Annotated in this window: 54 protein-coding genes (2 of these 54 only partly in view); 48 read left to right on the plus strand and 6 right to left on the minus strand. The window is 34.7% G+C overall.

What is annotated here, in order from left to right; translation table 11 throughout:
- From cysM to IRZ80_RS00745, 3 genes are all read left to right on the plus strand, one after another.
- On the plus strand, positions 1-168 hold the 3' portion of the coding sequence (gene cysM, locus IRZ80_RS00735; RefSeq protein ID WP_194639249.1) for a cysteine synthase CysM. Its footprint begins 720 nt before the window's first position; the window shows 168 of its 888 coding nt (coding positions 721-888); the start codon falls outside the window, past its left edge; the stop codon is at positions 166-168.
- A 110-nt stretch (positions 169-278) separates the two neighbouring features.
- The gene (locus IRZ80_RS00740; RefSeq protein ID WP_194639251.1) at positions 279-1,265 is read left to right on the plus strand and encodes an aldo/keto reductase; all 987 of its coding nucleotides are present in this window, start codon (positions 279-281) and stop codon (positions 1,263-1,265) included.
- A gap of 12 nt (positions 1,266-1,277) precedes the next feature.
- Entirely contained in the window at positions 1,278-1,721 is a 444-nt protein-coding gene (locus tag IRZ80_RS00745) for a hypothetical protein (protein WP_194639253.1), read from the plus strand.
- Between the two features lie 79 nt (positions 1,722-1,800).
- Here the strand turns inward: IRZ80_RS00745 and IRZ80_RS00750 are convergent, their stop codons facing one another.
- The gene (locus IRZ80_RS00750; protein ID WP_194639255.1) at positions 1,801-2,211 is read right to left on the minus strand and encodes an OsmC family peroxiredoxin; all 411 of its coding nucleotides are present in this window, start codon (positions 2,209-2,211) and stop codon (positions 1,801-1,803) included.
- A 210-nt stretch (positions 2,212-2,421) separates the two neighbouring features.
- Between IRZ80_RS00750 and IRZ80_RS00755 the strand changes: the two genes are divergently transcribed.
- The 5 genes from IRZ80_RS00755 (at position 2,422) to IRZ80_RS00775 (ending at position 6,463) form a co-directional block, all read left to right on the plus strand.
- Positions 2,422-2,997, plus strand: coding sequence for a hypothetical protein (locus tag IRZ80_RS00755; RefSeq protein ID WP_194639257.1), 576 nt, complete (start codon positions 2,422-2,424; stop codon positions 2,995-2,997).
- A 154-nt stretch (positions 2,998-3,151) separates the two neighbouring features.
- Positions 3,152-3,616 carry a hypothetical protein gene (locus IRZ80_RS00760; RefSeq protein WP_194639258.1) on the plus strand — a complete coding sequence of 155 codons (465 nt, stop codon included), beginning with the start codon at positions 3,152-3,154 and terminating at the stop codon, positions 3,614-3,616.
- A gap of 80 nt (positions 3,617-3,696) precedes the next feature.
- Positions 3,697-5,109, plus strand: coding sequence for a 23S rRNA (uracil(1939)-C(5))-methyltransferase RlmD (rlmD, locus tag IRZ80_RS00765; RefSeq protein WP_194639259.1), 1,413 nt, complete (start codon positions 3,697-3,699; stop codon positions 5,107-5,109).
- Positions 5,110-5,121: 12 nt separating this feature from the next.
- Positions 5,122-5,661 (plus strand): DUF6452 family protein, encoded by a 540-nt coding sequence (locus IRZ80_RS00770; RefSeq protein WP_228520764.1) that lies wholly within the window; start codon positions 5,122-5,124, stop codon positions 5,659-5,661.
- The gene (locus IRZ80_RS00775) at positions 5,633-6,463 is read left to right on the plus strand and encodes a DUF6048 family protein (protein ID WP_194639260.1); all 831 of its coding nucleotides are present in this window, start codon (positions 5,633-5,635) and stop codon (positions 6,461-6,463) included. Before IRZ80_RS00770 ends, IRZ80_RS00775 begins: the two co-directional genes overlap by 29 nt.
- Before the next feature lie 85 nt (positions 6,464-6,548).
- On the opposite strand, the gene IRZ80_RS00780 is transcribed toward IRZ80_RS00775, so the two are convergent.
- The gene (locus IRZ80_RS00780) at positions 6,549-6,785 is read right to left on the minus strand and encodes a hypothetical protein (RefSeq protein ID WP_194639261.1); all 237 of its coding nucleotides are present in this window, start codon (positions 6,783-6,785) and stop codon (positions 6,549-6,551) included.
- 326 nt (positions 6,786-7,111) lie between these two features.
- Here IRZ80_RS00780 and IRZ80_RS00785 point away from each other — a divergent pair, with 326 nt between their 5' ends.
- The 5 genes from IRZ80_RS00785 (at position 7,112) to IRZ80_RS00805 (ending at position 11,749) form a co-directional block, all read left to right on the plus strand.
- The gene (locus IRZ80_RS00785; RefSeq protein WP_194639262.1) at positions 7,112-8,011 is read left to right on the plus strand and encodes a hypothetical protein; all 900 of its coding nucleotides are present in this window, start codon (positions 7,112-7,114) and stop codon (positions 8,009-8,011) included.
- Positions 8,012-8,152: 141 nt separating this feature from the next.
- Positions 8,153-8,806, plus strand: coding sequence for a LysM peptidoglycan-binding domain-containing protein (locus IRZ80_RS00790; RefSeq protein WP_194639263.1), 654 nt, complete (start codon positions 8,153-8,155; stop codon positions 8,804-8,806).
- 62 nt (positions 8,807-8,868) lie between these two features.
- Positions 8,869-9,282, plus strand: a complete 414-nt coding sequence (locus tag IRZ80_RS00795) for a hypothetical protein (RefSeq protein ID WP_194639264.1) — start codon at positions 8,869-8,871, stop codon at positions 9,280-9,282.
- On the plus strand, positions 9,279-10,355 hold the full coding sequence (locus IRZ80_RS00800) for a hypothetical protein (protein ID WP_194639265.1): 1,077 nt from the start codon (positions 9,279-9,281) through the stop codon (positions 10,353-10,355). Before IRZ80_RS00795 ends, IRZ80_RS00800 begins: the two co-directional genes overlap by 4 nt.
- Positions 10,356-10,405: 50 nt before the next feature.
- Entirely contained in the window at positions 10,406-11,749 is a 1,344-nt protein-coding gene (locus IRZ80_RS00805) for a hypothetical protein (protein WP_194639267.1), read from the plus strand.
- Positions 11,750-11,830: 81 nt separating this feature from the next.
- Here the strand turns inward: IRZ80_RS00805 and IRZ80_RS00810 are convergent, their stop codons facing one another.
- Positions 11,831-12,994 carry a class I SAM-dependent RNA methyltransferase gene (locus IRZ80_RS00810; RefSeq protein WP_194639269.1) on the minus strand — a complete coding sequence of 388 codons (1,164 nt, stop codon included), beginning with the start codon at positions 12,992-12,994 and terminating at the stop codon, positions 11,831-11,833.
- Positions 12,995-13,107: 113 nt separating this feature from the next.
- Here IRZ80_RS00810 and IRZ80_RS00815 point away from each other — a divergent pair, with 113 nt between their 5' ends.
- The 3 genes from IRZ80_RS00815 (at position 13,108) to IRZ80_RS00825 (ending at position 15,185) form a co-directional block, all read left to right on the plus strand.
- The gene (locus IRZ80_RS00815; protein WP_194639271.1) at positions 13,108-13,872 is read left to right on the plus strand and encodes a class I SAM-dependent methyltransferase; all 765 of its coding nucleotides are present in this window, start codon (positions 13,108-13,110) and stop codon (positions 13,870-13,872) included.
- Between the two features lie 98 nt (positions 13,873-13,970).
- Positions 13,971-14,639: a ZIP family metal transporter gene (locus tag IRZ80_RS00820; RefSeq protein WP_194639273.1), complete on the plus strand. Its 669-nt coding sequence runs from the start codon at positions 13,971-13,973 to the stop codon at positions 14,637-14,639.
- A 57-nt stretch (positions 14,640-14,696) separates the two neighbouring features.
- The gene (locus IRZ80_RS00825) at positions 14,697-15,185 is read left to right on the plus strand and encodes an OsmC family protein (RefSeq protein ID WP_194639274.1); all 489 of its coding nucleotides are present in this window, start codon (positions 14,697-14,699) and stop codon (positions 15,183-15,185) included.
- A 246-nt stretch (positions 15,186-15,431) separates the two neighbouring features.
- Here the strand turns inward: IRZ80_RS00825 and IRZ80_RS00830 are convergent, their stop codons facing one another.
- Positions 15,432-15,719 (minus strand): hypothetical protein, encoded by a 288-nt coding sequence (locus IRZ80_RS00830; RefSeq protein WP_194639275.1) that lies wholly within the window; start codon positions 15,717-15,719, stop codon positions 15,432-15,434.
- Between the two features lie 883 nt (positions 15,720-16,602).
- On the opposite strand from IRZ80_RS00830, the gene IRZ80_RS00835 reads away from it, so the two are divergent.
- From IRZ80_RS00835 to IRZ80_RS00935, 21 genes are all read left to right on the plus strand, one after another.
- A complete protein-coding gene (locus IRZ80_RS00835; RefSeq protein ID WP_194639276.1) occupies positions 16,603-17,778 on the plus strand; it encodes a cation:proton antiporter in 1,176 nt (391 codons plus the stop codon).
- A gap of 108 nt (positions 17,779-17,886) precedes the next feature.
- Complete coding sequence (gene murQ / locus IRZ80_RS00840; protein WP_194639277.1) at positions 17,887-18,702, plus strand: N-acetylmuramic acid 6-phosphate etherase; 816 nt, start codon at positions 17,887-17,889, stop codon at positions 18,700-18,702.
- A 28-nt stretch (positions 18,703-18,730) separates the two neighbouring features.
- The gene (locus IRZ80_RS00845) at positions 18,731-18,949 is read left to right on the plus strand and encodes a DUF6095 family protein (RefSeq protein ID WP_194639279.1); all 219 of its coding nucleotides are present in this window, start codon (positions 18,731-18,733) and stop codon (positions 18,947-18,949) included.
- A 26-nt stretch (positions 18,950-18,975) separates the two neighbouring features.
- Positions 18,976-19,206 (plus strand): hypothetical protein, encoded by a 231-nt coding sequence (locus tag IRZ80_RS00850; protein ID WP_194639280.1) that lies wholly within the window; start codon positions 18,976-18,978, stop codon positions 19,204-19,206.
- Entirely contained in the window at positions 19,191-19,505 is a 315-nt protein-coding gene (locus IRZ80_RS00855; RefSeq protein ID WP_194639282.1) for a type II toxin-antitoxin system RelE/ParE family toxin, read from the plus strand. Before IRZ80_RS00850 ends, IRZ80_RS00855 begins: the two co-directional genes overlap by 16 nt.
- A complete protein-coding gene (locus tag IRZ80_RS00860; protein ID WP_194639284.1) occupies positions 19,493-20,065 on the plus strand; it encodes a pentapeptide repeat-containing protein in 573 nt (190 codons plus the stop codon). Before IRZ80_RS00855 ends, IRZ80_RS00860 begins: the two co-directional genes overlap by 13 nt.
- Positions 20,066-20,216: 151 nt before the next feature.
- Entirely contained in the window at positions 20,217-20,792 is a 576-nt protein-coding gene (locus IRZ80_RS00865) for a DUF1572 family protein (protein ID WP_194639286.1), read from the plus strand.
- A gap of 94 nt (positions 20,793-20,886) precedes the next feature.
- Positions 20,887-21,261: a DNA topoisomerase IV gene (locus IRZ80_RS00870; protein ID WP_194639288.1), complete on the plus strand. Its 375-nt coding sequence runs from the start codon at positions 20,887-20,889 to the stop codon at positions 21,259-21,261.
- Positions 21,262-21,365: 104 nt separating this feature from the next.
- Entirely contained in the window at positions 21,366-22,136 is a 771-nt protein-coding gene (locus IRZ80_RS00875) for a TerC family protein (RefSeq protein WP_194639290.1), read from the plus strand.
- Position 22,137: 1 nt separating this feature from the next.
- Entirely contained in the window at positions 22,138-22,368 is a 231-nt protein-coding gene (nrtS, locus tag IRZ80_RS00880) for a nitrate/nitrite transporter NrtS (protein WP_194639292.1), read from the plus strand.
- 54 nt (positions 22,369-22,422) lie between these two features.
- Positions 22,423-24,342 carry a DUF294 nucleotidyltransferase-like domain-containing protein gene (locus IRZ80_RS00885; RefSeq protein ID WP_194639301.1) on the plus strand — a complete coding sequence of 640 codons (1,920 nt, stop codon included), beginning with the start codon at positions 22,423-22,425 and terminating at the stop codon, positions 24,340-24,342.
- Complete coding sequence (locus tag IRZ80_RS00890) at positions 24,342-25,013, plus strand: PolC-type DNA polymerase III (RefSeq protein ID WP_194639303.1); 672 nt, start codon at positions 24,342-24,344, stop codon at positions 25,011-25,013. Before IRZ80_RS00885 ends, IRZ80_RS00890 begins: the two co-directional genes overlap by 1 nt.
- Before the next feature lie 699 nt (positions 25,014-25,712).
- Positions 25,713-27,152 (plus strand): MFS transporter, encoded by a 1,440-nt coding sequence (locus IRZ80_RS00895; RefSeq protein ID WP_194639305.1) that lies wholly within the window; start codon positions 25,713-25,715, stop codon positions 27,150-27,152.
- 44 nt (positions 27,153-27,196) lie between these two features.
- A complete protein-coding gene (locus tag IRZ80_RS00900) occupies positions 27,197-28,513 on the plus strand; it encodes an MFS transporter (RefSeq protein WP_194639307.1) in 1,317 nt (438 codons plus the stop codon).
- Between the two features lie 90 nt (positions 28,514-28,603).
- Entirely contained in the window at positions 28,604-29,440 is an 837-nt protein-coding gene (kduI, locus tag IRZ80_RS00905; protein WP_194639309.1) for a 5-dehydro-4-deoxy-D-glucuronate isomerase, read from the plus strand.
- 23 nt (positions 29,441-29,463) lie between these two features.
- The gene (locus IRZ80_RS00910) at positions 29,464-30,258 is read left to right on the plus strand and encodes a gluconate 5-dehydrogenase (protein WP_194639311.1); all 795 of its coding nucleotides are present in this window, start codon (positions 29,464-29,466) and stop codon (positions 30,256-30,258) included.
- Positions 30,259-30,279: 21 nt separating this feature from the next.
- A complete protein-coding gene (gene uxaC / locus IRZ80_RS00915; RefSeq protein WP_194639320.1) occupies positions 30,280-31,680 on the plus strand; it encodes a glucuronate isomerase in 1,401 nt (466 codons plus the stop codon).
- A gap of 229 nt (positions 31,681-31,909) precedes the next feature.
- The gene (locus tag IRZ80_RS00920) at positions 31,910-32,932 is read left to right on the plus strand and encodes a sugar kinase (RefSeq protein ID WP_194639322.1); all 1,023 of its coding nucleotides are present in this window, start codon (positions 31,910-31,912) and stop codon (positions 32,930-32,932) included.
- 107 nt (positions 32,933-33,039) lie between these two features.
- The gene (locus IRZ80_RS00925; RefSeq protein WP_194639324.1) at positions 33,040-33,711 is read left to right on the plus strand and encodes a bifunctional 4-hydroxy-2-oxoglutarate aldolase/2-dehydro-3-deoxy-phosphogluconate aldolase; all 672 of its coding nucleotides are present in this window, start codon (positions 33,040-33,042) and stop codon (positions 33,709-33,711) included.
- 260 nt (positions 33,712-33,971) lie between these two features.
- Positions 33,972-35,414, plus strand: coding sequence for a tagaturonate reductase (locus tag IRZ80_RS00930; protein ID WP_194639325.1), 1,443 nt, complete (start codon positions 33,972-33,974; stop codon positions 35,412-35,414).
- Between the two features lie 27 nt (positions 35,415-35,441).
- Positions 35,442-37,058, plus strand: coding sequence for a UxaA family hydrolase (locus IRZ80_RS00935; RefSeq protein WP_194639327.1), 1,617 nt, complete (start codon positions 35,442-35,444; stop codon positions 37,056-37,058).
- Positions 37,059-37,167: 109 nt separating this feature from the next.
- Here IRZ80_RS00935 and IRZ80_RS00940 read toward each other — a convergent pair whose 3' ends face one another.
- Positions 37,168-38,193 (minus strand): LacI family DNA-binding transcriptional regulator, encoded by a 1,026-nt coding sequence (locus IRZ80_RS00940; protein ID WP_194639329.1) that lies wholly within the window; start codon positions 38,191-38,193, stop codon positions 37,168-37,170.
- Between the two features lie 297 nt (positions 38,194-38,490).
- Between IRZ80_RS00940 and IRZ80_RS00945 the strand changes: the two genes are divergently transcribed.
- The 11 genes from IRZ80_RS00945 to fbp all read left to right on the plus strand — a co-directional run bounded on the left by IRZ80_RS00945 (position 38,491) and on the right by fbp (position 56,574).
- On the plus strand, positions 38,491-39,942 hold the full coding sequence (locus IRZ80_RS00945; RefSeq protein ID WP_194639331.1) for a glycoside hydrolase family 28 protein: 1,452 nt from the start codon (positions 38,491-38,493) through the stop codon (positions 39,940-39,942).
- Positions 39,943-39,996: 54 nt separating this feature from the next.
- Positions 39,997-43,245 (plus strand): SusC/RagA family TonB-linked outer membrane protein, encoded by a 3,249-nt coding sequence (locus IRZ80_RS00950; RefSeq protein WP_194639332.1) that lies wholly within the window; start codon positions 39,997-39,999, stop codon positions 43,243-43,245.
- Positions 43,246-43,263: 18 nt separating this feature from the next.
- Entirely contained in the window at positions 43,264-45,048 is a 1,785-nt protein-coding gene (locus IRZ80_RS00955) for a RagB/SusD family nutrient uptake outer membrane protein (protein WP_194639334.1), read from the plus strand.
- A 133-nt stretch (positions 45,049-45,181) separates the two neighbouring features.
- Positions 45,182-46,744: a DUF5123 domain-containing protein gene (locus IRZ80_RS00960; RefSeq protein WP_194639336.1), complete on the plus strand. Its 1,563-nt coding sequence runs from the start codon at positions 45,182-45,184 to the stop codon at positions 46,742-46,744.
- A 157-nt stretch (positions 46,745-46,901) separates the two neighbouring features.
- Complete coding sequence (locus tag IRZ80_RS00965; RefSeq protein WP_194639338.1) at positions 46,902-48,092, plus strand: glycoside hydrolase family 105 protein; 1,191 nt, start codon at positions 46,902-46,904, stop codon at positions 48,090-48,092.
- 27 nt (positions 48,093-48,119) lie between these two features.
- Positions 48,120-49,355: a glycoside hydrolase family 105 protein gene (locus tag IRZ80_RS00970; protein WP_194639340.1), complete on the plus strand. Its 1,236-nt coding sequence runs from the start codon at positions 48,120-48,122 to the stop codon at positions 49,353-49,355.
- A 22-nt stretch (positions 49,356-49,377) separates the two neighbouring features.
- On the plus strand, positions 49,378-51,009 hold the full coding sequence (locus IRZ80_RS00975) for a glycoside hydrolase 43 family protein (protein ID WP_194639342.1): 1,632 nt from the start codon (positions 49,378-49,380) through the stop codon (positions 51,007-51,009).
- A gap of 11 nt (positions 51,010-51,020) precedes the next feature.
- Positions 51,021-53,057 carry a pectate lyase gene (pelA, locus tag IRZ80_RS00980; RefSeq protein ID WP_194639344.1) on the plus strand — a complete coding sequence of 679 codons (2,037 nt, stop codon included), beginning with the start codon at positions 51,021-51,023 and terminating at the stop codon, positions 53,055-53,057.
- Positions 53,058-53,068: 11 nt separating this feature from the next.
- The gene (locus tag IRZ80_RS00985) at positions 53,069-54,418 is read left to right on the plus strand and encodes a glycoside hydrolase family 28 protein (protein WP_194639346.1); all 1,350 of its coding nucleotides are present in this window, start codon (positions 53,069-53,071) and stop codon (positions 54,416-54,418) included.
- A 25-nt stretch (positions 54,419-54,443) separates the two neighbouring features.
- On the plus strand, positions 54,444-55,175 hold the full coding sequence (locus tag IRZ80_RS00990) for a rhamnogalacturonan acetylesterase (RefSeq protein ID WP_194639348.1): 732 nt from the start codon (positions 54,444-54,446) through the stop codon (positions 55,173-55,175).
- 379 nt (positions 55,176-55,554) lie between these two features.
- Complete coding sequence (gene fbp / locus IRZ80_RS00995) at positions 55,555-56,574, plus strand: class 1 fructose-bisphosphatase (RefSeq protein ID WP_194639350.1); 1,020 nt, start codon at positions 55,555-55,557, stop codon at positions 56,572-56,574.
- A gap of 206 nt (positions 56,575-56,780) precedes the next feature.
- Here the strand turns inward: fbp and IRZ80_RS01000 are convergent, their stop codons facing one another.
- A protein-coding gene (locus IRZ80_RS01000; RefSeq protein ID WP_194639352.1) for a DNA gyrase/topoisomerase IV subunit A crosses the window boundary here: on the minus strand, positions 56,781-57,671 show its final stretch. It continues 1,821 nt past the right edge of the window; the window shows 891 of its 2,712 coding nt (coding positions 1,822-2,712); the start codon falls outside the window, past its right edge; its stop codon occupies positions 56,781-56,783.

Consider the following 57,671-nt stretch of genomic DNA (forward strand, 5'->3'; position numbering starts at 1 on the left):
ATAATGACCAAAAGATTAGCCAGAGAAGAAGGTGTTTTTGCAGGAATGAGCAGCGGTGGTTCTGTTGCTGTGGCCGTAAAAATTGCCAATCAATTAGAATCTGGAGTTGTAGTTGCCATTATCTGTGATCGTGGCGACCGCTATTTATCTTCCGATTTATTTGACTAAAAAAAGTCTCTAAGCTTCTAAGTTACTGAGTTACTAAGACAAAAGCTAAAAAAAACAACATTTAAAAACTCAGAAACTTAGTATCTCAGCAACTTAGAAACTTATAAAATATGAATTATCGCAAACTAGGAAAAACCAATTTTAATATTTCAGAAATAGCACTTGGCACATGGCAGGTGGGCGGAAAATGGGGTTCGCCATTTAATGACAAAACCGCCGATGAATTAATCAATACCGCAATTGACAAAGGCGTTAATTTTATTGACACTGCCGATGTTTACGAAAACGGCCTGAGTGAAACTGCAGTGGGCAGAGTCGTTCGCTCCCGCTCTGAACGCATTTATGTGGCTACAAAATGCGGGCGTCATATCAATCCGCATGTAAATGAAGGCTATCAGCCAAAAGTACTGCAGCAATATGTGGAAGACAGCTTGAAAAGAATGGGATTGGAAACAATCGATCTTATTCAGCTGCACTGTCCGCCGACACAGGTGTTTTACCGCCCTGAAATCTTTGAAATGTTTGACCGTCTGAAAGAGCAGGGAAAAATTCAAAATCTGGGTGTCAGTGTAGAAAAAGTGGAAGAAGCCTTAAAAGCTATCGAATTTTCTAACGTAACTACTGTTCAGATTATCTTCAATCTTTTCCGTCAGCGTCCATCGGAATTATTTTTTAAAGAAGCCAAAAGAAAAGATATCGGAATTATTGCAAGAGTACCGCTTGCGAGTGGTTTATTAACGGGATTATATGATTCTAAAACTTCATTTGGAGAACAGGATCACAGGAATTTTAACCGTGACGGAGCTGCTTTTGACAAAGGAGAAACGTTCTCAGGAATTAATTATGAATTGGGTTTACAGGCTGTTGATGCTTTAAAAGCTCTTTTTCCAGGGATGTCTAATTTAGCACCTATTGCCCTGCAATGGATTTTAAGTTTTAACGAAATCAGCTGTATTATTCCGGGCGCATCAAAGGAAAGTCATGTTTTATCTAATCTTTCTGTATATGACATGCCCGAACTGACTCCTGAAAAAATCAGTGCGATGAATGCCATTTATGAAAAGTACATCAAACCGCAGGTACATCAGCTTTGGTAAAAGAAAATGTAAATGTCCAAAAAATCAAATTTCAAAGAATGGTTTGATCGGTACAAATATTCTGAACTTGCAGCGACAAGCACAGCATTGACTGCTTCTCTGTTTAGTAAAATATTTAATGCGGTAACAACTGCTTATTTAATTACGTTTGCCGAATATTCTGCGTTTTATAGTGTAATGATTTACAGATTGTATAAAACCAAAATTACCGAAAATAAAGCAAAAAACAAGAAGATTACTTTCATGGAAATACTGATTCTGATCTGGAATCTGTTTCTGGAATTTGGTTATCCTGCGATTTTGGATTTCTTTTTTATACGGCCTTTCTGCATGTATTGGATGCCTACAATCACAGGGAATTATTTTACTGGAACTATTTTAGGAAAAATTACAGCAGATTGTATTTTTTATTCTTTAACCATCATTAACTATGAATTCATAAAGAGAAAATCATAATTGATTAAAAAAATCAACCGCAAAGTTTTCATGAAGCTCTGCTTTGCGGTTAATTTCTTGATAGAATCTTGGTTTACTTTTAAAGCAAAGTTGCTGTTGTACTGATTTCAGTATTGAATAATTTTGAAATCGGGCAGTTTTTCTCAGCTTTTGTAACTAATTCCTGAAACGTTTCATTTGAGATTCCTTCAATTTTAGCATTAACTGTTAAATGCGAACTGTTAATTGTTCCTTCTACTAAACTAATATCGCATTTGGTTTCTATGCTTTCAATAACTGCGCTTGTTTCTCCTATAAAAGCAGTCAGCTGCATAGTAAAACAACCTGCATGTGCAGCTGCTGCAAGTTCTTCGGGATTGGTTCCTACTCCTTCTTCAAATCGGGATTTGAATGAATATTGCGTATTATTTAAGGTCGTACTTTGTGTTGTTAATTTTCCAGCTCCTTCTTTCAGGGAACCAGTCCAGACTGCGGTCGCATTTCTTTTCATAATTGTTGTTTTTATTGATAATAATCAAAATTAAGTTTTTTACTAACAAAAAATGTAAGAAATAAATTTATTTAACTAAAAAATAATACTTATTGAAAAAGATTTAACAATGCTAATTTAAAAAATTGTAACTTGTAAAGCAGTTGTTTACAAAAAAAAGCAATTTATTCTGTAAACAGCAATTTCTAATAGCTTATCAAACATCCTCCAATGAAAACGCTAAATATTTTTATAGCTTTCTTTTGTCTTACTATAATAAGCTGTAGTTCTTCTGACAATGAAGAACAGGATCCGGAAACTGCAGAACCTTTTGTAAGAGAAAATCAATTGCAGTTTTATTTTAGCAGTCCAGCAAATGCCGATTTACTTAACCTAAATAACAACATCATTGTGCCAATTGCCTACGAAGGAAAATATAATCCTTCAACTCTTCCGCCAAAGAACAATTCAAAAAAATATGTCTATCAGGGAGGAACAATTGAATATGACGCTGCTATTGATAAATACTACTGGAATACTGGTATTACTGGTAAAAAAGGCATTAAGAAAAATACCATTTTTGTACGGATTACAGAAACTGATACCGATACTCTGGATGTTAATTTTAAATTTACAAAAGGAGAAGGTTCTGGTGCCGATAAATTTTATGCTTATATAGAAAAACTGTATTACAATGACATCTTGATACATGAAGAAAACTCAAATAAAAAGATTCAGATTGATCCAGTCAAGAGAATTTTTATTCAAAAGAATGGAAAAAAAACACTAATCTCTTTTATGAATTAGTCTCATCTTCAAATCCATTTACAAATCCTCTGCGCCCGATTACTTCGTCAGTTCGCTTCGCTCGTGTGCAGCGGAAAGCGGGATAAGGCCCTAACAGTACAATTATTTTTATACTTTAATTATAAATATTTCGTTTCAATAAAAAACTTGAATCATGAAAAAAATATTTATACTAATTTGCATTTTAGTACTTTACAGCTGTAAAACCAAAAAAGTAGATGGTAAATTAATTGGCAAAAGTGTTTCTGTTAATGAAATGACTTCTGAAGAAGCGATTCAAAAAAACAAAGCATACGAACTAGGTAAAAGAGTCTTAATGACCTGTAATACTTCGAAATTTAAACCTTTCTCAAAAAGTGAAGCTACAGATAAAGTAATTGCCAACTCAACTGAAAAAAAAGTCAAAGAAATTGGTGCAAAATACAGCCTGAAATATGGTTATTTTAAAGATCTTGATTTTATAGAAATGGTTCCAAACAAGACCGACAATACTAACATTTATAGATTCAAAGCCCTTTTTGATTATGCAAAAGCAAATAAAGAGCTTAGAGTGACGATGAACTCAGAAAATAAAATTTCGGCAGTTACCACCAAAGACTGGAATGATGATTTTCAATAAAGACTCCTCTTGCTTTTATTTTTAGCAAAAAAAATTAAAATTAAAATCTAAAAATAAATCCAAAGCCTTATTTTTGCGCCATGGCAAAGAAAAATACAGACAAGGTTGTCTTTCATCAAATAAAAGTCCTTGATGCTGGTGCAAAAGGCGTTTCGGTTGCAAAAGCTCCCGATGGTAAAGTTGTTTTTATTCCAAATGTAGTTCCCGGCGATGTTGTTGATGTTCAGACTTTCAAGAAACGCAAAGCGTATTATGAGGGAAAGGCAGTTCATTTTCATGAGTTTTCAGAACATCGAGTAGATCCAATCTGCGAACACTTTGGTGTCTGCGGCGGATGCAAATGGCAGAATATGAATTACGGCCAGCAGCTTTTCTTTAAACAAAATGAGGTGAAAAATCATCTGCAGCGCATTGGCAAAATTGAACTTCCTGAATTTGAATCAATTCTGGGTTCTGAAAAAAAGTTTTTTTACAGAAATAAAATGGAATTTTCGTTTTCAAACAGCCGCTGGCTAACCGAAGCTGAAATTGGAAGCGAAGAAGATTTAGGAAATAGAAATGCACTTGGTTTCCATATTCCAAAAATGTGGGACAAAATTCTGGACATCAACAAATGTCACTTACAGGAAGATCCATCGAATGCCATCCGAAATGAAGTCCGCTCTTTTGCAAATGCAAACGGTTTGACTTTCTTTAATCCCAGAGCACACGAAGGTTTATTGAGAACGCTGATGCTAAGAACAGCTTCGACTGGAGAAATCATGGTTTTGATTCAGTTTTTTGAAAACGATAAAAAGAACCGTGAATTGATTCTGGATCACCTTTACGAAAAATTCCCGCAGATTACTTCCCTTCAATATGTAGTTAACAATAAAGCAAATGACACTTTATACGATACTGATATTAAATTATACAAAGGAAGAGATTACATCCTTGAGGAAATGGAAGGATTAAAATTTAGTATTAATGCTAAATCTTTCTACCAGACCAATTCGGATCAAGCATACGAATTATACAAAATTACCAGAGATTTTGCCGGTTTAACCGGAAATGAAACTGTTTATGATTTATATACCGGGACAGGAACAATTGCTCAGTTTGTATCCAAAAAAGCAAAAAAAGTGATTGGTGTCGAAAGTGTACCAGACGCTATTAAAGATGCCAAAGCCAATGCCGAACGCAATAGCATTGACAACTGCCAGTTCTTTGTCGGGGATATGAAAGTTGTTTTTAATGATGCTTTTATCGCACAGCACGGACACCCGGATGTCATTATCACTGACCCGCCTCGTGACGGAATGCACAAAGATGTTGTAGAACAGATTATGAAAATCGGACCTCAAAAAGTAGTTTATGTGAGCTGTAACTCGGCAACACAGGCACGAGATTTAGCTTTGATGGACGAAAAATACAAGGTAACAAGAGTTCGCCCAGTTGATATGTTTCCGCAGACACATCACGTTGAAAATGTTGTACTTTTGGAAAGACGATAAGCCGCTGCATAAATGAAAAAAATACTTGCTTTTTTAATGATTCTTGGTTTCGCTTCTTCCAGCTGCGAGCCTGATGATATTTGTGATCCAACTACGCCTACTACACCAAGAATGCTGATTCAGTTTTATGATTATAACAATCCTACTGTGTTGAAAAATGTTAATAATCTAAAAGTAATTGGCGAAGGTATGACTGAAGGTGTGGTTTTGTCACCATCAGTATCAGGTGATTCAAAATATATAACAAGCGGTAATAATATACTGCTTCCATTAAATATAGAAACTGATCTTGTAAAATACAGGTTTATCAGCAATTACGGCAACCGAAATCCGTTACTTGTAAACGAAGATAATTTACAGTTCAAATACTCACGTGAAAATTTTTACGTTTCAAGAGCCTGCGGATTTAAAACAATATTTAATTTGGACGCAGACAATCCTTTTACATTAACCGATTCTGCAGCTGCGGATCAAATGTGGATTAAATACATGATAGTAGTGCAAAACAACATAACATACGAAAATGAAACAATCATTAAAATTTTCTTTTAGTTTTTTCTTTTTGTTGTCATTGTTTTTTGTTCAGGCGCAAGAAAAAAAAACCACCGCATCACCACCTGCAGAAATAATTGTCAAAGGAGCCAACGGTAAAACCGTAACTGAAAAGAATCCGGATAATAAACCCAAGCAGCCAATTGATACTATTAAACCAAAAACAGACCGCTATGGTTTGATTCTTGGTGCCGATGTTTTTAAAATTGCGCGGTCCTTTTATGATTCAAATTATAAAGGAATAGCATTTGTTGCTGACTATCGTCTGACAAAAAAATATTATGCGTATGGTGAAGTAGGAAGTGAAGATGTTACTGTTGAAGACCCTTTATTAAACACTACTACTACCGGAGCCTATCTCAAAGCAGGTTTTAACTACAATGCCTATATCAATTGGCTGGACATGGAAAACCTTATCACATTTGGAGTCCGTGGCGGTTTCAGTGCATTTAATGAGCGTTTAAACAGCTATTCCATTTATAATCCGAATCCTTATTTTGGACAGGATTCAAGTATTGAATTTGGTAAAACTTATGACGGATTAACAGCAAGCTGGATAGAAGTAGCTGCTGGAATCAATGTAAAAGTTTTCAATAATGTATATGTTGGTTTTGGATTTCAATTAAAAACATTAATTACGAATTCCCAGCCAAGCGGATTTGAAAGTCTTTATATTCCTGGATTCAACAGAACATATGATGGCAATTTTGGGGCTGGCTTTAATTATACCGTTTCTTATTTCATTCCAATTTATAAGAAAAAAGTAGTACCCGCAAAAAAACCTGCACTTAAAAAGAAATAATCCTAAAATAGAATCCATAAAAAGGAGCAAAATTGAATCCGTATATTTTCAATCTTGCTCTTTTTGTTTTTTTTGTCTAACTAAACTATCCTATTTCCTTAATCCCTTTTACAAACAGCCAGGACATGAATAGTTTTTCACCGTCTTTGGTTTTAGCAGCCTGAAATTTTGGAGACAGAAATGTCCCCACAAGAAAAGCGGTCATTGGAATCCAAAAACCAGATAAATTGGTGTATTGCTCTACCAAATATCGAAATGTTATAAACAATATAGCAAAACAGCCTAGATTATATAGAAATGCTCTTACTTGTAACTTTGTCATTTTATTGTATTTAATTATGTTTCTCAAAATTAATAGAAAATCTAGTTATTTCTCAGAAATTGCTTCTTTTTATTTTAAGTCATAATTATACAGCAAAAAAAACATACAATTAATATAAATTTAACAATAATTAACCCCTTTAAATTTTGTGTTAATTTATATATTAACTTTACGCACCTACCAAAACTAAAACACACAAGTCACTGAATAACAAATGACTATGTTTTTAAAATTTGCCCCAAAATTACAATTGTATTTAAATTTCTTCTATTGAAAATTTAAATTAGTGATAAGATAATTTGTAACAATTTTTAAAACATACTATCATGGCAATTGACTTTTCTATCACAAGCACTGTTGCTTCTAACGGAAGAACAGCTTACAATGCACAGCGCATTAATTCAACTGAACCGAAATTCAACTTTGGCAATAAAACTCAATATGAAGGGAATTTTGGATTGTTCAACACTTCGGTTTCTGCAGGACAAGTTTATAACCCAGCAGATTATGCCGCCAAATATGGATTTTGGGCCTATTTTATTTATCCAACGGCAATGGCCGAAAGTTCAGGTTCTTTTAAATGTTTAAATACCTACGACAGAGCACAATTTACTTTTAGCTTTATGCAGTATGGGGCTCATGTTCCAAATGGTGATTTTGTAAAATTCTTCAGAAAACTGCTGCAGTTACCAAATGCTGCTGACTATTTTCCAAAATTAGTATTATCCAACAATAGGATTTTTTATAAATCTAATGGAACTCTTTCTGCCTTAGAAAATGATTCTACTACTCAGCCATTAATGGATTATCTCAACCCAACACTAAATGATATCGAAAATCAGGAACTAATATGCGCAGCACGTCTTGTTCACTGGGCTACTAATGATTCTAAGCATAGAGAAATCCAAGTCGGAACTGCAATAGAAATGTATAAAGAAAACATGAAATCCTATCACAGCCGATACGGATTAAACAATGCTCCTGCAAATGTCTGTCAAATGATTTGTGACATTCGGCATCAGGGAAGAGCGAAAAGCGACCGCATTGCACTTGCCTTGAATACCAATGGCAATTATGATAAAGCCTTTTCGAACTTATGCCAAATAGGTAATACAAATTATCAAACGAGAATAAATACTGTACGAAGCACAATAAAAAAGTTAACAGATTTAGGGAAATTCTCAATGAAATATGATTCTGTGAGCGGTGAATTTGTTAAGGCTTAGAAATTAATAATACTTTCAAACTGAAAAGAGGAAATCAGAGCAGGGAAAAAATATAACAATCAAATCATAAACACTTGAATAACAAGTAATTTAAAAACAAAGCAAGTAAAATTTATCAAAACCAACTCAAAAAAACAAATCATGAAATACACTATCAAATCAGGAGATACTCTGTCAAAAATCGCTCAAAAAAACAAAATCAGCCTTCAGCTACTCTTGAGTGTTAACCCACAAATAAAAAATCACGATTTAATACAGCTGGGACAAATTATAACTGTACCTAACATTCAGGATGTACCCGTTGAAGCTGAATTCAATTTCAGTAAAGGAACCGAAGCTATTTTAAGCAGAGCTAGATCAGCTATTAACCATGGAATTAATTATAAATTAGGTGAAGGAGGAACTCATTCAGAAGATAATTTACCAACACGTAATAAACTTTGCGACTGCAGCGGATTTGTATGCTGGGTATTGGGCCTAAACAGAAAAACTACTATTCCATTTTATTCCAAACATGGCGGCTGGATATATACAGATTCAATAGAAGATGATGTAAACAGTAGCAGCGGGATATTTGAACGCCTTACAAGCCCAGAACCGGGATGCATTGTGGTTTATGGGAATGGTCCAAAAATAGGCCATGTAGGTATTGTAAGCGAAGTACGCAATGGAATAATGAGCAAAGTTATTCATTGCAGTTCAGGAAACCAATCCAAACTAGGTTATTCGATTGAAGAAACAGCACCCAATGTTTTCAATAGAGCTGATGCTCTTTGGGGAAGATTTGTAGGGTAAATAGATTTTTTTACAGAAAAAGTAAAACTAAGAGAACAGTTAGAAATTAAATTTAAAAAATTATGAAAACGTATAACACTAATAATTCCGATGATATAAGAATCCAATTTGATTTATCGAACAATTTGGGGTTTATACCATTATATACAAAAGTATTTCTTGATCTTCAAAATGGAATAAATCCTCAGTCACCAACTTTTACGACACCAATGCATCTTGCAGATGCATCTATTCCTTTAACCTCTTGGTTTAAACATAATAAAGGTCTTTTAATCTTTGAAACTTATATTAGTTATAAATCATTAAATACACTCACAGCAGATGTAATTATGGAAAAGGCAAAAAAATTGATTTTCGAATATAAAATAGAAGATTCCAATGACGGAAGTGAAGTCTTTACATCGTATGATTTTGGACCAGCTATTATCAAAAGTAAAGAACTCATTTTTTTTAAAGCTTATATTGATTTAATATGAAAAAACATCTCACTTTCTTACTTTTTGGACTTATCCAAATTTGTGCCTCACAAAACACTGCCAATTCAGTTGATTTAAAAGGAGTCCAAATCCTGAACTCAACTGCCTTATCCCTTCTTGACAATACTGCATCGATAATCACTTCAAATACTGACTGTAAAGATTTCAACATAAATACTGAAAATTTATCAAACATATCTGTAGATTTTAGCCTAAACAAAGGAAAACTCAATGGTTTGGAATATTACGGACTTGGAAAAAGCATCAATGATTTTAAACAAGCTACCATAGACAAACTATTTAGACCTAATGTTTCAGCTGTAATAAAGCAAACAGACAGCACAACTAATTTAGCAGCTGGATTTAACGTAAATGTTTTGACAGTATTCCGTTCAAAAGCAGAAAACATAAAAACAGCTTATCTATCAATTAGAAAAAGTACTGAAAAATTGGAAAAAGAAGCAAAATTAATAATAATAAAACGTTTTTCAGATTTAAAACAACCCTCACCTGAATATGATAACCAATACGCAAAAATATTAGATTCTTTGCCAACCTATGACAAAGCAAAAACAGATGAATTTGCAGAGATATTAAAAAAACCATTATTTTCACTGGATTTGGCAGCAGCATACAGTACTTTATATTCCGACAATACTCATGGAAACAGCCAACAGGATAGAATTGGTGTTTGGAGTACTCTTACATTTTCTCCAAAAGTGGAAAATAATTATCTTAATCTTTACGGGTTCATCAGATATATAAAAGATAATTCTGTTTACAGCAAATTAACTTCAAATTATTCCGATCAAGTTGAATATTTTGATTATGGCTGTAAAATACAAATAGACATCAATGCGATTTCATTTGGTTATGAATACATCAAAAGAAATGGTAATGGAAAAGATTATAGATCTGTTGGAATAATACAATACAAGATTAACTCTAATTATTATCTAACAGGAGGTTTTGGCAAAAATTTCACTTCTGATTCATCGAAAGACTTAGTCTCACTTTTAGGAATTCGCTGGGGAATTAACAAAAAAGACAGTAAAGAATGGGAAACCCAATAATAGGGGAATTATCATTACAAATATCAAATTCATAATCAAACGCAATAATTATGTCAAATAAAATTGGAATATACATTACAGGACTTGGACAATCTATTGATAATGAAACTGTAGAAAAATATAGCGAAAGACTTAAAAATGAATTGAGCTTTAAAACAACTGGATATGAATATTCTATCAAAACAAAAAAAATATTATATCAGCCGGAAAAAGAAAGCACAGTTGTTAGTATTGTTAAAAAGGATAAGAAAACTAATGCCGAGGAAGTAATTTACAAAATGTATGATTTTCAATATCATAAAATACTAACAGATAAGTTTAATCAATATAATATTCTTTTTAAAACTTTAATTCTTTCTGTATTAGTTATTAAAAAAATACCGCAGATTATACTTAGGATGGTTAATAGTAATGGATTTGACAGACCTTATCAAACTTTTTATGCATTCTTTATTATTTTTCTAATATCCTTATCAGTTCTTTTTTTAGTTCCTTCAGCAGTTAGTATATTAACTATTGATAATAAGGCAGACCAAGAAAATATATCTGCAGAAAAAAAACAAAATATAACTGTTAAAAAGGCGCCTCAAAAAAAAATAGTAACAACACATAAAACAACATTAACCGATAAACTAATAGCAGAAGAATCTTTTAAAGATTTTATAGATCGCTATTCTAAAACAATATCAGAAAGTATTAATCATTATATCGAAAATATTAGGACATTGGGGCAAATCACATTACCAATAACCACACTGCTTTTGGTTCTCATACCCCAATCAAAAACTATAATTACTTCTTTATCTACCGAATTTGCTTGTGTTGATGCCTATATTAATAATGGCGAACAAAGCCAAATTTTATTAGGAAACCTTGATTTGTTAGTAGAATACATCGCTGAAAATGAACCTGATCCAGAAATACATTTTCACACCTATAGCTTTGGGAGCATCCTTGCTATAGACGCTCTATTCCCGATAGCCGAAATTCCTCCTTCTGACAATATCCAAAATTTAACTAAACTGCTCATTACTACCGGAAATCCTTTTGAATTCATTAATGCCTATTATCCTTCTTTTTATAATAGAAGAAGTGAAACAATGAAAGACTCCTTAAAATGGATAAATATATATTCCGTATCCGATGTTTTTGCAACAAATTATAGATGTGATGCTAATCGAGGAGAAGCCGAATTTGGAATTAAAAATGTTTATCTTTTACCTGAAAATATCAATTATGAAATCACATCCGACAAAGCAATGAATCCTATTACTTTTTTATCATTAAGTATCGTTAAAATGCACAAATGTTATTGGGATCCAACTACAATAGGGCAAAGCTGTATGAAAGTATTACTGCCTTCAATGATAAAAAACAAATTTATATCTGCCTAATTAAAAATTATTAAGCAAAAAAAGTCCCGATAAACACCATTCTAAATAGTAATTATCGGGACTTTTTTATAGTTATAAAAATTATTCAGAAGCAGTCTGAAACTTCGTTCTCTTACTTCCTTCATACATTTCATATTTCACCAATCTAGCTTCAATACTGGCATTGAAAAGTTTTATTTTTCGGGAAGGTTTCAATCCAACAAACTTCAAGGCATCTAAGTTCCCGGTAATGAACCAAGCATTCGTCCCTGGATAATTTTTCTTCAAGGTATCGCCAATGTTTTTATAAAATTGCTCCATGTGTATGTCCAAACGCTCATCATACGGAGGATTGAAAACCATGTGCAATTTTCCCTGCGAATTCTTCTCTGTATCAAAGAAGTTATTTTCCTGTATAGAAACATACTCAGACAAATTAGCATTTCTCACATTGTCTTTCGCTTTTTGAACTGCTGAAGGTGCTTTATCATAACCTTTTATAGTATAATGAAACTCACGAACGCGCTTCAATAAACTATCCTGAATATTATCAAACAAACCATTGTCCCAATCGTTCCATTTTTCAAAAGCAAATTCTTTACGATTAATATTCGCAGGAATATTGCAGGCAATCATTGCAGCTTCAACCAGGAAAGTCCCGGAACCGCACATCGGATCCAAGAAATCTGTCTGACCATCCCAACCTGAAAGCAGTAAAATTCCAGCAGCCAAAACTTCATTTATAGGAGCAATATTGGTTGCCGTTCTATAACCGCGCTGATGTAATGAATTTCCAGAGGTATCCAATGAAACCGAAACCTGATCTTTATCAATATGAATATTAATTCTTAAATCTGGAAAAGCTTTATCAATGCTTGGACGCTGACCCGTTCTTTCTCTAAACTGATCAACAATCGCATCTTTACATTTTTGTGACACATATTCCGAGTGATTAAAATACTCCGAATGCACCGTAGTATCAATCACAAAAGTCTGGTTTGCATTGATATATTTTGACCAGTTCGTCCCGCGAATTCCTTTATATAAATCTTGTTCGTTTTTTGCCTTAAAAAAATAAATTGGTTTCAAAATCTTCAAAGCGGTGCGCAAAGACAAATTTGCTTTGTACATAAATCCTTTGTCTCCCTTAAAACTCACCATTCTCACCCCCTGCTCCACGTCCTGAGCTCCCAGCATTTGCAGTTCTTTTGCCAGTATTTCTTCAAAACCAAAAAAGGTTTTGGCAATCATCTTAAAATTCTCCATCTCTCTGTATAAATTCCAATAATTAAATTTCAAGTCCCAAACGGCCCGAAATAGTATATTTTCTGCAAAAATACACTAAATTTGCGGGACTTAAATTAATTGAAAAAGAATAAATGTCCGATTCTGTAAATAACAAAGCACAAATTAACTCTGCCAATCCCGAAAATTGGTTTGCCTCTTGGTTCGACAGTCCTTATTACCATATACTTTACAAAGAAAGAAATTATAGAGAAGCCCAGCTGTTTATGGACAATCTCACCCATTACCTAAATCTTCCTGAGAAAGCCAAAGTGCTGGATTTAGCCTGCGGAAAAGGGCGGCATTCTATCTATTTAAACCAATTAGGTTTTGACGTTATCGGTGCCGATTTATCCGAAAACAGTATAAAAGAAGCGCAAAGAAACAGCAACAAAACCTTGCATTTTCAGGTACACGATATGCGTGAGGTTTTTGAAGATAAGTTTGATGCTATTTTCAATTTGTTTACCAGTTTTGGTTATTTTGAAAACGATGAGGATAACCTCACCACTCTAAAAGCTATCAAGGAAAGCTTAACCGAATATGGTTTTGCAGTAATCGATTTTATGAATGTTACCAATGTACTCAATAACTTGGTTCCCGAAGAAGTAAAACACGTAGACGGAATCGATTTTCACATCAAACGCTATCTGAAAGACGGACATATTTACAAGGAAATTGATTTTGAAGACAAAGATCAGAAATATCATTTCACTGAAAAAGTAAAAGCGCTTACGCTAAAGGACTTTGAAGAAATGATGAACGAAGCCGGCATATTTTTACTGGATATTTTTGGTGATTATAAGCTGAAAAAATTCCACAAAACCGAAAGCGAAAGATTGATTATGATTTTTAAGTAATTGTTTAATCGAGCAATTGTTTAACTGTTTAATCGGTTAAACAAATACACAATTAAACGATAAAACAAATAAACAGTTCAACAAATCAACAACAAAAAATGAACTACCTTTTACCTTTACTTTCCGTGCTTCTTGGTTACTTTATTGCCTTATTTTTAAAGCCAAAAAGTAAAACCAATCTAAAGCTTCTGCTTGCTTTTAGCGGGTCGTTCCTGTTATCACTCACTGTGATGCATTTACTACCGGAAGTGTACAAAAGCCACAATCATAACATTGGTATTTTTATAATGCTGGGAATTTTGTTCCAGATCATACTGGAATTTTTCTCCAAAGGAGCCGAACACGGTCACGTTCACGGACATGACAAAATGTATCAAATTCCGTGGTTACTGTTCATCAGCCTTTGTATACATGCTTTTCTAGAAGGATTTCCAGTAAGCCATCATCACGATTTAGCATTGGGAATAGCTATTCATCACTTCCCTATTGCCATTATTCTGACGACCTTTTTCATCAATGCATCACTCAGCCGAAATGCAATCTTTTTCTTCATGATCACCTTTGCTGTCATGACACCGTTAGGCACCGTTGCTTCCGATTTCATTCCGCAATTGAATGACTATTACATCGAAATAACCGCCGTAGTCATTGGAATTTTATTCCACATTTCATCCACTATCATTTTTGAAAGCAGTGAAGGACACAAATTCAATATCGCCAAAGTTTCGATGATTGTAATTGGGATTGTATTGGCTTGCTTTTTATAAATTTGGGCGTGCCACGAAAGTGCTATAAACAAGTTTGATAATAAATCACAAAAGAACATGGGATTTAAACATTTATTTAAAGTAAAATTGAATTGGAATTCAGTTCCAAAAGAAACAATTTCGACTTCTAGAAAATACCTTAAAAACCATCAGATTACCATCGAAGGAAAAGAAATTTTAAACCTCTCGGCCGCCAAAGCTTTCAAAGGCGATCCCAGTTTATACAATCCCGAAGATTTATTATTGAGTTCAGTAGTTTCCTGTCACATGATGTCGTATTTGTATGTCTGCTCACAAAACGGAATTGATATCCTTTCCTATCAGGACGATGCCGAAGCTACTCTCGAAGTTTCCGAAAATGGATCAGGGCGTTTTATTGAAGTACGATTGTATCCAAAAGTTGTAATTCAGCAAAAAGAAAAAATTGCCGAAGCGTTAGAATTGCATTCCAAAGCAAACGAACTTTGTTTTATCGCAAATTCGTGTAATTTTAAAATTGTTCACTTTCCTGCTTGTACCAATTCTGCTGTTATCGAAAACTTCTGAAGCAAATAATTCCATTTTCGTTGTAGCTTCCTGCAACAAATCCGTTATATTTACAAAACAACGAAAATAGAATTCTTCTATATATTATAGTTGTACGACAGCTAAGTAGAACCTTACGTTGAAAATACAATGTTTAGAAAAACTAAACATAAATGGAAAAAGAAAATATAGAAGAAAACCCACTTGAATCTTTAATAAGTATCTTAAAAGAACAAGTGAGTTTTTGTGATAAGGAAATAGAAAAGTTTACTCTTCTAAAAGACTCAAGGAAACTTGTATTAGAAGTCTATCAAAATCGCCTAAAAGAAGAGATTTAACAGAACTGTCTAAATCATTTTGCATATAAAGTGAAGTAGTTTCTTTTAATAAAGTTAACTCCATTTCTTTACCAATAGAATTAGAATCATCAAAAGGTATAGAACTAAAAAGCTTAATGATTTGTTCTCTTAGTTCTTTGAGTTTTTCTACTTCGGTTTCGGTTAAGAATTGAGTAAATAAATTTGTTAATTGTTGTTTAATATAAGTTTTTGTCATTTTGGACATATTTAGATTAAAAGTTCTTTGAAATTGTACGTTTGTAATTTTGCTGTACTAAATCTGATATATCAATTTTTACTATATCAAAAAATAAAACTATAAATAAATAGTATCGTTTTTATTAGATTTTTGACCGCACGGGTAATTATATTTGTACCATCGTAAAAGATGAAAAAAGAACCACCTGTTGACGCAGGTGGAATAAAAATCAAAGTTTCGCAAGAAAAACATTTTTATATTCTTTTGAAATTAGTCACAAACTATTTCTTCTTTTTACACTTCATACAGAAAGGTTTAGAGAGATAGACTCTCTTTTTTGACCTCCAATGTATGAAGCTTTTAAAACAGATACACATGGTGTCTTGTTTTTAAAATTAAACAAATACAACTAACGACTTTCGTTAGAGGTGTAAGACAGACTTACTCACAGAGTTTTTCCATAGGCAAAAGTGTTTAATTTTTAAGATAAAAAGCGATTCGCAAAAAGCAATAAAAATTTTAGCTACTCGAAATAGCTAATAAAAAAACGACATGCACCAATAATCAAGAGTTGTGTATCGCTAAAATCTACTACATTAATTTAGTTTTTCAAATTCTCTTATTTTTTAAACGCAAACGTAAGAAAAATATAATTCTTACTAAAATTTTACGTGTTAACACTTTGTTAATGTTTTATAGCGTAAGATATTATTTTGTATACAAACACACAATTCCGAAGACAAATAGCCGTCGTACAACAGCTACTAAGCAATATAGCGGTTTTAGGCTTAATTGAAAAATAATTTTGTATCTGTTAAATTTGGCGAAAAACAGATAAAATATTGAATATCAACCAGCTACATCGCCTAGTAGCAAAACGAACTGAACATAAAATCAACAAATGACAACATCTATCATAATAACAATATGTCTGTTATTGATTCTTGCATATATATTCGATATCACTTCATCAAAAACAAAAATCCCCTCAGTTATATTATTACTAATCGTGGGCTGGGCTGTAAAACAAGGAACTGATTTTTTCGAAATTCGGGTACCAAATTTAACCTCAATATTACCCGTTCTAGGAACTATCGGACTTATTTTAATTGTTCTGGAGGGCTCTTTAGAATTGGAATTAAACAAATCAAAACTTCCATTTATTGGCAAAACAGCACTTGTTGCTATAATACCAATGCTCCTTTTTAGCTTTGGACTTGCATTTGCTTTTTATTATTTTGGTAATATTTCTTTCAAAATTGGATTGGCCAATGCTATTCCGCTTGCCGTAATCAGCAGTGCGATTGCTATTCCGAGTGCACAGAATCTTATCTCAAAAAATAAAGAGTTCATCACTTATGAAAGCAGTTTATCGGATATTTTTGGAGTAATCCTTTTTAATTTTATTACGCTCAATGACTATATTGGGGCTTCGTCAGTAGGTGGTTTTCTTTTTGAAATACTTGTGATTCTTATCATATCATTTGTGGCAACGCTGGGACTTGCCTTTTTATTGAGCAAAATAAAACATCCGGTAAAATTTATTCCCATCATATTAAGTATCGTATTGATATATGCAGTTACTAAAATATATCATTTACCAGGCTTGATTTTCATACTTCTTTTTGGTATTTTTCTGGGTAATCTTGACGAGATTAAAAGCAATAAATTTATTCAAAAACTACAGCCAGACCTTTTGAATAAAGAAGTTCATAAATTCCACGAGCTTACCACAGAAATTGCTTTTTTAGTAAGAGCTTTATTTTTTCTGCTGTTTGGCTACTTAATAGAAACGAAAGAATTATTAAACACAGCAACCATCGTCTGGGCAATTGGAATTTGTTCCGGAATATTCGCTTTGCGTTATATCACGCTCAAAACATTTAAAATCAATATCAAACCTGCTTTATTTATTGCTCCAAGAGGTCTGATTACCATTTTACTTTTCCTTTCAATTCCTGACAATCAAGTGATTGATTTAGTCAATAATTCATTGGTAATACAAGTTATAATTCTGAGCGCATTAGTAATGATGTCTGGACTTATGAGCCATAAAACAGAGGATGAAAACAATTAAAATCATCTTCTAAAATTTATCTTATAAGACGTTTTCTGCTATTAATTTATTTAAGTTTGTAATACTAAATAAACTGTGTTTGTTTTACACTTTTGAACCTTAAAAACAATGACTTTCACCAAAACCACCGAGCAATCCTCAAAATACGAACATTTAGAAAAAATGTCCGTTCGAGAATTAATAACCAATATCAACAAAGAAGACCAAACCGTACCTCTTGCCGTCGAAAAAGCTTTACCGCAGATAGAAACACTCGTAACCGAAATTGTTGCCAAAATGAAACTGGGCGGACGCTTATTTTACATTGGAGCAGGAACTTCAGGACGTTTAGGTGTTGTTGATGCTTCTGAATGTCCTCCTACTTTTGGAGTTCCATTTGATCTGGTTGTCGGAATCATAGCCGGTGGTGACAAAGCCATCCGCAGAGCCGTAGAAAACGCTGAGGATAACGCAACCCAAGCTTGGATTGACTTACAGGAATTCAATATTAATGAAAATGATGTGGTTATTGGCATCGCCGCGTCGGGAACAACTCCCTATGTTATTGGAGGATTACAAGCCTGCAACGAAAAAAATATCAGCACCGGAAGCATTTCCTGCAACGCTGGGAGCCCGCTTTCGCAAACGGCAAAATTCCCTATCGAAGTTATTGTCGGTCCTGAATTTGTAACAGGAAGCTCCCGAATGAAAGCAGGAACTGCACAAAAATTGGTTCTGAATATGATCTCGACAGCTACGATGATTCAGCTCGGAAAAGTGAAAGGAAACAAAATGGTCGATATGCAATTGAGTAATAACAAACTTGTTGACCGCGGTGTAAAAATGATTATGGAAGAAATTCCGGTAACCTACGAAGAAGGTTCTGAACTGCTTGCAAAATACGGAAGCGTGAGAAAAGCGGTAGATTTTTATAATGGACAGTAAACAGATTTCATATAACAGATAGCAGAAAATGGCAAATAAAGAACTTTTGGCAAAGGGAGTAAAATACTTAACAGGAGCTTTACCTCTTATGTTCATTGGACCATCCGTAATTTACAATGCATTTATGAATCAGCATACCAATTGGCATTATTTGGTTTTGGGCATTGGAATCATTGCCTGTATCGCATCAATATATTTAATGTTTACAGGGTTGAAAATAATAATGAGAGGCATATTTAACGACTAATTTGTATCTTTACAAAAATTACAATTATGGATATTCAAGCCGAAATAAATTGGATTCATCAAGAAATTGATAAAGTAAAAGACCCTAGCTTCATAGAAAAAATGAAACATCTTTTGCAATCGATAAACACTCCTGCTGAGACAACAGCTACAGAATACAACGCTGATATTGAAAATGCGCTGGATAATATCAAAAAAGGTAATTTTTATACCGAAGATGAAGCTAAGGCTATTTCAAAAAAATGGGGAAGAAAATAATCTGGTCAAATGATGCTTTAACACAACTGGAAGATATTCACTTTTACATTTTTTTCGAAAGTAAATCGATTCATATTGCAGACAAAGTTGTCGACACCATTTTTGAAAGTACTGAAATATTAAAAACTCAGCCTGAAATTTTCAAACTCGATGCACAAAAAATTAATAATGACGGCAGCTTCAGAGTTTACTATATTTATGATTATAGTATCTCTTACCGAATTACTGAGAACTCTATTCAAATTCTCCGTGTCAGACATAATGCACGCAAAACTAAAAAACTCCCATGGAAGACCTGATACACATTCAAAAAACATTTGAAAAAATAACTTATATAGGTAAGAGAATTAACAATCGTGAATTTGAAGACTGCGTTTTCAAGAATTGTGATTTCTCTAATAGTGATTTCTCTAACAATAGTTTTATGGACTGCGAATTCATAGAGTGCAACTTATCGATGACCCAATTGGGAGGTTCCAGCCTTAAGACTGTTAACTTCAGGAACTGTAAACTAATGGGGATTCAGTTTCAGTCTTGTCAGGATTTTTTATTTAATGTGCAGTTTCAGGATTGTATTTTGGATTATAGTTCTTTTGCAAATAAAAAAATGCCGAAAACCAAATTCAATTCCTGCTCGCTGAAAGAAGTCACTTTTATCGGAACTAATTTAACCCAATCGGTTTTTGGAAACTGTAATTTGGACAATGCCGTTTTTAATGACACCATTTTAGCAGGTGCCGATTTTATCACCGCTTATAACTATAAAATTGATCCCGAATACAACCCAATAAAAAAAGCTAAATTTTCCAGTCAGGGAATTGCGGGGCTTTTGGACAAGTATGATATAAAAATTGAGTAAATCTGGCTTCTCTCCTGAAAACATAAGGAAAATGAAGCAGTTTGCAAAACTTATAATGATTTAACAAAACTCGCGCCATTAGTACGAGAAATAGATCACTAAAGTGGTTTAAAAATTAAATAGTAAAAGACAAACATAATAATCAACCATTATGAGCAAAACCACATCCTATCTTGAAAGCGTAAAAAAGCAGTTTCTCTACTATAAAATGCTCGGAGAAAAAGCGATGGAACAATTGGAACCGGAACAATTATTTGTGTCCGTAAACGAAGACACGAACAGTATTGCCGTGATAGTAAAGCACCTTGCCGGAAACATGCTGTCGCGCTGGACAGATTTCCTAACCACTGATGGCGAAAAGGAAACCAGAAATCGTGATGGCGAATTTGAAAATGATTTACAGACAAAAGAGCAAGTACTGACTGTGTGGAATACCGGATGGGACTGCTTTTTAGGAGCATTGAACAGCTTACAGCCCGAACAGCTTTCGGAAATTATCTATATCCGAAATGAAGGACATAATGTTATTGAAGCCATCAATAGACAGCTGGCGCATTATCCGTATCATATCGGGCAGATTGTTTTTTATGCCAAACAGCTTAAAAAAGACGAATGGAGCAGTCTTTCGATTCCTAAAAACAAATCAGCTAATTACAATGCTGATAAATTTGCTCAGGAAAAATCAATCAAAAATTTTACTGAAGAAGAATTTAGACGAATGAAATAATATAAAAGCTTTATGCAATAAGCCATAGGCATTGTCACTGCCTAAAGCCTATGGCTTATTGCTTAAAGCTAATTAAAATATCAAAACTAACTAAATGAAAAAATTAATCTTACTCTTTCCCTTGCTCTCACTATTGTCCTGTTATGATGTGGAGCGCAACTGTAAAGATTTCAAGAATGGAAAATTTAAATTTGAATACGAAATTGACGGCGTAAAAAAAACAACGATGTTTGAGCGCAATGATAGTATTGAAATTGAGACTTTTGAAGGTAAAACAGATACTTCTACCGTTCGCTGGGTGAATGACTGCGAATACATTTTACAGAAGAAACACCCGAAAAACAAGGCTGAAGAGAAAGCGATCAGCATGAAAATTTTGACTACCTCAAAAAATTCCTATACCTTTGAATTTGGAATGGTAGGATCCGATTCGAAACAAAAAGGAACTGTTGTTAAGATTGCAGATTAGAGAATCTAGAATAGCAGAATTCATAAAACAGATAAACAATTGGATAAATCACAAGCAGCAAATCACAAACAATAAACTATAAATCATAAACAAACTAACAACGCATGGAAGTATTTTTGAATCCAGATGCATGGATTGCCCTATTAACATTGACTTTTTTGGAAATTGTTTTAGGAATCGATAACATTATTTTTATCTCAATTGCTACTGGAAAATTAGCTATAGAAGACCGTAAGAAAGCAACCAAAGTAGGTATGTTTTTGGCAATGTTTATGCGTATTGCATTGTTGTTTGGAATTAATTTCCTTACCCAAATGAAGAAACCCTGGTTCACAATTGACTGGAGCTGGCTTCATGCGGGCGTTACGGGGCAAAGTCTTATTTTGTTATTTGGAGGATTATTTCTGATATATAAAAGCACCAATGAAATCCGCGAAAAAGTAGATGAAAAAGGACACGAAGAAAAAGAATTGGGTAAAGCGGCAGCGAAGTCTTTCCAGAGTGTCATTCTGCAGATTATAATGATTGATCTGGTTTTTTCTTTTGACAGTATTTTAACTGCAGTGGGAATGACTAACGGCGTTGAAGGTGCTTTGGTTATTATGATTACCGCTGTGGTTATTTCGGTATTAATTATGATGCAGTTTGCCGTTCCTGTTGGGAATTTTGTAAACAAGCATCCTTCCATTCAAATATTAGGATTGTCCTTTTTGATTCTAATTGGATTCATGTTATTGACAGAAAGTGCACATTTGTCTAATGCCCTTATTTTTGGAAGTCATGTAACTCCTGTTCCAAAAGGATATTTATACTTTGCCATTTCGTTCTCTTTATTTGTAGAAATAATAAATATGAAAGTGACTAAAAAGAAATAATATGCTTTCCAAAAACATAAAAAACGCCTTGATTATTGCTGTTGTAGTAGGAACAATATTGAACACAATCAACAGTTATGACGTAATTTGGGAAAGCAATTTTACTTTTAGAAATGTTTTAAGAATTGTATTAACGTACATCACTCCGTTTTGTGTTTCTTTATATTCTTCTACATTAGCATCAAAATCATTTGAAAAATCAAATACAAGAAACACAGTTACCGAAAAGTAGCTGTGTTTTTTTTTATAATTTTATTTTAGTTTCCAAAAACATTATTCTCATAAAATGAAAAATACTATTTCGCATAGAGTTGCCGATTTCCTTAAGAACTTCCCTCCTTTTACTTTTTTAAGCCAAAATGATATTGAGATACTCTCCGAACAGATTTCAATTATTTACAAAGAAAAAGACAGTGTAATTTTTGCCGAAAATGATGAAACTCACGACTCTTTTTATGTTGTTCATAAAGGCGCTGTTGCTCTTAGAAAAGGAATAAAAAATGACACTATTGATATGTGTGATGAAGGCGATATTTTTGGATTAAGACCGCTGATAGCTAATGAAAATTATCAGATGGAATCTAGAGCCTATGAAGAAACCATTCTGTATGCTATTCCTATCGCAGTTTTCAAGCCGTATGCATTAATGAATAAAAATGTCGGGGATTTTTTAATTCAGAGTTTTGCTTCCAATACACAAAATCCGTATTCCGAAAGTTACAGGGGAAAACTCTATGGCGAAACTTTGGCTGGAGATCTTTTGGATAATAAACCTCAGATATTAGATATTCATCCTGTAAAATATTCAAAAAAAATAGTAACCTGTTCCTCTGTAACTCCGGTGAAAGAAATTGCACAGATAATGACAAAAAAAAATGTGGGAGCAATACTTGTAGTTGAAGATAAACTTCCCATAGGTATCATTACAGATAAGGATCTGAGGAATAAAATTGTCACCGGCGAATATCCAATCACATCTGCTGCATCAGTCATCATGACAAGCCCTGTTATCACATATCCTAAAAAGCTGACCACTACACAAGCGCAGATGGCCATGATGAAAAGCAACATCAGCCATATCTGCCTTACCAAAGACGGCACTCCAAATACTAAAGCTGTTGGAATCCTTTCAAAGCACGATGTGATGGTTTCATTAGGAAATAATCCTGCTGTTTTGATTAAAGCTGTAAAAAGAGCCAAAAAATACAAGGAAATAAAACCAATACGAGCCAGCATCATGCAGTTATTGCAAGGCTATCTTGACCAGAACATCCCAATAACATTAACATCAAAAATCATCACCGAATTAAATGATGTCTGTATTCAGCAGGTTATTACTATTGCTTTGAAAAAAATGGATACGCCTCCGCCGGTAAAATTCGGCTGGCTGGCTATGGGAAGCCAAGGGCGAAGTGAACAATTACTGCAGACCGATCAGGATAATGCGCTGGTTTATGAAGATGTTCCCGAAGAATTAAAAGAAAAAACCAAGAAATACTTCCTAGAACTCGCTGCACATGTCAACAAAGGATTATTTGAAATAGGATATGAATACTGCCCTGCCGAAATGATGGCGTCCAACCCAAAATGGTGTCTGAGTCTCGATGAATGGAAAAATTTAGTACATCACTGGATTACAAATACCGGAAAAGACGAGGTGCTCTTGTCCTTTATATTTTTTGATTACAGCTTGTCTTATGGAGACAGCGAACTTGTAAACAAACTTTCCGATTTTATTCTGGAAGACATCAAAGCAAATCCTGTATTTTACATTCATTTATTAAGCGGTGCTTTGCAAAGCCCATCCCCTACTGGATTTTTCAGACAATTTTTATTGGAGCAGGATGGTGCCAACAAAGATTTTTTTGACATAAAAAGAAGAGCATTAATGCCATTGAGTGATGCAGCCAGGGTATTAATTTTATCCCATGCCGTAAAATCAATCAGTAATACTCCTGAGCGTTTTGAAAAATTAGCCGAACTGGAACCGCAGAACAAAGAATTATACCTGTCCTGCGCCTATTCGTATAAAGCGCTTTTAAAATTCAGAACCAAACAAGGACTGCTGCATCATGATTCCGGGCAGTATATTGCGCTGGAACACCTTACTAAATTAGAAAAAATCAAATTAAAAAGTACTTTTAAAACCATTAAAGAACTTCAGGAAATTATCTCCATCCGTTTTAATCCATCAAATATACTGTAATGAAGAACATTTTTGAGAAATGGAAAACCATGCTATTTGATTTTTTAAAAATAACTAAAAAACCAATTGATGAAACGCTTTTACACAGTGTTGAAAGCGCCCGTTTTGTAGTATTGGATACCGAAACCACTGGTTTTGATTATGACAACGACCGAATGCTCTGCATAGGTGCCGTTACGCTGCAAAACAGTGTTATTGCAATTTCAGAATCATTTGAAATGTACATACACCAAGAACATTATGACAAAAACAGTGTTCAGATTCATGGTATTCTCAAAGATCTGGTTATGACCAAACCCAGTGAATTAGAAGTGCTGCAGCAGTTTTTGACTTTCCTGGGAGATTCGATTATCATTGCCCATCATACCATATTTGACATCACGATGATCAATCGTGCTTTGGAACGAAATGGTCTTCCGCTGTTAACGAACAAAACATTAGACACAGCATTTCTTTATAAAAAAACATTAATCAGATCTAATTTATTGGAATATAAAGATCATTATGCATTGGACGATCTTGCCGATAAATTTGATATTTCCAAAAAAGACCGCCACACCGCAATGGGCGATGCCTTTATCACTGCTATTGCCTTCCTGAAAATTGTAAAAAAATTAAAAGAGAAAAAAAGAAAAGGCGAATTTCTTCTAAAAGACCTGTTTTATTATTAATCTGCATCCGAATAGTATTATTTTTAGGAGCAGAAAAATTAGGCATCCTTGGTAATATAGGTCCTGCTCTCCGCTATATTCCCGATTAACAAAAACTACGGCAAAAAAGCCTTGTTTTTCTAAATCGAGAGATGCTGCTTCGATCAGGGCTAAAAGGCAGTACTTAGTGTTTTTATAAATAAATAAATAAATAAATAAATAAATAACCACAAACTAAAATCTACAATCTTGGCTTAGCAGACTGAATCTGCAAGGCTGAATTACAAAAAATTATGAAATTGCCACAAATTCAGAGCTTTTAAAATCATTTTAATCTGCGAATCTGTGGCAAATGATCTTTTTTAGAAGCTAAAACCGAATGCACTAAGTGAATAGTTTTGATCAGGAAAGATAAAACTTGCATTATATAAAATAAACATTAAAACTTCTTAGTACCAGCCAGCATTTCACTTCAAACTGAACTGCAAAAAAAAACACAAAATCTACTTTTTTTGTGTAATAAATTACATTCCGCATTACTTACAAACTATTATCAGAATAACCAATATACTTTTACTATAAAAAAACGTATTCTTAATTATTATATTGAAAAAAAACTAGTTAATAAATTGTATATATAAAAATAAAACCTATTTTTGTGTAATCGATTACATCGATAATCACATTAAAATCAAGCCCTCAAAATTTAACAAAAATAATATGAATAATCAGAACCCAGGTAAATTTAGATGGACCATTTGTGCAATGCTTTTTTTTGCAACAACCATTAATTACCTTGACAGACAAGTACTTTCTTTAACATGGAGCGATTTTATTTCACCCGAATTTCACTGGACAAACAATGACTACGGAAACATAACTGCTTTATTTTCTATATTTTATGCTGTTTCATTATTATTTGCAGGCAAATTTGTTGATTGGATGGATACAAAAAAAGGATTCCTCTGGGCAATTGGAATCTGGTCACTAGGTGCCTGTTTACACGCCTTCTGTGGGATTGCAACATCAGGAATTTTAACTGGAAACTGGTTTGTAGGCTTTGAAGGAGCAAAAGAAGCCATAAGTAAAGTAAACGATACTGCAATGATTATCTCTGTGAGTGTTTCTCTGTTTATTTTTGCCCGATTTATATTAGCCATAGGTGAAGCCGGAAACTTTCCTGCCGCTATTAAAACCACAGCCGAATACTTCCCTAAAAAAGACAGAGCATTTGCAACAAGTATATTCAATGCCGGAGCAACTGTTGGTGCTTTGGCCGCACCGATAACAATTCCTTTTATCGCTAAATCATTTGGCTGGGAAATGTCATTTATCATAATTGGAGCTTTAGGTTTTATATGGATTGGTTTTTGGATTTTCATCTATGCAAAACCTGAAAAACATCCAAAAGTTAATGCCGCTGAATTAGCCTATATTCAGCAAGATATCACGGCAGATAGCAAAATTGAGGGATATGTGCCAGAAACTGATACTAAAGTTTCTCTTGCAGACTGCTTTAAATACAAACAAACATGGGCATTTGCCTTTGGAAAATTTATGACTGATGGTGTCTGGTGGTTCTTTTTATTCTGGACTCCTGCTTATTTAAGCTCAGTTTACGAAATGGATTCTACAGAAGCTGCTTTCCCATTATTTGTTTTATACATGATTACTTTACTTTCAATAATCGGCGGATGGCTTCCAACTTACTTTGTTGAGAAAAAAGGAATGAATCCTTATGAAGGGCGTATGAAATCCATGCTGATTTTTGCATTTTTTCCTTTGCTGGCATTAGTAGCACAGCCATTAGGATACATTTCATATTGGCTGCCTGTAATAATAATTGGTATTGCAGGTGCTGCACACCAGGCCTGGTCTGCAAATATATTTACAACTGTTGGAGATATGTTCCCTAAAAAAGCAATTGCAACCATCACTGGAATTGGCGGATTAGCAGGAGGAATTGGGTCAACAATAATCAATAAAGGTTCTGGAGTATTATTTGACTATGCCAAAGAAAGCGAAATGGTTTTCATGGGATTCAAAGGAATTGAAGCTGGATATTTCATCATATTCTCCATTTGTGCTGTCTGTTATTTAATAGGCTGGACAGTAATGAAATCATTAGTGCCAAAATACAGTCCGATAACGGATCTTTAAAAATAAAAAACTAAATATCAACTAACCTAACCAAATTTGTAATTATGAATGAAGCCAATGCGGCGATTGGAAAATATCGCTGGACAATATGCAGCTTAGTCTTTTTTGCTACGACAGTGAATTATTTAGACAGGAATGTAATAAGTTATTTAAGGCCGTTTTTAGCAGAAGCTTTTCATTGGTCGCCTGAACAGGAAGTAATAGACTATGCAAATATTGAAATAGCTTTTAAAATTGCCTACGCTTTTGGAATGCTGATGGCGGGAGGATTCATTGATAAATTAGGAACAAAATTAGGTTATGCGATAGCAACAGGTTTATGGAGTTTAGCCGCCATCGCTCATGCTTTTGCAACAGGAACCGGAGGTTTTATAATTGCACGTATCTTTTTAGGAGTTACTGAAGCCGGGAACTTCCCCGCAGCAATAAAAGCTACTGCCGAATGGTTTCCTCAGAAAGAGCGGGCATTAGCTACCGGTATTTTTAACTCCGGAAGTAACATTGGAGCAATAATCGTTCCTTTAACAGTTCCGTTTATTGCTGAAAATTACGGCTGGCAATGGGCATTTATTGCAACAGGAATTATTGGCTTTATATGGCTGCTTTTATGGTTCATCTATTATGAAGTGCCTCAAAAACAAAAATATCTGTCTCAGGCCGAACTTGAATATATTACTTCAGACAAAACGGAAGTGAATGAAGAAGAAAAGACTGAAAAAGTATCTTGGCTAAAACTGCTTTCTTTCCGTCAGACTTGGGCATTTGCAATTGGTAAATTATTAACCGATCCTATCTGGTGGTTTTATTTATTCTGGTTACCGGATTTCTTAATGAAACAATACAAACTTACGACTACAGAAATTATCTGGCCTTGTGCATTAGTTTATGTCATTGGAAGCATAGGAAGTATTGGCGGAGGATGGCTTCCTTTAATGCTGATAAACAAAAACTGGCCAGCATATAAAGCCCGTAAAACAAGTATGCTCATTTATGCAATTGCAGTTTTACCTGTTTTATTTTCACAGTATTTAGGCTCAATTAATATGTGGTGTGCAATTTTGGTTATTGGTCTTGCTGTCTCTGCGCATCAGGCATGGAGTGCAAATATATTCACAACTGTATCAGATATGTTTCCCAAAAACGCAACTGCCTCTGTAACAGGACTCGGAGGAATGTTCGGTGCACTTGGAGGAATTCTATTAACTTTAGTAGTACAGAAAAACATGTTTGTTTATTATACAAAAATCGGCAAGATTGAAACGGGTTACTTCATTATGTTCTGCATTTGCGGAGCAGCTTATTTATTAGCCTGGCTTATCATGCATATTTTGGTTCCAAGAATGAAAAAAGTAGAGCTATAAAATTCAAGTAAAAATAAATTTTGATTTGAATTATGTTTTGTTAATATAAAAAACTAATTTTGTGCAATCGATTACATTAAATTTTATACCATGACTAAATACAGTTCCAGATACGCTTCCAGCCCCGAAGCAGTAAAACATTACGACACTAAACAATTGAGAGATGAATTCTTAATTGATGATTTAATGCAGGAAAACGAGATTACATTGACCTATTCTCATTATGACCGATATATTGCGGGAGGAGCTGTTCCTGTTAACGATTTAACATTGGAAACAATAGATCCATTAAAAGCAGGCTATTTCCTGGAACGCAGAGAACTGGGAATTATAAATGTTGGAGGAAATGGTTCTGTAGTGGTTGAAGGAACAGTATATGAATTAGGTTTTAAAGATGCCTTATATATTGGAAGCGGAAACAAAGAAGTGATTTTTAAAAGTGCAGATTCAAAAAATCCTGCTAAATTTTATATCAACTCTGCTCCTGCTCATACAAACTATCCAACTAAAAAAGTAAGTTTGGCTGAAGCTAAAAAACTGGAATTAGGAACTATGGAAACAGCCAATCACCGTACCGTAAATCAGATGATTATTGGCGGTGTTGTTACTACCTGCCAATTGCAGATGGGAATGACCGAATTAAGACCGGGAAGTGTTTGGAACACTATGCCTGCTCACGTTCATGACCGCAGAATGGAAGTTTATTTCTATTTGGATATTCCAGAAAATCAAGCCGTTTGTCACTTTATGGGACAGCCTCAGGAAACAAGACATATCTGGATGAACAATCATCAGGCTGTTATTTCACCGCCATGGTCAATCCATTCAGGTTCAGGAACAAGCAACTATACTTTTATTTGGGGAATGGCTGGAGAAAACCTTGATTATGGAGATATGGATGTTTGTAAAATAACAGATTTAAGATAATTAATAACAATTAAATAAAAATTATGTCAATCAACCTTTTTGATTTAACTGGAAAAACAGCATTAGTAACTGGTGCAGTTCACGGACTTGGAATGGCAATGGCAAAAGGACTTGGTCATGCTGGAGCAAAAATTGTAATAAACGATCGTTCTTCACGAGAAACAGTAGACAATGCTGTTGCTGAATACAAATCAGTAGGAATTGATGCTTACGGATATATATTTGATGTAACTGATGAAGTTGCTGTAATTGAAAATATTAAAAAAATCGAGGCTGAAGTCGGCCCGATCGATATCCTGATCAATAACGCTGGAATCATTAAAAGAACTCCTATCGTTGATATGGAAGTTACTGATTTTGCTGATGTAATCAATGTAGATTTAATCAGCCCTTTTATCATGTCTAAAGCAGTTGCTAAAGGTATGATTGCTCGCGGAACCGGAGGGAAAATCATCAACATCTGTTCTATGATGAGCGAACTGGGAAGAGATACAGTAAGTGCTTATGCTTCTGCAAAAGGAGGTTTAAAAATGCTTACTAAAAGCATGGCTACAGAATGGGCAAAATTCAATATCCAGACAAATGGAATCGGTCCTGGATACTTTGCTACAACCCAAACTGCTCCAATTAGAGTAGATGGGCACCCATTTAATGAATTTATCATCAGCAGAACGCCAGCAAACCGTTGGGGAGATCCAGAAGATTTACAAGGTGCAGCCGTATTCTTGTCTTCAAAAGCAAGTGATTTCGTTAACGGACACATCCTTTATGTAGATGGCGGAATTCTAGCTACAATTGGAAAACCATCAAACGAATAATAATCTTTTAAGACGTTTATAATGAGCACAAGTTTCATACACGATAATTTTTTATTAGAAAATAAATTTGCTGAAGAATTGTATCACAATTATTCAAAAAATCAGCCTATAATTGATTATCACAATCACTTAAATCCGCAGTTTATTGCCGAAGATAAAATTTTTGACAATATCACGAATGTATGGATAAATGGAGATCACTACAAGTGGCGTGCCATGCGTACTTTAGGAATCAATGAGCAGTTTATTACTGGGAATGGTTCGGATAAAGACAAATTCCTAAACTGGGGAAAAACTGTACCTTATACAATGCGTAATCCTTTGTATCATTGGACACACTTAGAATTGGCCCGTTATTTTGATATTACTGAGTTATTAAACGAAAAATCTGCAGAATCAATTTACGAACAAGCTTCTGCAAAAATAAATTCTGCTGAATACAGCACAAGAAACTTACTTAAAAAAGTAAATGCCGAATTTGTATGTACTACTGAAGATCCTATTGATAACTTAGAATACCATCAGCAATTAGCTAAAAGTGATTTCACTACAAAAGTAAGCACAGCTTTTAGACCTGATAAAGCCATCCTTATTTCAAATGACGGTTACAATGATTACATTGACACATTGGGTCAAGTGGCCGGCGTGACTATCAATACCTATTCCGATTTATGTTCGGCTTTAAGAAATAGAATTGAGTATTTTGACAAAAACGGATGTAAATTATGTGATCATGGTTTGGATCAGGTTTATTTTGAAAACTATACTGAAAGCGAAATAAATGCTATCTTCAAAAAGAAAAGAGAAAATGCAGCACTAAGCAGCGAAGAAGCATTGAAATTTCAAAGCGCAGTATTGTTCTTCCTCTTTGAAACCTACCACGAATTTGGATGGGTACAGCAGCTTCACTTAGGAGCATTGAGAAACAACAATGCCCGTATGCACCGTATTCTTGGACCTGATACAGGATGGGATTCTATTGGAGATTATCCTCAGGCTCAAAAACTGTCTGGTTTCTTAAACGCTTTGGACAGCAAAGATAAATTAGCAAAAACAATTATTTATAATCTGAACCCTGCAGACAATGAAGTTATGGCTACCATGATTGGTAACTTTAATGACGGAAGCGTTAGAGGAAAAGTTCAATTTGGTTCAGGCTGGTGGTTTTTAGACCAAAAAGACGGAATGACCAAACAGCTGAATGCACTTTCTAACATGGGACTTATCAGCTGCTTTATTGGAATGCTGACAGATTCAAGAAGCTTTTTATCTTTCCCAAGACATGAATATTTCAGACGTATTCTTTGTAATCTTTTAGGCGATGAAATTAAAAGAGGGGAACTTCCTAATGATATGGAATGGATAGGTAAAATGGTTTCAGATATCAGTTATAATAATGCTAAAGAATATTTCAAATTCTAATTTATTTTTGAACCATTAAGGCATTAAGGTTAATTAAGTTTAAAAAAAATAGCAAGCAGAATAGGCCGATTTATTTTAAGAAAATTAAGAATCATTATAATCTTTTAATCTGTGGCTAAATAAAAAATAAACCATTAAGACATTTAAGGTTCATTAGACTTAAATCTTTATTTCCTTAATCTCTTAATGGTAAAAAGAAAATTTTTATTGGTAAAAAAAATAAAACAATATGAGTAAAGTAGTTTCATTCGGAGAAATAATGTTACGCCTTTCACCAGAAGGGAATTTACGTTTTGGCCAAGCCACATCATTTGGAGCAACTTATGGCGGAGGTGAATTTAACGTTGCTGTTTCTTTAGTAAATTATGGTGTAAACGCTGAGTTTGTAACAAGATTACCAGAAAATGAAATTGGTACCTGTGCCTTAAGAGAAATGAGAAAAATGAACGTAGAATCCAAAAACATTGTTTTTGGAGGAGAACGTTTAGGAATTTATTTTCTTGAAACAGGAGCCGGAACACGAGGAAGTAATGTAGTGTATGACCGAGCACACAGTTCTATGGCAACTATTGAAAAAGGAACTATAGACTGGGAAAATGTACTAAAAGATGCTGCCTGGTTTCACTGGAGCGGTATTACAGCAGCTATATCTCAAAGTGCAGCCGAAGCTTGCTTGGAAGCTGTTAAAACAGCACATAAATTAGGTTTAACTATATCATGCGACTTAAATTACAGATCCAAGTTATGGCAGTATGGAAAAACTCCAAGTGAGGTAATGCCTGAGTTACTGCAGTACTGTAATGTAATTTTAGGAGATATTGATACTGCTTATTTTATGTTAGGAAAAGCTAAAGTAAATCCAGATTATCAAGACGAAAAATCACTTCCTGCTTTATATACAGCCTTATTTGATTTACTTCCTAATCTGAAAACTGTGGCCACAACATTGCGCTATTCAGTAAGTGCTTCTCATCAAAGAATCGGCGGTATATTATTTGACGGAAAAGCAATCTACCAAGGAGCTGTAAAAGAAGTTACACCAGTTATTGACCGTGTCGGAAGCGGTGATGCCTTCATGGGAGGATTAATTTACGGTTTATTGGAATATCCAAATAACAGCCAAAAAGCATTAAACTTTGCAGTTGCAGCCTGCTGTCTAAAACATACCATTGCAGGAGATTATAATCTGGCAAGCTTAAAAGAAGTAGAAAATATGGCAGAAGGTGATTCTGCTGGTTTAGTATCTAGATAAAGTAAAAATAAAAAAGTTCCTAAGTCACTGAGTTACTAAGTTGCTAAGATTTAGTTCCGTTAAAAAAACTCAGAAACTTAGAAACTCAGAAACTAAAAAGAACAAAAATGGCACAATATACAAGAATTGAAGTTGCAGCAGTAATGAAGGAAACAGGATTAGTTCCATTGTTTTTTCATACAGATGTAACATTAGCAAAAAAAGTACTTAAAGCATGTTATGACGGCGGCGCCCGCTTGATGGAATTTACCAGCAGAGGAGATTTTGCTTTCGAGATTTTTGGAGAACTTAACAAATATGCTATCGCGGAATTACCAGGAATGATTCTGGGAGTAGGATCAATTACTGATGCAGCAGCTGCGTCTCTTTATATGCAGCTAGGAGCAAATTTTATCGTTACTCCGGTTTTTAGAGAAGATATCGCTATTGCCTGCAACCGCAGAAAAGTATTATGGTCACCAGGCTGTGCATCACTTACTGAAATTGCAAGAGCAGAAGAATTGGGCTGCGAAATTGTAAAATTATTCCCTGGTGAAATCTACGGTCCTCAATTCATAAAAGGTGTAAAAGGACCTTGCCCTTGGACAAGTATCATGCCTACGGGAGGTGTTACAACCGCAAAAGACAATCTGACAAGCTGGTTTGATGCAGGTGCGGTATGTGTAGGTATGGGATCTCAGCTAATTACTAACGAAATATTGAAAAACCAAGATTTAGGACTATTGGAAACTCAAGTTAGAAACACATTAGCAACAATAAAAGAAATCAGAAAAAAATAAGCGTTAACAAGACTATTTCATAATCACATACGGCAATCTGCTGTTCAATGCATTGAATAATACAATCTATTGATTTCAACAGCTTTCAAAAATATTAAAATTAAGATAATAGTTAAATAAGCGATTGAATACTAGAGGGAAGAATTTAATCCCCAATCCTCATTAAAGGATTAAAAACTGATAGTCTAGGACGTTAGTCGCTTATTATTATAAAATAAAATTGGGCTTAAAAAGCCGGTAAACAAACAGTAAAGGAAAAAATGAAAAATTTAAATAGAAAAAATTTAGGATTAGAAAAATTACAGCCTATTAAAGTAATTCAATTTGGAGAGGGGAATTTCCTAAGAGCATTCGTTGATTACGCTTTTCAAAAACTTAATAAAGAAGCTGATTTAAATGCTGGAATTGCGATAGTTCAGCCATTGAAAGATGGTATGATTAATATGATTAACGATCAGGACGGTCTTTATACACTGTTTATGAACGGAATCAAAAAAGGCGAAAAGATTCAGGACATCGAGTTAATTTCAAATATTGTAAAATCTATAAATCCATATACTGATTTTGCAGATTATTTAGCTTTAGCAAGAGAAGAAGAACTTCAATTTATTGTTTCAAATACTACAGAGGCTGGAATTGAATTCATTGAAAGTGATACTCCAGACATGCAGCCGCCAGCAGCATTTCCAGCAAAATTGACTGTTTTGTTATATGAAAGATTCAAACATTTCAATGGAGATGCTTCTAAAGGACTGACTATTATCCCTTGTGAATTAATCGATTATAACTCTGAGACTTTAAAAAAATATATTTTACAATATTGTGATTTATGGAAGTTAGAAGATTCATTTAAAACTTGGGCTTCAGAAGCGTGTACGTACCACAGTACTTTGGTTGACAGAATTGTTCCTGGATATCCAAGAGCTGAGATTGAAGAATACAACAGCAAATTAGATTATCAAGACAATTTAATTGTTGCTGCAGAACCATTTTTCCTTTGGGCTATTGAAGGCGGTGAAGATTTAAAACAAAAATTACCTTTCCACAAAACGGATTTGAATGTGAAGATTGTTGACGATATACGTCCTTACAAAATGATTAAAGTCCGTATTCTGAATGGAGCACATACAGCAATGGTTCCAATTTCACTTCTATACGGAAACAAATTGGTAATGGAAACCGTTAACGGAGATTTTACTGGAGCATTTGTAAACGGCGTTATCAATGAAATCAGCGGTACACTTGATATGGACAAAAATGAAATCCTTGCTTACACTGAAGAAGTAATGGATCGATTCAAAAATCCATTTATCAAACATGCACTTGCTGATATTGCTTTAAATTCTATATCAAAATTCAAAGTAAGAGTTTTACCAAGTTTGTTAGGACATTATAATGCTAATAAAACAATTCCTGCTAATTTAACTTTCTCATTAGCTTGTTTAATCCAATTCTACAAAGGAACTTGGAATAATGAAGCACTGCCTGTAAAAGATACACCTGAATTGGTTGAAGCATTTAAAAATGCCTGGCAGTTAGGAGCTGCAGATTTGGTTGTAAATACAGTCTTAGCGAACAAAGAGTTTTGGGGTGAAGATTTAACAAAAATTAACGGTTTATCAGAAGCTATAGTGGTAGCTTTGAATGAAATAGAGACCAACGGAATTGAAAAAGGATTCAACAATTTCAGTTCTCAATTCTAATTTAGAATTTTCAAAAAAAACAAGATCATGCAAAAGAAATTAATAAAAGTAAATCCATCTGATAATGTTGCTGTAGCATTAGTTAATCTAACTGCTGGAGAAGTTATCAATTTTGAAGGTGAAGACATTACCATCGAAACAGATGTGAAAATGAAGCATAAAATTGCGATGTATCCTTTTGAAACGGGCGAACGCATTATTATGTATGGTGTTTTGGTAGGAAAAGCAAGTGCTCCTATTGCAAAAGGAGGATTACTTTCTACTGAAAATGTAAAACACGAAAGTGCAAAAGTTACAGCTAAAACAGAGTCTATCGGATGGGAAATCCCAAATATTGACAAATGGAAAGACAGAACTTTCATGGGCTACCAAAGAGAAGACGGACAAGTAGGAACTGAGAATGTCTGGCTGTTCTTCCCATTGGTATTTTGTGAAAACAGAAATATCGAAATCTTAAAAGGTATTTTCGAAAAAGAATTGAAAAAACCAAAAGAAAATGACTACCAATTGCTGCTTCGTTCTTTGGTAAATTCTGAAAAAGGAGCTGATGAAGCTGTTGCAAAATCAACTGAAGTAGATTTATTTGAAAATATTGAAGTAAAATTTATTCAGCATCAAGGCGGCTGTGGCGGAATTCGTCAGGATTCACACTCATTGGCTAAATTGTTGGCTGGTTATGTAAACAATCCAAACGTTGCTGGGGCTACAGTATTGAGTTTAGGCTGTCAAAATCTTCAGATTTCTATTTTCGAAGATGCAATGAAGGCAATTAATCCAAACCATAGCAAACCGGTTTTGATCTACGACCAACAGCAGATTGGAACAATTGAAGAAATGCTTAGTACAGTGGTGAAAGACTCTTTCGCTGCTATCAAAGAAGCTAATAAAATTAAGAGAACCCCTACTCCATTATCAAAATTAAGAATTGGATTGGAATGCGGCGGATCTGACGGTTTCTCTGGAATTTCTGCAAATCCGACATTAGGTGTTCTATCGGATAAATTGGTTGCTTTAGGAGGAACTACGATACTTTCTGAATTCCCAGAATTATGCGGTGTTGAACAAGAATTAGTAAACCGTTGTATTGACGATAAAGACGGAAAACGTTTCTTAGAATTAATGCAGTGGTATGAAAAAACAGTTGTAGATGCAGGTTCAGGATTTGACATGAATCCATCTCCAGGTAACATCAAAGACGGATTGATTACAGACGCAATGAAATCTGCCGGAGCTGCCAAAAAAGGAGGAACTTCTCCAATTGTAGGTGTTTACGATTATGGAGAATATATCAATGAACCTGGTTTTACTTTGTTATGTACTCCTGGAAATGATGTAGAATGTACAACAGCAATGGTAGGTTCCGGAGCTAATATGGTATTGTTTACAACAGGTTTAGGAACGCCGACAGGAAACCCAATTGCACCAGTTGTAAAAGTATCTTCAAACACTCAATTGGCTCAAAAAATGTCTGATATTATCGATTTTAACACTGGGGGCATTATCACAGGTGAAAAATCAATAGAAGAAACAGCCGATGAAATGCTTGAATTCATTATAGATGTAGCCAGCGGTACTACAAAAACCAAAGCTGCAATTTTAAATCAAAACGATTTTATTCCTTGGAAAAGAGGAGTATCATTATAATATCAAAGAGAGTTTTTAGATTATTTTGTTCAAAAAGCTGTTAGGAATCATTTTCTAACAGCTTTTGATTTTTTACAACAACATTACTTTAAAGTAAATATGATAATAATTATTTTATTCTTGTAGATGATTTTCGAATATGCAGTGTAGGGTTAAGCACTACTTTCTTTTCAATTTTTACATTATCCGTATTGTTAATCTGTTCTAAAAAGACTTTGGCAGCCATTTTTCCCATTTCTAACGGTGATTGATCAACCGAAGAAATAGACAGCTCCATAAAACGGGTAAAAGGTTCATTTCCGAAGCCAAACACGCAAAAATCCTCAGGGATTCTTATCCCTCTTTCTTTCAGTTCCTGAATGGCTCCTAAAGCTGCAAAATCACTCGAAGAGAAAATTCCATCAGGCGGCGGGGTTAAACTCAATAACTTTGCGACAGCTTGTCTTCCAGCGTCAACATTACTCCTGGTTTGAAAAACATACTCTTCGCTGCATTCTAAACCGCTGTCCAATAAAGCCTTTTTATATCCTTTGTTTCTATTCTCAAATATTTCCAGTGACTGATCACCAGTTAAATGAGCAATACGTTTACATCCCTGCTCAATAAGATTTTTAGTAGCCAAATAACCGCCCTCAAAGTCATTAATTGTTACAGAACTTACCCCCTGCATATCTTTCTTTCTGTCAAAAAAGATTAAAGGCACATTTTTAGCAACTACAGTTTCTATTACATGATCATTTTCTGCCGATACATTAGATATAGACATTATAATTCCGTCAACCTGAGCATTCAATAAAGTAGTAATTTTTTCACTTTGTCTCGATTCTTCTTCATTAGTCTGACAAATGATAACATGATACCCCTCTGGATGTAACTCTTCTTCGATTCCTCGAATTACAGAAGCAAAAAAGTTACTATCAATACGAGGTACAATAACACCCACATTATTGCTTTTGCCAGAGCGAAGAGACTGTGCTAATCTATTCTGCTTGTAATTCATCTTAGCAGCAGTTTCCAGCACCAATTTTCTGGTTACTTCGCTGATTTTCGGATTGTTGTTTAAAGCCCTTGAAACAGTGGCTGCTGTTATGTCAAGTGCTTTTGCAATGTCATAAATTGTTGTTTTTTGATCCATTCTGGCATTTAATATATACAATAATATCGGTAAAAATAAATAAAAAATTCAATAAAAAGCGATTAATGTTATCGATTGCATAAAAATTAATTTATTCCACATTTTTTGATTTCAAAGCCACCCTGAAACCTTAAAAAAATCACAAAAGCAAATCACAAAGTATCAATATCGCAAAAATATTTTGTTTTAATTTTATTTATACTTTTTTTTCTGACTTTTTTTTGTTTATATAAAAATTATATGTAGGTTTGTGTAATCGATTACATAATTACAGTTACACATTCAAAACTTAACATAATGAAATTATTCAAAACGTATACAATTTTGAAAAATATAACCAGTAAAACAACTGTCATTTCTTTTGCTTGTGTCTTATTAGGGGTGTTTTCACTTCATTCACAAGAGAAAAACCAATCGAAAGAGCAGTGGAAAAAAATGCTTTCCATCGTTAAGTCAGTTAAATCTCCTAGCTTCCCAAATAAAACGTACAGTATCCTTCAGTATGGCGCACAGGCTAATACTGACTTTGATAACACTGAAGCAATAACGAAAACTATTAAGGAATGCAGTAAAAACGGAGGCGGTACAGTATTGGTCCCAAAAGGAAAATACCATTCCCGAGCTATTCATTTAGAAAGTAATGTAAATTTTCATCTGGACAAAGATGCCGAAATTCTTTTCAGTACAAATCCAAAAGACTACTATCCATTAGTGCAGACTTCTTTTGAAGGAACTGAACTTATGAACTACTCCCCTTTAGTATATGCATTTCAAAAAAAGAATGTCGCAATAACAGGAGAAGGAATCTTAAATGGGCAGGCAGGCAGCGATAACTGGTGGCCTTGGTGTAGCAGTGAATTATATGGATGGAAAAAAGGAACTCCTTCTCAGGCCGATCCTCTCAATCGATTGCGCTTAGTCGAAATGGCAGAAAACAACATCCCTGTTTCCGAACGGCAATTTGGAGAAGGACATTATTTGAGACCCAATTTTGTAGAATTTTTTGAATGCAAAAATGTCCTTATACAAAATATCACTATTATAAATGCTCCTTTTTGGGTTATTCACCCTATCAAATCAGAGAATTTAATCGTGGATGGTGTCAATATCAATAGTCATGGACCAAATAATGACGGCTGTGACCCTGAGTATTCTAAAAATGTAATTATCAAAAACTGCACATTCAATACCGGAGACGACTGCATAGCAATAAAATCAGGGCGCGATGGAGACGGAAGAAGAGTTGCCATGAAAAGTGAAAATATAATTGTACAAAACTGCAATATGTTTGACGGCCATGGAGGAGTTACAATCGGAAGCGAAATTTCTGGCGGTGTGAGTAATGTATTTGTAGAAGATTGTAAAATGGACAGCCCCAATTTAGATATTGCCATCCGTTTAAAAACCAATTCAAAAAGAGGCGGGTTAATAGAAAACTTTTATGTCAGAAACATACAAATAGGACAAGTTAAAGAAGCAGTTTTAAAAGCTGATATGTTTTATAATGTACACGGCAATCAGCTGGGAACATTTATCCCTAGAATAGAAAACATTTATTTAGAAAATGTAAAAGTAAAAAATGGAGGAAAGTACAGCATTTTAGCAAAAGGTTACAAAGAATCACCTATCAAAAACATAACCCTTGAAAATGTGACAATCGAAAATGTGAAAGAACCATACTTAATAGAAAACGTAAATAATCTCAAATTTATAAACACTTATATCAATGGAAAATTAATGAAACACTAAAAACCAAAAAAATCAAACCAAAAAACCAATCAATTAATCATTAAAAAAAAATTTATGACCAATAACTGTTTAATTAAAAAAGGAACAAAAAGCTTTTTTGCTTTTACTCTTTTTCTGACGTTACTCATAGGCAATAAAACAATTGCGCAGAACGTAACACTGCAGGGTACTGTTAAAGATGCCGCCGGCTTAACAATGCCAGGTGTAAACATTTTAGAAAAAGGAACACAAAACAGCACCACAACAGATTTTGACGGTAAGTATACCATCAAACTTACAAAACAAGGAGCTGTTTTAAGCTTTTCTTTTGTAGGATTCAAAACCAAGGAAGTTACGACAGCAGGAAAAACTAAACTTGATGTTTCTTTAGCTGACGATTCAAACACACTAAACGAAGTTGTAGTTGTTGGATACGGAACAGTAAAAAAATCTGACTTAACAGGTGCCGTTTCTAATATCTCTGGGACTGATCTTAAAAAAGTACCTATCGTAAACGTAGCAGAAGCCTTAACAGGACGTTTAGCAGGGGTTCAAGTAACATCTTCAGAAGGATCTCCGGATTCAGATATAAAAATTAGAATTCGTGGAGGAGGATCTTTAACACAAGACGCATCACCATTGATTATTGTTGACGGCTTTCCAGTAAACAATTTGAATGATATTTCCTCTTCTGATATTGAGTCATTAACGGTTTTGAAAGATGCTTCGTCTACTGCTATTTATGGCTCAAGAGGAGCTAACGGAGTTATTATCGTTACTACCAAAAAAGGTAAAGATGGTAAAATGTCAGTGAATTTCAATATGTTTTATGGGCAAAAGTACATTGCAAATGAAATTGATGTTCTAGAGCCTGGAGATTTTGTAAGCTGGCAATATGAATATGCTACACTTAGAAAAGATATTCCATCTTATGAAAAATACTTTGGAGCATGGCAAGACCATGATTTATACAAAGGTGTAAAAGGAGACAATTGGCAGAAACAAATTTACGGACGTACTGGAGAAGTACAAAGCCGTGATTTGGGAATCCGTGGAGGATCAGATAAAATAAACTACAACTTCAACTATGCTCATTATGATGAGAAAGCAATTATGGTTGGATCTGATTTTAAAAGAAACAACTTATCGTTAGCATTGAATAGCAAAGCTAGTGACAAAGTTGATCTTTCATTCACAATGCGTTATTCTGATACAGAAATAAATGGCGGTGGAGTTAACGAACAAAAAGAAGTATCTGCAACAGATTCACGTTTGCGCCATAGCGTAGGCTATTCCCCAGTACCTTTACCAGGATTAACAACAGACAATACAGATGAAGCTCTTTCCAGTTATTTAGTAAATCCTTTTGTAGCTGTTGCCGATAATAACCAACAGCAGTTTAGAAAAAACTTCAATATGCTGGGCAGTTTTTCATGGAAATTAATTGATAACCTTATATTTAAAACAGAATTAGGATTAAACAATTTTAATTACCAAAATTATCGTTTCTATGGTCGTTCTACTTACTACGCAACTAATGTACCTGTTGCTGAAAATCAAGGCAGACCATCACTTATGATGTCTGATCAAAAAACTGTTACTTTTAGAAATGCTAATACTCTTAATTATGATTTCAAAAAACTACTTGGATCTGATGACCATCATTTAACTGCTTTATTAGGAGAAGAGTCTATCAATACGGGCTCAAACACTGTTAGTTCTACGATTCAAGGCTATCCATTAACGTTTGATTTTAACGAAGCACAAAGACTAACTTCACTAGGAAAACCTTTAGTAGTTGATAATAACTATAGTCCTGATGACAAATTACTTTCGTTTTTTGGACGTTTGAATTATGATTACAAAAACAAATATTTATTAACAGCTACTTATCGTGCCGATGGTTCAAGCAAATTTTTAGGCAGCAATAAATGGGGCTACTTTCCAGCTGCAGCAGCTGCTTGGAAAATTTCAGAAGAAAGTTTCTTAAAAGATCTAGATTGGTTAAGTGCTCTTAAAATTAGAGCAAGTTATGGGCAGGCCGGAAATAATAACATCCCAACTGGACAAACATTTAAAGGTTTTCAGCCTAATGTTACTTCTTGGATCGATGGGGTTACTAACATATTGGCTTTACCAAAAACTTTTTATAATCCAGACTTAAAGTGGGAAACTACTATAACGCAAAATATAGGTTTAGATTTTGACTTGTTCAAAAGCCGCATAAATGGTTCTGTGGAACTGTATAAAAATAGAACTAAAGACCTTTTAATATTATTCCCAATACCAGGAATCGGTTACGACAATCAGTACCGAAATATGGGAGAAACTCAAAATACAGGTGTAGAAGCAACTTTAAACTTAGCAGCAGTACAAACCGCTAAATATGGTCTAAGTTTTTCTTTCAACATTGGCTTCAATGAAAACCGAATTAATTCTCTTGGAGTTATGAGTGATTTTGGAGTAGCAACAAATTGGGCTTCTACTCAAATTGGAAAAGATTATATGGTACAAGCTGGTTCTCCAATAGGTTTAATGTATGGTTATAAAAATGATGGCCGTTACGAAGTATCTGACTTTGATTATGCCGCAGGAAAATATACTCTAAAACCATACTTCTTACCAGATGGAAAAACTAGAAATCCCGATGGAGTTGTTAATAGTACAGCAGTCGTTGGAACGGTACAGCCAGGTTATATGAAATTAAAGGATCTTAACGGAGATGGTGTTGTAAACACAGCCGATCAAACAATAATTGGCAATGCAAACCCGAAAAATACAGGAGGCATGGTAATTAATGCAAATGCTTACGGATTTGATCTTTCGGCAGCATTCAACTGGAGTTATGGCAATGATGTCTATAATGCTAACAAAGTCGAATTTACTACTTCTAATCTAAACGGCCAATATAGAAATTTATCTACTGAAATGGCAGAAGGGCAAAGATGGACAAACATCAATCCAGCTGATGGTCAATTAGTAACTGATCCAGCTGCATTGACAGCTTTAAACGCTAATACAACAATGTGGTCTCCATATATGTCAAATTTCGTATTTAGTGACTGGGCTGTTGAAGACGGTTCTTTTTTAAGACTTAATACACTTACATTAGGATATACTGCTCCTGAATTCTTTAATTCTAAATTAGGAATTAGTAAATTAAGATTTTATACTACTGTATCTAATGTATTTGTCTGGACAAACTATTCTGGTCCAGATCCTGAGGTTTCTACAAAAAGAAGTACGCCTCTAACACCGGGTGTTGATTATTCAGCATACCCGCGCAGCAGACAATTTGTTTTTGGTTTAAACCTTAATTTTTAATTAAACAACTCTCAAAAGATGAAACATACAATAATAATAGCGGGAATCGTTTTGGCCAGCCTTTTTACTTCTTGTCAAGAGGATTATTTAGATGCACCGCCAAAATCAACAATGGTTGAAGCAGATGTCTTTTCTAATATAGAATTAGCTCAAGGCGCTGTAGATGCAATCAAAGTGCCATTTGCTGAAACCAATTCTTATAGGGGCCGATTTATTCCTTTTTATGGTTTAAATACAGATGTAGAATGGCATAACAGTTCACAATCAGATAATGATACAAGCAACTTAGTTAATTACGACTTAAAATCAACAAATACCCAAATGAATTCTGTTGATAATGTTTGGGCAATGATGTATGCTGGGATTGAACGTGCTAATATTTGTATAGCAGGATTACGCACCTATAGTGATGCAAAATCAGGCACTCAATTTGGACATTTATTGGGAGAATCGCTTACCTTACGTGCTATTTATTATGCCGATTTGCTAAAAGCATTTGGAGATGTTCCCGCCCGTTTTGAGCCTGTTACTACCGAAACTATGTATATTGCAAAATCCAGCCGTGATGAAATCTACAAAAGACTTCTAGCGGATTTAGCTGAAGCAGCCACATTGGTTCCTTGGCCAAATGAAACTACTGCAACAAGTACAGTACAGAGAGTCAACAAAGCTTTTGTAAAAGGTTTTCGTGCTCGTTTAGCTATGGCAGCTAGTGGCTATCAGCAATATCCTGATGGTATTCACAGAAGTAAGGATCCAGACCTTTCTGTTGCAAACATGTATAAATTAGCATTAAATGAATCTCGTGAAGTAATTGCTAGCGGAAAAGCGCATTTAGAGTCTTCATTCGAAACTTTCTGGAAAAAATACAATCAAGAAAATATTACTGCTGGAGGAGAATCTCTGTGGGAAATTCCTTTTGCAAGCGGTAGAGGTAGAGTTTTATACACTTTTGCAGTACGTCATAATGCTATAGATCAATTTCAAGAAAGCGGCGCTGGACGTGGTGGATCTGCGGGACCTCTTCCATATGTATTTTATGATTATAACGTTAAAGATACTAGAAGAGATGTAACTTGTGTACCTTATAGATATGGCGCCGCAGTAAACAAAGTTGCTAAACAGGAATTATTTGCGCTAAATACTTGGTATTTTGGAAAATACCGTTACGAGTGGATGAACCGAATAGTTAAGACAGTGAATGATGATGGTATGAATAAAATATACATGCGTTATGCTGAAGTTCTTTTGATTGCTGCCGAAGCTGCAAACGAATTAGAAGGAGTTGCCGCTGCCAAACCATACTTACGTGAAATTCGTACAAGAGCATTTGCTCCAGCAGATCAAGCTTTAAATGTAGATACTTACCTAAACAATATCACTTCTAAAGATGATATGTTTAAAGCACTTGTAAATGAAAACAAGTTTGAATTTACTGGAGAAATGGAGCGCAAACAAGCCCTTATCCGTTGGAATTTGCTTAAAACAAATTTAGATATTGCTAAGGCTAAAATGAAAGATTTGCAAGCACGCACAGGAGAATATGCAGATGTGCCAAGTACTTTATATTTCAGATACAAAGCAACTGATCCTACAACTCTTGAAATTTACGGATTAAACCGTGGAGAAACTACAAGTCCTGGTGCAGGCTACTCAACTATTACATGGGTTGCTCTTGATGAAGCTAAAATCAATTCTCTTTACAAAGTTGGTATAGATCCAGACAGCCATCAATTCTGGCCAATATGGCAAGTGTTTGTTGACGGAAGTAACGGGAAATTAAAAAATGATTATGGTTATTAGAAACCTTTCAAAAAAATCAATTATAAATTATAAGTTATTATGTTTATGAAATGAGCATCACCTAAAATTGGTCTTAAAAACTAATAATGATATGCGAATTACATATGACCGATAAAAAAATAAATATCAACATATGAAAATAAAAAATATATTAAAAGGATTAATAGCCACGTTGTTACTAACAATAGCTTTTACCAGCTGTGAAAATTACAATGAACCGCTATTAGACAGCCTAGGAAACACAAGAGAGTTTTCTATAATAGGTCTTACAGCTGCTATTAGAAATCAGACAGCTGTTGAATTGAACTGGACACCAAAAGAAGGTGTTGACCATTATGTTATAGAGTTTAGCGCAGATGATTCAAACTTTGCAACTATTTTCAAAACTGTTCAAGTTACTGCATCGCAATTGCCAATAAGAGTACAATTAGAAGGTGAAACCCTTTATTCAATTAGAATAAAAGCAGTAACACCAGGCCTGGATGATTCTAAATGGACTATAACTACTGCTAATACATTATCCGAACAAATTTTCTTGCCATCATTGCCAGGGGACATAGATGCTAAACAAGCGATTCTTAGATGGATTCCCAATAGTACTGTAACTCATATATTTCTTAATCCAGGAAGTATTTCGCACAAAGTTACACCTCAAGAAGCAGCAAGCGGAATCGCAACAATAATAAATCTAACACCTGAAACAAAATATTCCGCTACCTTATTCAATAACAATAAAATAAGAGGTACACAAACCTTTACAACCGGAATAGATATTGGTACAGGAATTTTAGTTACAACAACAGATAATATATTTGATAAAATCAATGCCGCTCCGTCTGGATCTGTCCTAGTTTTTATGCCTGGTGATTATACCGCTCAAACTGGAACAATAGCAATTAATAAAACAATAACTTTAAGAGGTCTTAGAACTTATGACAAACCAAAACTTAAAGTTAATTTCACTCTTGCTAACAATCCTCTTAGTACAAGTGAAGCAGTTAGTTTGTCTTTAATTGACTTAGACATAACTGGAACAGGTTTAACTGGAGGTGCAATAACAATTGGCACAGCTGCTGCTACAGGTTTAGGAGATGTTTTAATAAGCAATTCTTCTATTCATGATTTTCCTTCTCAACTAATGTATGGAAATGCACTGGCTAAATTAAAATCATTTACGGTTGATAATAGTATCATTAAAAATGTAAACACCGCCGGGGCAGCTGACTTTATAGATTTCAGAACTACTTATGTGGCAAATGTTACTTTAACAAAAAGCACATTTGACACTTGTTCCTCTCGTGACTTTATACGTTTAGATGCTGCTTCTACTTTGACAGGTACTGGATTAACATCTACTGTCTTAATTGACGCATGCACTATATATGCGCCAACATTGCCGCTTGCCAGTAGAATTTTGTACGAACGCTTTGCTTCAAATGCTTCGACAGTGCGCAACACATTATTTGCTGTTGGGGCAGCTGTCTATACAAACTCAACTGTAACTACAGCACCAGCTTTTACAAATAATAATAATTTCAATTCGCCTAATTTAGCGCAAACAACAGGTAATAATAGACCTGATGCATCAGCAACTACATTAGATCCGCAATTTGTAAGTGCTTCAACTGGAGATTTTACAGTTAAAAACCAAACCATAATTGATAAAAAAATTGGAGATCCTCGCTGGATAAAATAAGAAGATATACTTAAGGAGGTTTGCAGTATTTGCAAACCTCTTTAAATATATTTTAAAATTGAATAAACAATACACCCAGATTAAAGCGCTTTATTTGTTTTAATAATTTATGTGATAATTAAATAGGAGTTTGAAAAAAGTATAACTACTGTAAATCATGAAAGGATTATTAATATTATTATTTTTTACTTCCATCGCTCTAAAAGCACAAACTATGGAATCTCAAAAGGAAATCATCCTTTCAGATCAATTAAAATGGTCTGAAAGAATGGCATTCTCTATAATGAGAGCCTATCCTGAAGCTTGGCAGATTGATAATCATCCTGCTCCAAAATGGGACTACAAAATTGGAATGATTTTAACAGCATACGAAAAGTTATACCATCAGACAAAAAATCAAAATTATTTTGATTACATCAAAGATTACGCTGATAAACTGATTAATAAGAATGGGACTTTCCAAAATTTTGATCCAAAAGATCATAATATCGATTTCATCAATGCTGGAAAAATTCTTTTTAATCTTTATGACACCACCAAAGAACAAAAATATCTTACCGCGTTACAAACACTAAGAAGACAATTTGAAGATCACCCTAGAACTCTTTCTGGAGGTTTTTGGCACAAAAAAATATATCCAAATCAAATGTGGCTGGATGGTTTATATATGGGAGAACCATTTTACGCCCGTTACACTACAGCATTTGAAGGAGGAGAAAAACTAAACGATGTTGCTCTTCAGTTCGAGCTGCTTCACAATCATACATTCGATAAAAAAACAGGATTATATTTTCATGCTTGGGATGAAAGCAAAAAAATGCCTTGGGCAGATTCAAAAACCGGAACAGCTCCGCATATTTGGCTAAGAGCTTTAGGGTGGTATGGAATGGCATTAGTAGATGTCTTAGATTATTTCCCAAAAGATCATCCCAAACATAAAGAACTGGTACGCTATTTAAACGAATTGGCTGCAGCAGTAAGTAAATACCAAGATAAATCAGGATTATGGTATCAAATTCCGGATTTAGGATCGAAAAAAGGAAACTATCTGGAAGCATCCGGTTCTTCAATGTTAGTTTATTTTTTAGCAAAAGGAGTACATAAAGGTTATTTACCAGCTAAATTTGAAACCACAGCTAATAATGGTTTCAATGGTTTAATCAGCCAATTAATAAAAGTAGACAAAGATGGAGAAATCCACATTACACAAGTCTGTGCAAGTGCTGGTTTAGGCGGAAACCCTTATAGAGACGGTTCATTTGACTATTACATCAATGAAAAAATAATAACAGACAATTCACATGGATTAGGTGCTTTTCTTCTAGCGGCAATCGAATTAGATAAATAAAAATCAGTAAATATTAAATAAATAATCATGGTAAACGGAAAAAAAAATGCTTTCAAAGCAGCAGGTCTTTTTATTTCATTAGCGTTTTTCAGCTGTAAGACTATCGCTCAGGAATCTGCACAAAGTAATGCGGGACAGAGTGAGATTACAATTTCAAAAGATTCAAAATGGTCAGAAAAAATGGCTTTAACACTAATGAAACGTCATCCGGAAAGCTATATGATTGACGATTCAAAAGCTCCAAAATGGGACTATGTACACGGATTGGTTTTATATTCCTTCCAAGAATTAAATAAAAAAAATCCTGATTCCAGATATACTGCTTACATAAAAAGCTATGTAGATAATTTTATCCAAAATGACGGCACAATTAAAACCTATGAATTAGAGAAATACAATATTGATATGATTGTTGCCGGGCGGTTACTTTTTAATATATATACAGCAACAAAAGAAGAAAAATATTTAAAAGCAATGCAGCTGCTTCGTAAACAGCTTGAGGAACAGCCAAGAACCCAAAGCGGCGGATTTTGGCATAAAAAAATATATCCTAATCAAATGTGGTTAGACGGTCTTTACATGGGAGAGCCTTTCTATGCACAATATACTGCAGTTTTTGAAAATGGAAAAAGCCTGGACGATATAGCCAAACAATTTGAGCAGATTCAGCTGCACGCAACTAATCCAAAAACGGGATTATTATACCATGCCTGGGATGAAAGCAAAAAAATGCCTTGGGCTGATAAAGAAACTGGAAATTCACCAAATTACTGGTCAAGAGCTTTAGGCTGGTATGCGATGGCGCTTGTTGATGCCTTGGATTATTTCCCTAAAGATCATCCAAAACAAAAAGAATTAGTGGGTTATTTAAATAACGTTTCTGCTGCTTTAGCCAAATATCAAGATGAAAAATCCGGTTTATGGTATCAGGTTACAGATAAAGCTGGTGAAAAAGGCAACTATCTTGAAGCCTCAGGGTCATCAATGTTTGCTTATGCATTTGCAAAAGGAGCAAACAAAGGCTACCTGCCGGCAAAATATAAAAACCTTGCCAATAAAGCGTTTGACGGATTAACTAAGCAGTTAATAAAAACTGATGCTGACGGCGGAATTACCTTGACTCAAGCTTGTCAAGTGGCAGGTTTAGGAGGTACTCCATACAGAGACGGCTCTTATGAATATTATATTAACGAAAGAAAAAAAGATAATGATCCTAAAGCCACAGGACCATTCATTTTAGCAGCTTTAGAATTAAACAGATAAAAAATTATATTCCGCAATTGAAATGAAGCTTACAAAAATCACAACTGTTTTTTTATGCTGTATTGCTTTTCAGACAGTAATAGGACAAGAAAAAAGCGAAAAACAGTATTCAAAAGTTTGGACAGCCGATAATGGTGACGGCACTTATAAAAACCCGATTCTCTATGCCGATTATTCTGATCCAGATGCAATCCGTGTGGGAGATGATTATTATATGACAGCATCTTCTTTCAATTGCATTCCGGGTTTACCCATACTCCACTCTAGTGACCTTGTTAACTGGAAAATAATTGGTTATGCTCTTGCAAAGCAGAAACCTATCGAAGTCTATGACAAAGCACAGCACGGAAATGGCGTTTGGGCTCCCTGCATTCGGTTCCATAACAGCGAATTTTACATTTATTACCCCGATCCAGATTTCGGAATATACGTTGTTAAGGCAAAAAATCCTGCAGGACCTTGGTCAGAACCGGTTATGGTAAAGGAAGGAAAAGGTTTAATTGATCCTTCTCCATTATGGGATGATAACGGAAAAACATATCTCGCTTATGCCTTTGCGGGAAGCAGAGCAGGCATAAAAAGTATTTTGGCGATATGCACAATGAACGCTGAAGGATCAGCTGCCAATAATGATGATGTTATGATTATTAACGGGCATCCCGATGAAGCTACTATCGAAGGTCCAAAATTCTATAAACGAAACGGCTATTACTACATTTTTGCACCAGCAGGCGGTGTAGCAACAGGATGGCAGACTGTTATGCGTTCAAAAAATGTATTCGGCCCTTATGAGAAAAAGAAAGTAATGGATCAGGGGAAAACTGCTATAAACGGTCCTCACCAGGGAGCTTGGGTACAAACCCAGACAGGCGAAGACTGGTTTATCCATTTTCAGGATCAGTTTGCTTATGGCCGAGTGGTACATCTCCAGCCGATGAAATGGGAAAACAATTGGCCGGTTATAGGGAATGATGATGATAAAAATGGTATTGGCGAACCTGTTATGTCGCACAAAAAACCAAATGTCGGCAAAAAAACATTTCCAATTGAAACACCGCCTGACAGTGACGAATTCAACAGCCCTAAATTAGGCCTTCAATGGCAATGGCATGCCAATCCGCAGATCGTTTGGGGATTTCCAACGAGCATGGGTTATTACAGCCTGAACTGCATTCCAGTACCAAAAGAAGCAACAACTCTTTATCAAGTATCTAATTTACTTTTGCAAAAATTCCCTTCAAATGAATTTACAGCTACTGCAAAAATAAAATTCAATGCACGCTTTGACGGAGAAAGCATGGGACTGGTTATAATGGGACTGGATTACAGCTACCTTTGCTTCAAACAGGAAGGAGGCAAAATGTATCTTTCACAAAAAACAGCCAAAAACATCGATAAAAAAGGAACCGAAACCGAAAGTACTCCTATTGCCGTAAATACTCAAAGTATCTATATGCAGGCCAAAATAAAACCGGGAGGCATCTGTACTTTTTATTATAGTGAAAACGGACAGGACTTCACTCCTGTCGGCGAAGCTTTTACAGCAAGAGAAGGCAGATGGATTGGTGCAAAAATTGGTTTTACAGCACTAAGACAGGGTGTTATAAATGATGCAGGGAATGTTGAAATCGATTGGTTCAGAATAACAAAATAATGTTTTTAAAAATGAAAAATATTAAGATAAATATCGCAATACTAATACTGTTACTGTTCAACATAAGCATTCATGCACAAAAGGAACAAAAATGGGGATCACTGATACGTGATAAGGAAAGTGCTTGGTTTGCCACACCGGAAGCTAAAGAAGTCGCCGAAAATGTATTGCTGTACCAGCGGAATATTGGCGGCTGGCCAAAAAACATTCAGATGCAGAATCCTCTGACAGCAAGCGAAAAACAAAAATTAACAGCTCTCAAACCCGATACCAAAGAAGTAACAACAGATAATGGAGCGACATGCCAGGAAATGCTTTTTTTATCAAAAATGTACGCTCAAGTACCAGATGAAAGATACAAAAATGCATTTTTGGCTGGTTTGGATTATTTATTGAAAGCGCAATATGAAAATGGAGGGTGGCCTCAGTTTTATCCGCTAAAAAAAGGATATTACACTCATATCACCTATAATGATGATTCGATGGCCAATATCCTTATCATTCTGAAAGAGATTGCTGAAAAAACAGATTATTACAGCATAAAAGCTCCAGATGCTGCCGTTGAAAAAGCTAAAAAAGCTTTCGACAAAGGAATTGACTGCATCCTGAAAACACAATACAAGCAAAACGGAGTCCTTACTGCCTGGTGTGCCCAGCATGACGAAGTAACGCTTCTTCCTGCAAATGCCCGTGCTTTCGAATTAGCTTCTTTAAGCGGAAAAGAATCAGCCAAAATTGTATTGCTTTTAATGTCAATAGAAAAACCCTCTCCTGAAGTTGTAACTGCAGTAAACAGTGCCGTTGCTTGGTTCGAAAAAACAAAAATCACAGATCTCAGAGAAGACCGCGTTCCTGTTCCTAACAGCAAAATAATGGAAAAAGTAATGGTCAAAGATCCTAATGCCTCTCCCCTTTGGGCCCGTTTTATGGATTTAAACGATAACACTCCTTTCTTTTGTGACCGCGACGGAATAAAGAAAGCAACTCTTGCTGAAATAGGACAAGAACGAAGAGTGGGTTATTCTTGGTACACCAATGAACCAAAAGAAGTACTGACAAAATACGCCAGCTGGAAAAAAAAAATTGACGGAGAGAATTTAAAACCTCAAAAAAAAAGTGAAACCGTTCTAAAAGATGAGTTTAATATTATTGTGGATCAAAAAGGAACCGGAGATTTTACAACAATACAAGGAGCCATAAACGCTGCTAAAGCATATCCAAGTCAAAGAATTACAATTTTTATAAAAAATGGAACTTACTATGAAAAAGTAAAAATTCATGCCTGGAATACAAATATTTCATTGATTGGCGAAAGCCGTGAAAAAACAATTATAACGTATGACGATTATTTTGCCAAAATAAATTTAGGCCGAAACAGCACTTTCTATACTTATACCGTTTTGGTTGAAGGAAATGATTTTTCTGCAAAAAACTTAACCATTCAAAACACATCAGGACCAGTGGGACAAGCCGTGGCTCTGAATGTAAATGCCAATAGAGCTTTATTTAGCAGCTGTTCTTTTTTAGGAAATCAGGACACTCTTTTTATATCTGGCGAAGAAAACAAAAACTATTTTAAGGACTGCTATATCGAAGGTACCACCGATTTTATATTTGGAGAAGCAACTGCATTGTTCGAAAATTGTACTGTTCATAGCAAAAGTGACTCTTACGCCACAGCTGCTTCAACACCAAAAGGAGCCGCTTACGGATTTGTTTTTAAGAACTGTAAACTCACAGCTGCTCAAAAAGTGACACAAGCCTATCTTGGCAGGCCTTGGAGACCGTATGCTAAAACCGTTTTTATTAACTGCGAAATGGGTAAACATATTTTGCCGGAAGGCTGGCATTATTGGTCAAAACCAGAACCGGAAACCAATACTTTTTATGCGGAATACAAATGCTCTGGTGAAGGATTTCAGCCAAAAAACAGAGTAACCTGGTCACATCAGTTAAAAGATACTGAAGCTAAAACGTACACTATCGAAAAAATATTGGCACCAGATACTCCTAATATTGACAAACAATGGTATTTAAGAGTAAACTAAATTTTAGAGATATGAAATATAAATTCATTCTTATACTGCTTTTTTCACTGCATGGTTTTTCCCAAGAAAATACTTTCCCTGCAGACAAAGTGGATGCAATCGTTAAACGCATTCAGCTGCCTGTTATTCCTTCGTATAAAATAGAAGTGACAAAACTGGGGGCAAAAGGCGATTCGGTCAGCAACGCTAAACCTGCTTTTGATAAAGCAATGGCGCTCTGCAAAAAAAATAACGGAGGCACAATTATAGTTCCAAAAGGAATTTACACCTTAAATGGTCCTATTCAATTTGTGAGCAATGTAAAATTACATTTAGAAGACGGTGCAAAAATTCGTTTCGGTTCCAATCCAAAGGATTATCCGCTAGTTTTAACAAGCTGGGAAGGCACTATGCTTTATAACTACTGTCCGCTGATTTATGGCAATAACGTAGAAAACATTGCAATAACTGGAAACGGAATCATCGATGGTGAAGCCAAAAATACCTGGATAAAATGGAAATCGCTTGAAAAAAAAGACCAGCTGTTAAGCAGAGACATGAATCATAAAAACACGCCGATTAAGGAGCGTATTTTTGGTGAAGGCCATTATTTAAGACCGCATCTTATTCAATTTATCAATTCAAAAAACATTCTTATCGAGAATGTACAAATCGAGGATTCTCCGTTTTGGTGCATTCATCTGCTAAAAAGCAAGAGCATAACTGTCCGAGGACTAAAATACAGTGCTCACAACAATAATAATGACGGTGTAGATCCTGAATATTCCAGTGATATCCTGATTGAAAATGTATTGTTTGACAATGCCGATGACAATGTTGCCATAAAAGCCGGAAGAGATGATGAAGGACGTAGCAATTCTGATACGCCTTCGGAAAATATTGTTATCCGAAATTGTGAATTCAAAGGCCTTCACGCAATTGTAATTGGAAGCGAAATGTCAGCCGGAGTACGAAATGTTTTTGTAGAAAACAGCAAATTCCGAGGCTATCTGAAAAGAGGCCTTTTTATAAAAACAAATTCTGACCGAGGCGGTTACATCAAAGACATTTATTTTAATAATCTCGCATTTGGAAAAGTAGAAGACTGCCTTTATATCACCGCAAATTATCACGGAGAAGGCAGCGGATTAAACCCTTCTAAAGTTTCTGATATTTCTTTTTCCAATATAAGCTGTATTGAAGCCACAAATACTGGAATTGTAATTGAAGGGTTTCCCGATAAAAAAGTAACAGACATAAAACTAGACAATATCAATATACAATCCGCAAAAAACGGTATGACTGTTACCAACTCCGAAAATGTAACCATAAATGAAGTTATTGTGGGGCAAAAAGCAACGATTCCTACTGCCGTAAAATAAACTGTAAAACTAAAGACGAATAATTATGAAATGGATTTCCTTATTTTTTATGCTGGTAACTCTAAACTGTTTAGCGCAAAAACCAACAATCTACGGCATTGGTGATTCTACAATGGCCAATAAGGTAAAACCCGAAGAAAACCCAGAAAGAGGATGGGGCCAGCTGTTTCCGCAATTTTTAACAGACAAAATAACATTTGACAATAGAGCTGTAAATGGCCGAAGCACTCGAAGTTTCATCAACGAAAAACTTTGGGATGCTGTTTTCCAAAAACTTAAAAAAGGCGATTATGTTTTTATCCAATTTGGTCATAATGATGAAAAAGAAAAAGATTCTTTGCGTTACACCAACCCGCATACTGCATACCGTCATAATTTAATCCGTTTTGTAACCGAAACCAGAGAAAAAGGCGCAACTCCAATCCTATTCTCATCAGTAACCCGAAGAAATTTTAATGAAAAAGGAGTTTTGATCAGTACACATGGCGAATATACTCTGGAAGCCCGTTTAGTTGCTCAGGAATATAATGTTCCCTTTATAGACATGGAATATTTATCTGAATTAGCTGAGCAGTCCTATGGACCGGAAAAATCAAAACAGCTGCACCTGCATTTCAAGGCTGGAGAAATCCCTTATTACAAAGAAGATAAAGCAGATGACACTCACTTTTCTGTAAAAGGTGCTACTGAAATGGCCAAAATTGCAGCAGAAGAATTAAAAAAAACAAACCTGGATCTCAAAAAATATATTAAATAAATATGACTGTCCGCAAATAATACCATATACTTTTTTTCGCCACTGATTACACAGATTCTCATAAATTTCATTACTGTTTTTTTTTAAATCTGTGTGATTTTTTTTTATGTGTGGCTAATTCGATCTGTTTGGTATTCGTTAAGGATAGCTATATAAATATAGTTTTCTGTCAATATTATAATAAGAAAACCCAAATCAGTAAAACTGATTATATATTTTAAACACTTATTAATAAATTTTTAGAATTATAATATTCTAAAATTTGAGAATTTGAGAATTCTTGAGGTAAATGCATTAGCACCCAAAACATAATGCATTAAATTTCATAGCTTTAACATTATTTAGACTAATAAAAACGACGACATCAAACAAAGATAACATGGAAGAAAAAAATAAGACTCTAGGAGAATTTATTATTGAGAATCAAAAAGATTTCCCCTATTCATCAGGAGAATTATCCCGGATTTTTAATTCTATAAAATTAGCATCAAAAGTAGTCAGCTATAAAGTAAATAAAGCCGGATTGGTAGATATCATTGGAGGTATCGGCGAAAAAAACATACAAGGAGAAGACCAGCAGAAACTCGATGTTTATGCTAATGAAATTTTTATCCAAACCCTGATCAACAGAGAAATAGTATGCGGTATCGCCTCCGAAGAGAATGATGAATTCATAACCGTTCAAGGAAGCGACAATAGCCATAACAACAAATATGTCCTTTTGATGGATCCTCTGGACGGTTCTTCCAATATTGATGTAAATGTATCCGTTGGAACAATTTTTTCGGTTTATCGAAGAATAACTCCAGTAGGAACTCCAGTTAAACTAGAGGATTTTTTACAGCCCGGAACCGCACAGGTTGCCGCTGGTTATGTGATTTACGGAACCTCAACCATGCTGGTTTACACCACTGGCCAAGGCGTAAATGGTTTCACCTTAAATCCTGCGATAGGCACTTTTTACTTGTCTCATCCAAAAATGCAATGTCCAATAGATGGTTCTATTTATTCTGTAAACGAAGGCAACTACATTCATTTCCCGCAAGGCGTAAAAGACTATATAAAATACTGTCAGCAAGAAGAAGAGGATCGTCCCTATTCTTCCAGATACATTGGCAGTTTAGCCTCCGATATTCATAGAAATATAATCAAAGGCGGCGTTTATTTATACCCAACAAGTTCCAAGGCCATCAAAGGAAAATTAAGGCTTCTATACGAATGCAACCCAATGGCATTTATCGTTGAGCAGGCCGGAGGAAAAGCTTCCGACGGAGTAAACAGGGTAATGGAAATAGAACCAACAGAACTGCATGAACGAACTGCTTTCTTTTGCGGAAGCATCAAAATGGTCGAAAAAATAGAAGAATGCATCTATAAAGCTTCATTGAGTAAATATTAACAAATAGCAACTCTTTTTTTTGAAGCAGAAAGATTTGACCTTTTTGGAAATATTGGTCCTGCTCTCCGTTTTATCTTTGTGGTTTTAAAGAAAAACCACAAAGGATATCACTTCGATCAGGGCTAAAGAGAGATATAGTTCTTCTATGTTAGTATTGACAATAAGATCAAAAAAAACAGTTTAGAAATTTCTAAACTGTTTTTTTATTAAAATAAGGTAACCTGTCCATCGTCATCCAATTGCACTTCCGAATCATCAATGCCTTCCGTTTCAATTACTTCAGGGACAACTTCTTCAGGCTCTTCATAAGGCAAAGGTTCTAATAAATTTACCTGTTTGAGTTTATCTGTCGTCAGCTGGTTTCCGAGTGCCTTAAATCCTTTTACAGCAATAAAAGCTTCGATATCCACAGTCATATTTTCTTTCTGCACTCCTTTGACTTTGGTAAATACTAATTCTGCTACTGGGCGGTAATCTGTCGCTACAATTTCCAGTCTGGAATTAGCATGTTCCGTGATGAAGCATTCTTCTTTATTTTCGGTTTCAACCAAGAAACGTTTCAGAAAATAACGCTCTTTTTCACCGTCATAATAAATTGCCGAAATTGGTTTCTTCGGAATCCATTTCTCTAAAACAATCATATCCTCATCAAAATGAGTTGTCAGTTCAGGAATGACAACCTTGATTTTTCCAGCTTGCGAGATAATTAAAATCTTATCGCTCGGCCTGAATTCTCCCAGCAGTTCACCCCTTGCATCAACATTCAATCGCTGCACAGTATCGTCAAACCAAATTTTTCTTGGCAGTAAGGTCGAAATACCTTTTTCCTTTAATTCAATTTTCTTGATTGGATATTTCGTAACCAGATTCCCTTTAGAAGCACGTCCTTTAATAGCCAAAGACGCAAAATCAATATCAAATTTCAGTTTCTTAATACTTCCAACCTGGCGCAGTAAAATGGTAATTACCTCCGCTTCACCATTTGGATTACATGAAAAATATAAGGTTTGTGATCCTTTAGTTTCATTGGTCAAATCGTACAATTTATCTCTGGTCACACCGGAAACATTGAATCGTTTAATATATGATGGCCCTGA

The sequence above is a fragment of the Flavobacterium sp. HJJ genome, from assembly GCF_015351475.1.
Classification (GTDB): Bacteria; Bacteroidota; Bacteroidia; order Flavobacteriales; family Flavobacteriaceae; genus Flavobacterium; species Flavobacterium marginilacus.

Bases quoted from the DNA above. Each gene is read 5' to 3' on its own strand.
- IRZ80_RS00740 (WP_194639251.1), top strand. From the start codon at position 279: ATGAATTATCGCAAACTAGGAAAAACCAATTTTAATATTTCAGAAATA.
- IRZ80_RS00745 (WP_194639253.1), top strand. From the start codon at position 1,278: ATGTCCAAAAAATCAAATTTCAAAGAATGGTTTGATCGGTACAAATAT.
- IRZ80_RS00750 (WP_194639255.1), bottom strand. From the start codon at position 2,211: ATGAAAAGAAATGCGACCGCAGTCTGGACTGGTTCCCTGAAAGAAGGA.
- IRZ80_RS00755 (WP_194639257.1), top strand. From the start codon at position 2,422: ATGAAAACGCTAAATATTTTTATAGCTTTCTTTTGTCTTACTATAATA.
- IRZ80_RS00760 (WP_194639258.1), top strand. From the start codon at position 3,152: ATGAAAAAAATATTTATACTAATTTGCATTTTAGTACTTTACAGCTGT.
- rlmD (WP_194639259.1), top strand. From the start codon at position 3,697: ATGGCAAAGAAAAATACAGACAAGGTTGTCTTTCATCAAATAAAAGTC.
- IRZ80_RS00770 (WP_228520764.1), top strand. From the start codon at position 5,122: ATGAAAAAAATACTTGCTTTTTTAATGATTCTTGGTTTCGCTTCTTCC.
- IRZ80_RS00775 (WP_194639260.1), top strand. From the start codon at position 5,633: ATGAAACAATCATTAAAATTTTCTTTTAGTTTTTTCTTTTTGTTGTCA.
- IRZ80_RS00780 (WP_194639261.1), bottom strand. From the start codon at position 6,785: ATGACAAAGTTACAAGTAAGAGCATTTCTATATAATCTAGGCTGTTTT.
- IRZ80_RS00785 (WP_194639262.1), top strand. From the start codon at position 7,112: ATGGCAATTGACTTTTCTATCACAAGCACTGTTGCTTCTAACGGAAGA.
- IRZ80_RS00790 (WP_194639263.1), top strand. From the start codon at position 8,153: ATGAAATACACTATCAAATCAGGAGATACTCTGTCAAAAATCGCTCAA.
- IRZ80_RS00795 (WP_194639264.1), top strand. From the start codon at position 8,869: ATGAAAACGTATAACACTAATAATTCCGATGATATAAGAATCCAATTT.
- IRZ80_RS00800 (WP_194639265.1), top strand. From the start codon at position 9,279: ATGAAAAAACATCTCACTTTCTTACTTTTTGGACTTATCCAAATTTGT.
- IRZ80_RS00805 (WP_194639267.1), top strand. From the start codon at position 10,406: ATGTCAAATAAAATTGGAATATACATTACAGGACTTGGACAATCTATT.
- IRZ80_RS00810 (WP_194639269.1), bottom strand. From the start codon at position 12,994: ATGGAGAATTTTAAGATGATTGCCAAAACCTTTTTTGGTTTTGAAGAA.
- IRZ80_RS00815 (WP_194639271.1), top strand. From the start codon at position 13,108: ATGTCCGATTCTGTAAATAACAAAGCACAAATTAACTCTGCCAATCCC.
- IRZ80_RS00820 (WP_194639273.1), top strand. From the start codon at position 13,971: ATGAACTACCTTTTACCTTTACTTTCCGTGCTTCTTGGTTACTTTATT.
- IRZ80_RS00825 (WP_194639274.1), top strand. From the start codon at position 14,697: ATGGGATTTAAACATTTATTTAAAGTAAAATTGAATTGGAATTCAGTT.
- IRZ80_RS00830 (WP_194639275.1), bottom strand. From the start codon at position 15,719: ATGACAAAAACTTATATTAAACAACAATTAACAAATTTATTTACTCAA.
- IRZ80_RS00835 (WP_194639276.1), top strand. From the start codon at position 16,603: ATGACAACATCTATCATAATAACAATATGTCTGTTATTGATTCTTGCA.
- murQ (WP_194639277.1), top strand. From the start codon at position 17,887: ATGACTTTCACCAAAACCACCGAGCAATCCTCAAAATACGAACATTTA.
- IRZ80_RS00845 (WP_194639279.1), top strand. From the start codon at position 18,731: ATGGCAAATAAAGAACTTTTGGCAAAGGGAGTAAAATACTTAACAGGA.
- IRZ80_RS00850 (WP_194639280.1), top strand. From the start codon at position 18,976: ATGGATATTCAAGCCGAAATAAATTGGATTCATCAAGAAATTGATAAA.
- IRZ80_RS00855 (WP_194639282.1), top strand. From the start codon at position 19,191: ATGGGGAAGAAAATAATCTGGTCAAATGATGCTTTAACACAACTGGAA.
- IRZ80_RS00860 (WP_194639284.1), top strand. From the start codon at position 19,493: ATGGAAGACCTGATACACATTCAAAAAACATTTGAAAAAATAACTTAT.
- IRZ80_RS00865 (WP_194639286.1), top strand. From the start codon at position 20,217: ATGAGCAAAACCACATCCTATCTTGAAAGCGTAAAAAAGCAGTTTCTC.
- IRZ80_RS00870 (WP_194639288.1), top strand. From the start codon at position 20,887: ATGAAAAAATTAATCTTACTCTTTCCCTTGCTCTCACTATTGTCCTGT.
- IRZ80_RS00875 (WP_194639290.1), top strand. From the start codon at position 21,366: ATGGAAGTATTTTTGAATCCAGATGCATGGATTGCCCTATTAACATTG.
- nrtS (WP_194639292.1), top strand. From the start codon at position 22,138: ATGCTTTCCAAAAACATAAAAAACGCCTTGATTATTGCTGTTGTAGTA.
- IRZ80_RS00885 (WP_194639301.1), top strand. From the start codon at position 22,423: ATGAAAAATACTATTTCGCATAGAGTTGCCGATTTCCTTAAGAACTTC.
- IRZ80_RS00890 (WP_194639303.1), top strand. From the start codon at position 24,342: ATGAAGAACATTTTTGAGAAATGGAAAACCATGCTATTTGATTTTTTA.
- IRZ80_RS00895 (WP_194639305.1), top strand. From the start codon at position 25,713: ATGAATAATCAGAACCCAGGTAAATTTAGATGGACCATTTGTGCAATG.
- IRZ80_RS00900 (WP_194639307.1), top strand. From the start codon at position 27,197: ATGAATGAAGCCAATGCGGCGATTGGAAAATATCGCTGGACAATATGC.
- kduI (WP_194639309.1), top strand. From the start codon at position 28,604: ATGACTAAATACAGTTCCAGATACGCTTCCAGCCCCGAAGCAGTAAAA.
- IRZ80_RS00910 (WP_194639311.1), top strand. From the start codon at position 29,464: ATGTCAATCAACCTTTTTGATTTAACTGGAAAAACAGCATTAGTAACT.
- uxaC (WP_194639320.1), top strand. From the start codon at position 30,280: ATGAGCACAAGTTTCATACACGATAATTTTTTATTAGAAAATAAATTT.
- IRZ80_RS00920 (WP_194639322.1), top strand. From the start codon at position 31,910: ATGAGTAAAGTAGTTTCATTCGGAGAAATAATGTTACGCCTTTCACCA.
- IRZ80_RS00925 (WP_194639324.1), top strand. From the start codon at position 33,040: ATGGCACAATATACAAGAATTGAAGTTGCAGCAGTAATGAAGGAAACA.
- IRZ80_RS00930 (WP_194639325.1), top strand. From the start codon at position 33,972: ATGAAAAATTTAAATAGAAAAAATTTAGGATTAGAAAAATTACAGCCT.
- IRZ80_RS00935 (WP_194639327.1), top strand. From the start codon at position 35,442: ATGCAAAAGAAATTAATAAAAGTAAATCCATCTGATAATGTTGCTGTA.
- IRZ80_RS00940 (WP_194639329.1), bottom strand. From the start codon at position 38,193: ATGGATCAAAAAACAACAATTTATGACATTGCAAAAGCACTTGACATA.
- IRZ80_RS00945 (WP_194639331.1), top strand. From the start codon at position 38,491: ATGAAATTATTCAAAACGTATACAATTTTGAAAAATATAACCAGTAAA.
- IRZ80_RS00950 (WP_194639332.1), top strand. From the start codon at position 39,997: ATGACCAATAACTGTTTAATTAAAAAAGGAACAAAAAGCTTTTTTGCT.
- IRZ80_RS00955 (WP_194639334.1), top strand. From the start codon at position 43,264: ATGAAACATACAATAATAATAGCGGGAATCGTTTTGGCCAGCCTTTTT.
- IRZ80_RS00960 (WP_194639336.1), top strand. From the start codon at position 45,182: ATGAAAATAAAAAATATATTAAAAGGATTAATAGCCACGTTGTTACTA.
- IRZ80_RS00965 (WP_194639338.1), top strand. From the start codon at position 46,902: ATGAAAGGATTATTAATATTATTATTTTTTACTTCCATCGCTCTAAAA.
- IRZ80_RS00970 (WP_194639340.1), top strand. From the start codon at position 48,120: ATGGTAAACGGAAAAAAAAATGCTTTCAAAGCAGCAGGTCTTTTTATT.
- IRZ80_RS00975 (WP_194639342.1), top strand. From the start codon at position 49,378: ATGAAGCTTACAAAAATCACAACTGTTTTTTTATGCTGTATTGCTTTT.
- pelA (WP_194639344.1), top strand. From the start codon at position 51,021: ATGAAAAATATTAAGATAAATATCGCAATACTAATACTGTTACTGTTC.
- IRZ80_RS00985 (WP_194639346.1), top strand. From the start codon at position 53,069: ATGAAATATAAATTCATTCTTATACTGCTTTTTTCACTGCATGGTTTT.
- IRZ80_RS00990 (WP_194639348.1), top strand. From the start codon at position 54,444: ATGAAATGGATTTCCTTATTTTTTATGCTGGTAACTCTAAACTGTTTA.
- fbp (WP_194639350.1), top strand. From the start codon at position 55,555: ATGGAAGAAAAAAATAAGACTCTAGGAGAATTTATTATTGAGAATCAA.